The sequence below is a fragment of the Roseovarius sp. BRH_c41 genome (assembly GCF_000961715.1).
GTDB lineage: Bacteria > Pseudomonadota > Alphaproteobacteria > Rhodobacterales > Rhodobacteraceae > Roseovarius.
Genome location: NZ_LADY01000002.1, coordinates 56,432 through 113,396, shown reverse-complemented (window position 1 = coordinate 113,396; position 56,965 = coordinate 56,432). Strand labels below are relative to the sequence as shown.

Here is a 56,965-nt window from a genome sequence, read left to right as displayed (position 1 = left end):
GGCAGGATGCAGGAACCCAAAGACCCACGCATGTCCGGCAAAGTCGCGATGGCAGCACTGCTGGTGATCGCGGCGCTGACGGTGGTGATGGTCTGGGTGGCGGGATGAACAGTGCCAAAGCCGAAAGAAAGTAACAGTATGACCCAAACCCTTTTCACCAATGCCCGCCTGATTGACCCCGAGGCGGGGACGGATGCCCTCGGCTGGCTCCTGATCGACAAGGGCGTGATCGCCGCGCGCGGCACGGATGCCGCACCGCAGGCCGAGACCGTGATCGACTGCGGCGGCCATTGCCTTGCCCCCGGTATCGTCGATATCGGCGTCAAGGTTTGCGAGCCGGGCGAGCGGCACAAGGAAAGCTATCGCTCTGCGGGCCTCGCGGCGGCGGCGGGCGGGGTCACCACCATGGTCACACGCCCCGATACATCGCCCGCCATCGACAGCCCCGAGGTGCTGGAATTCGTCGCCCGCCGCGCCAATGAGGCGGCGCCGGTCAATGTGCTGGTGATGGCGGCCCTGACCAAGGGGCGGCAGGGCCGCGAGATGACCGAAATCGGCTTTCTCATGGATGCGGGGGCGGTGGCCTTTACCGATTGCGACCATGTGGTGACTGACACCAAGGTGCTGAGCCGCGCGCTGACCTATGCGCGCTCGCTTGGCGCGCTGGTGATTGGCCATCCCCAAGACCCCGGCCTGAGCGCCGGGGCGGCGGCAACCTCTGGCAAGTTCGCCTCGCTCCGGGGGCTACCCGCCGTGTCGCCCATGGCCGAGCGGATGGGGCTCGACCGTGACATAGCGCTTCTGGAAATGACCGGCGCGCGCTATCACGCCGATCAGATCACCACCGCCCGCGCGCTGCCCGCGCTGGCGCGGGCCAAGAAGAACGGGCTTGATATCACGGCGGGCACGTCGATCCATCACCTGACGCTCAATGAGCTGGATGTCTCGGACTACCGCACCTTCTTCAAGGTCAAGCCGCCGCTCAGATCCGAGGATGACCGTCAGGCCGTGATCGAAGCGCTGCGCGAGGGGCTGATCGACATCATCAGTTCGATGCACACGCCGCAGGATGAGGAATCCAAACGCCTGCCGTTTGAAGAGGCGGCAAGCGGGGCGGTAGCGCTCGAGACGCTGTTGCCCGTCGCGCTGCGGCTCTATCACGCCGAGGCGCTTGATCTGCCGACGCTGTTCCGGGCGATGTCGCTCAACCCTGCCAAACGGCTGGGATTGGCCTCGGGGCGGTTGGCCGTTGGCGCGCCTGCCGATCTGGTGCTGTTTGATCCGATGAAGCCCTTTGTGCTGGACCGCTTCGCGCTGAACTCAAAATCCAAGAACACCCCCTTTGACGGCGCACGCCTACAAGGTAAGGTCTGCGCGACCTATGTCGCAGGCACCCGCGTATTTGAGGCCGACACATGCCCCTGATCGAGACCACCACAACCCTGCTCCTGCTCTGGGCCGTGATCGGCTATCTTCTGGGCTCCATCCCCTTTGGCATGGTGCTGGCGCGGGTCATGGGCCTTGGCAACCTGCGCGAGATCGGATCGGGCAATATCGGGGCCACCAATGTGCTGCGCACCGGCAACAAGACGGCGGCGGCACTGACGCTTTTGCTCGATGGCGGCAAGGGGGCGGTGGCTGTTCTCTTGGCGCGGGCCATGGCCGGCGAGGACGCAGCACAGCTGGCGGCATTGGCGTCATTCGTGGGGCATTGCTACCCGGTCTGGCTTGGCTTTCGCGGTGGCAAGGGGGTGGCAACCTTTCTTGGCATCCTTCTGGCGCTGGCGTGGCCGGTGGGGCTGGCAAGCTGTGCCATATGGCTGGTAACGGCGCTGGTCACGCGGGTGTCATCCAAGGCCGCGATCATGGCGGCGGCGCTCTCGACCGGCTGGATGGTGGTGCTGGGCTATAGCGCGGGAATGATGCTGGCCTTCGTGCTGTCGTTGCTGATCTTTTGGCGGCACCGCAGCAATATCGCCCGGATCAAGGCGGGGACAGAGCCGAGGATTGGGCAAAAGGAGTAGGGGGGCGTAAATTTAGCCCCGCGCGGAATCAAGGCGCGGAACGCGCCGCCGCGCGATCGCTGGGCCGTCCCGCGGCCTAGCGATTTGGACAAGTCGCGCAACATTTAGAGGTTATGCGGGCTTTGCTGGGATAAAGTGCCAGTTGCCGCCGTAGCTTCGCTAGTCCCCGGCCCAGCGACCGCACGGCTTGCCTCATGTGGCAACCAACAGCCCCTATCTTTTACCCCTCGTGAACGATCTTGATATGCCGCGCGCCCCGCGCCTCGGCCAAGGCCATCTGCTTTTGCCGCTCGCGAAACCGGGCCTTGTCCTCTGCGCTCGTCTCGTCCACGCACTGATGACAGGCGACGCCCTCTTCATACTCGGGCCGCCCCATATCGCCGGGCAGGATCGGGCGGCGGCAGGCATGACATAACCGATGCGGCCCCTGTTTGAGCCCATGGCCGACCGACACCCGAGCATCAAAGACAAAGCATTCGCCCTGCCATGTGCTCTGATCCGCAGGCACCTCTTCGAGATATTTCAGAATACCACCCTTGAGGTGATAGACCTCCTCAACCCCTTGCCCCAACAGGTAGTTGGTGGATTTCTCACAGCGAATGCCCCCGGTGCAGAACATCGCAATCCGCTTGTTGTGAAAGCGATGCTTGTTTTCCTTCCACCACGCCGGGAAATCGCGGAATGTCGCAGTCTGCGGATCGACAGCGCCTTCAAAGGTGCCAATCGCTACCTCGTAATCATTGCGCGTGTCGATCACCGCCACATCGGGGCTGCGGATCAGGTCATTCCACGCGGCAGGCTCAACATAATGCCCGACCCGCGCACGCGGATCGACATCGGGCTGCCCCATGGTGACGATCTCTTTCTTGAGCCGCACCTTCATTCGGCGAAACGGTTGCGCGGCGCTTTCGCTCTCTTTCCACTCCAGACCGTCACAGCCGGGCAGGGCGCGGATATGCGCCAAAACGGCGGCAATCCCCGCCGCAGGCCCGGCAATCGTGCCATTGATCCCCTCGCGCGCCAGCAAGAGCGATCCGCTGATCTTTTCGGCGTCACACAGGGCTTGTAGCGGCCCCTGCACGGCGGCGGGGTCGTCGAACCGGGTGAAATGATAAAGCGCTGCAATCTTGTACATGGCGCGCGGCTTACGCCCCCTCGCGCCCCCTCGCAAGAGGACAATCCGCCGCCATTGACGCGAGGGCCCGCCCTGCCTACCCCTATAGGGCAAAGGAGACTTGCCATGACATCCGCGCTACTCGTGATCGACCTGCAAAATGACTTTTGCCCCGGTGGGGCGCTCGCCGTACCCGACGGCGATCAGATCGTGTCGGGCATCAACGCCTTGATGGAGACGTTTGGCGCGGTGATCCTGACGCAGGACTGGCATCCCTCTGGCCATTCCTCCTTTGCGTCGTCACATCCCGGTAAATCCCCCTATGAGGTGATCCAGATGCCCTATGGCCCCCAAGTGCTCTGGCCCGATCACTGCGTTCAGGGCAGCGAGGGGGCGGCCTTTCACGCGGGGCTGAACACAACGCGCGCGGACCTCATCCTTCGTAAAGGCTACAACCCCGCCATCGACAGCTATTCGGCGTTTTTCGAGAATGACCAAACGACCCCCACCGGGCTGCATGGCTATCTGCAAACGCGCGGCATCACGGACCTCACCATGGTGGGCCTCGCCACTGACTTCTGTGTCAACTACTCGGCCCTTGATGCCACCCGTCTGGGCTACCGCGTCACCGTCCGGCGCGATCTGGCGCGGGGGATCGACCTTGGCGGATCACTGGCGGCGGCAGAGGCGGCGATGGCGGCGGCGGGTGTCACCCTTCAATGAAGGGCGCGTGCAAAATGCGTACCGAATCCGAGTACAAAGTGTCTCGCATGTACACAAAGCCATGACGGATCTACCCTCGGAAATCCGCGCCTGCCGTCTGTGTGCCGACCGCTTCGCCGCCAGCGAGACGGCGCATTCCCCCCGCCCGGTGGTCTGGTTTCACCCCTCGGCGCGTCTCTTGATTGCCGGGCAGGCACCGGGACTGCGGGTGCATCAGTCGGGCAAGCCATTTGATGATCCCTCCGGCGATCGTTTGCGCAATTGGCTGGGGCTAAGCCCTTGTGAATTCTACGATAAATCCCGTGTTGCAATTGTGCCGATGGCCTTTTGCTTTCCCGGCTACGATGCCAAGGGATCGGACCTGCCACCGCCGCGTATCTGTGGCAAAACATGGCACGCTCGTGTGATGCAAGCCCTTGATAATGTGAAATTAACCGTGCTCGTGGGTGGCTATGCCCACAAATATCACCTCGGCGTCAAAACCGGCGTGACCCAGACCGTGGAGGCATGGCGCGACCATGCCCCACGCATTTTCACCTTGCCGCATCCCTCGTGGCGCAATACCGCTTGGCTCAGAAAACACCCGTGGTTCGAGGCCGAGGTTCTGCCGGAATTACGCGCACAAATTCAAAGGGTTATCCATGACTGACCTGACCCCGCTCGACGCTGCGCACGCTGCGATGGAGAGCACAGCCGACGAGGCCACAGCCCGCCTGCGGTTTTACGAGACCTTGGCGGCAAGCGAGCTATACCTCTTGCTGAAATCTGAGGCAGAGAGTGATCAGCTTGACCCGGAAGTGTTTGATTTATCTGATCATTCCTTTGTCCTCGTGTTCGACCGAGAGGACCGCTTGGCGCAATTCGCAGGCCGGATCGTGCCCTATGCGGCGCTCAGCGGGCGCAGCATCGCGACCATGCTGGCGGGGCAGGGGGTGGGCCTTGGCGTCAATCTTGACGTGGCACCTTCGTCGATCCTGCTCCCGCCCGAGGCGGTCGATTGGCTGGCCGAAACCTTGGGCGGTGCCCCGACTCAGATTGAGGCGCGACCAGAAAAATTCAGCGCGCCCAAAGGCTTGCCAGAGAACCTCTTGCTTGCGCTCGACGCGCGGTTGGCCAGCATGGCGGGGCTGGCAGACCTCGCCTATCTGGTCGGCGTGACCTATGACACGGGCGCGAGGGGGCATCTCTTAGGGTTTGTGGATGCCCAACCAGAGGCGCAAGCGGCCCTCGCCCGCGCTGTGTCAGAGGTTCTGATCTTTTCGGGACTTGAGGCGGCAGCGCTCGACGTGGCCTTCTTTGCCGCCTCCGATCCGGTCGCGGCACGTCTGGCACACTGCGGATTGCGCTTTGATCTGCCCGAACCGCCTCGGCCATCGGTGCGCGCGGCCCCCGGCTCTGACCCGGATAAACCGCCACTTCTCAGATAGTTATCCCGTTTCAATAGCCCTTGGTGCGATCCACCAGATGCAAAAACGGCTCTCCCGCCTCGCCGCGCCGGACATTCTCGATGATCACCCGCGCCGCCGTGATGGGCCGCGTTTCGGAGGCGATATGCGGGGTCACCGTCACGCGCGGATGCGCCCAATAGGGATGCGCGGGCGGCAACGGCTCCACCCGGAACACATCCAGCGTGGCATGTCCGATATGCCCTGCGTCCAACGCAGCCAAAAGCGCCTCATCGTCAATCAACGGCCCGCGTCCGGGGTTCACGATCATCGCCCCTTTGGGCAGCAAGGACAGCCGTTCGGCATTCAACAGGTTCTCGGTCTCGGCTGTCATCGGCAGCAAAAGCACAAGGATTTCAGAACTTTGCAGTGCGGCTTGCAGCCCATCATCGCCCGAGAGACAGCTGATCCCCGACACCTCGCGCGGGCTTCTGCTCCAGCCTGTGACCGGAAACCCAAGACCGCGCAGCGCCTTGGCGCAAGCCTGTCCCAGCACCCCCAGACCCAGCACCGTAACGGGGCGATCCTCGGCCAAAGGGGGGATCGTCTTGCGCCAGACCCCGTCCTGCCCAAGGATATGCGCATCCATCCCCAGATGATGCCGCAGCACATGGCCCGTGACCCATTCCACCATCCCTTGCGTCAGCCCATGATCGACCATCCGCGTCAAGGGCACCTTTAGCGTTTGATTTCCAACGATATTCTCGACCCCGGCCCAGAGGTTCAACACGGCCTTGAGGCGGGTATAGGGGGTGAAATCCTGCACCGCGCTGTTGGGGGCATAGACCATGTAATCGACGTCTTCTGGCGCGAGATCGAGTGCAAGGTTCGCGGCGACACCCGCCTCGGAGAGGGCTGATTTCAAAGGCTTCTCATAGATGTCCCACTGCTCGGGCCGAGCAGCAAAGAGGATATTGGGTGTCATTGGTCCTACCTTGGTTTGTGGATATGGGCGCTCTGGACAAGGCCAAAGCCTACCATGAGCACGAGCATCGCCGATCCGCCATAGCTGACCAGCGGCAGCGGCACGCCGACCACGGGCATCAGGCCCATGACCATCGCCATATTAACGGCGAAGAACAGGAAGAATGTCATCGCCACCCCTAGAATGAGCAAGGACGAATAGCGGTCCTTGTTGCCGAACGCCGCAGAGACGCAGAACAGGAGGATGAGCGTATAAAGTCCCAGAATGGAAACTCCACCGATAAAGCCGAATTCCTCGGCCAGCGTCACAAAGATAAAGTCTGTATGTTTCTCAGGCAGGAAGTTGAGCCGCGATTGCGTGCCCTGCATAAAGCCCCGGCCCGTCCAACCGCCAGAGCCGAGCGCGATCTTGGATTGGGTGATGTGATAGCCTGCACCAAGCGGATCATTATCGGGATTGAGAAAGGTGTCGATCCGGCGATACTGATAGTTTTCAAGCAGTTGCCAGTCGGTGCCGCGACTTTCGAACACAGCAAAGATCAAAGCCACCACCGCAAGGATCACGGTTGCGAAATAGGCCCAATGCACACCAGCGACAAACATCATGACCCCCCCCGCCGCCAAGAGCAGGATCGACGTGCCGAGATCGGGCTGGCGCAGCACAAGGGCCACCGGAGTCAGGATCAAGCTCACCGGAATGAGCACCCATACAGGCCGCGACACCCGCGACATCGGCAGCCAATCGTAATAGGCGGCCAATAGCATCACGAGCGTGATCTTGACCAGTTCCGAGGGTTGCAGCCGCATGAACCCAAGTTCGATCCACCGCTGCGCACCCTTGCCCTCGACCCCAACCAGAGCGACGGCGATCAGAAGGGCGACTGAAATCAGATAGGCCAGAAGTGACATATTGCGCCAGAACCAGATTGGCACCATGGCGACGACGAGCATCACAGCGAGGCCGAGCGCAAATCGCTTCATCTGAGGTTCGGCCCAGACTGACAAATTCCCCCCCGCAACCGAGTAAAGCATGAGAAAGCCGATCCCCGCAACCGCGCAAAGCAAGAGGATAAGCGGCCAGTTGAGATAGAGGATCTTGCGCGCGCCCGACGGGGCGGTCTTGATGGAGTGTTCGAGATAACTCATGCGCGGTCCCTGTCTTCGGCATCGGGGCTCGGGCGGGTATTGCGCAGCTTTTCCTGAAGGGCCTTGATATTGGGACGGTCGGCCTCGGGATAGGCGGTGAGCGGCGGGTCTTCGCCGTATAGGGCCTGAAGGATGACATCGCGGGCAATCGGCGCCGCGACGGTTGATCCCCCGCCGCCATGTTCAACCACCACCGCCACGGCATATTTTGGGGCGTCAAAGGGCGCAAAGCTGACAAAGAGCGCGTGATCGCGCTGTTCGCGGGGCAGGGCACTATTGCTGAGCACGCCGGTTGCGCGTTCGCCGGTCGAGATGTTGCGCACCTGACTGGTGCCGGTCTTACCTGCCATGCGAAAAGCATCTTCGACAATGCGACTGCGATAGGCGGTGCCGCGATTGCTGTTGGTGACGGCAAACATCGCGCGGCGCACCTCGCGCAGCAGGTTTTCATTAAGGCCCATCGGTTCACCGTGGCCAGAAGGCTGTTCGACCCCGTCGATGGATTTGACCAGACGGGGCGTCACGCTCCGGCTGGTGGCCAGACGTGCTGTCATCACCGCGAGTTGCAGTGGCGAGGCCAGCACGAAACCCTGCCCGATCGAGGCATTGGCGCTATCCCCCACGACCCAAGGCTCGCCACGATTGGCCACTTTCCATTCGCGCGTCGGGGCCAACCCCTTGGCTACACTGGTCATTGGCAGGTCAAACTGCACCCCAAGACCCAGACGTTCGGCCATGGCGCTGATGTTCTCGATCCCTGTCCGCAAGGCGAGTTCGTAATAATAGACGTCGCAACTTTCGCGGAGGGACAGGTGGAGATCCATGTTGCCATGCCCGCCGCGTTTCCAGCAGTGAAAGCGGCGGCCACTGATTTCCAGATGGCCCGGGCAATAGACCGTGTCCTGAAGCGACATATCCCCCGCCTCGAGCGCGGCAAGCGCCGTCACCATCTTGAAGGTGGACCCCGGAGGATAGATGCCCTGAACCGCCTTGTTGGGCAGCGGGCGGTAGGGATCATCGAGCAGGGCGCGATAGTCCGCCACAGAGATGCCGCGCACAAAGAGGTTGGGATCGTAGCTGGGGGAAGAGGCACAGGCCAAGATGTCACCGGTTTCGCAATCCAGCATCACCACCGCCGCACTCTCTCCATCAAGGCGCGCGTTGGCGTAGGATTGCAATGTGTTGTTCAGTGTCAGTTGGATGTCTGCCCCCGGCTGCCCCTCCTGACGGTCAAGTTCGCGCATCACGCGCCCTGCGGCGTTGACCTCGACACGTCGTGTCCCAGCAGAGCCGCGCAACAGGTTCTCGTGCTGCGCCTCGAGGCCGATCTTGCCAATCTGAAAGCGGGGCAGCCGCAAGAGTTGTTCCGGCGCGTCAATCCGTTCGAGATCACGGTCGCTGACCGGGCCGACATACCCGACGACATGCGCATGATCGCCCCGCAGCGGATAGCGGCGCGAAAGACCGACTTCGGGATGCACCCCCGGCAGAGCGGGCGCGTTGACCGCGACGCGGCTGATCTCCTCCCAAGTGACGCGGTCAGCGACCGTCACGGGGGTATCGCCGCGCAGTTCCGTCAATTCACGCCGGGCCTTTTCCAACTCGCCCGGGTCCAGTTCGACCAGTCGGGCAAGTCGGGCTATGATTTCGTCCACGTCGCGGGCCTGTTCTCGGATCATGGTGATCCGGTAGCTGGGCACGTTTTCGGCAATGACCCGTCCTTCGCGGTCAAAAATGCGACCGCGCGTTGGGGGAATGAGCTGAACGTTGATACGGTTTTCATCGGCCAAAAGGCGGAACTGATCGGCCTGTTCAAGCTGCATATAGCGCATGCGCAGCGCGAGCGCGCCCATCACGCCCAATTGCAGCCCACCCACGACCAGACCGCGCCGGGTGATCCGTCGCTGGCTCTCTGCGGTGTCGCGGGGCGGGCGTCTCATAGGCGCGGCCCCGCCGTATCAAGATCGCCGGGCGCGCGCTTGCGCACACCCAACAAGACATGTGACAGGATAGCCATGGCCGGGTATGCGACCAATGTTGACAGGAGTTGCATCAGGCTGAGGCCCAAAGGGGCCTGATCCACCATGAGAAGTGCCAAAATAACCCGGTTGGCAACGGTGATCAGAACCATGGTGCTGGCGACTGAAGCCCATTCCGCCGCAAAGGTTAGATCGCGCAACGAGGGTGCCCGATTGCGCAGGGTCTGTGTACCAATGACCATCAGCGCGGCCCAGAGTCCCGGCGGTCGCTGCAACATCAGATCCAACCCGAGTGTCACCACGGCCACCAGAAGCACGGGAACATAGTCCGGTCGACGCACCGCCCAGGCAAAGGTCAGCGCCATCACGAAATCCGGCCCGGCCCATTTCGGCGGCATATGCTCCAACGGCAGGAGGTGCAGAAAGAGCAGAGTGATACAAAGCACGAGATAGAGCGCCCGCATGACCCAAGACCGTGGCACGAGTGCATCAGCCATTGCCAGCCTCCGCAGCCTCTGCCGGATCGGTCGGGATGTTAGGGCCCTCCGTGCCGGGTAGGATCAAGGGGGCGATCACTTGTCCGGGGTCGGTCAGCCGCTCTTTCTCATAGCTGCGCAGAACGCGAAGGAACTCTAGTCGTTCGTAGTCGGCAGATATGCGGACGCGCATACGACCACCCGGATCTTCGGCCAGTTGACCGACCAAAAGACCAGCGGGAAACACTCCGCCATCGCCCGAGGTCAAAACGCGGTCGCCCGGGCGCACTTGATCCGGGGCTTCGACGAAATCGACCACCGGCGCGATGGAGTTATCGCCGATGATCAGCGCGCGCTGTCCCGACGGCTGGATCGTGACCGGGATACGGCTCGAGGTGTCGGTGAGCAGGATCACCCGCGCGGTGTTGCGGCCAACGCCGGAAATTCGCCCCACCAGCCCCAGACCGTCCATCGACGCCCAGCCATCCATGATGCCATCGCGAGCGCCTACGTTGATCAACACGGATTGCCGAAACGGCGAGCCGCTGTCCGCCATCACCACGCCGGTGACATAGGTCAGACGTGGATCGAGCTGCACATTGTTGAGATCGAGCAGGCGGGCGTTTTCCTGTTCGAGTTGCAGGGCCGCCTCTTTCCACGCCTTCATCTGTTGCAATTCGCGGCGAAGATCCTGATTTTGTTGATACATCCGCTGATAGCTCTGGAAATCGCGCAGGATGTTGACCGCCCCTGTGACCGGCGCCATCGCCCAGTCGAACGATGGCACGACCCGGTCCACCACCTGCGCGCGGAACCTCTCGACGCGCGGGCTGTCGATCCGCCAGATCAGAAAAATGCCAAGCAGACACAGCAGCAGTACCCCCAGAAGCAGGCGCTTCAGTGGGCCGCTGTAATCTTCGCCTTGTCCCCGGTCCCTAGCCACGGAATCCCCCTTCTACACAAAGGTGGGCGGTTCAGCTGTCGTAGTCAATCGCGTGGCGCAACTGCTTTTCAAACTCGAGCGCCTTGCCGGTGCCAAGGGCCACGCAATTGAGGCTGTCGTCGGCGATGGACACGGCCAGCCCGGTCTGTTCGCGCAGCGCCAGATCGAGATCACCCAAGAGAGCGCCACCTCCGGTCAGCATCACGCCCCGGTCGACGATATCGGCTGCCAGATCCGGCGGAGTGGCCTCAAGCGCCGTCATCACCGCCTCGCAGATCTGTTGCACCGGTTCAGCGAGCGCTTCTGCGATCTGTGCCTGACTGATCTCGATTTCCTTGGGCACGCCGTTGAGCAGGTCACGACCACGCACATGCATCGAAGTGCCACGCCCGTCGTCGGGCATGCGCGCCGTGCCGATGCTGGTCTTGATGCGCTCGGCGGTGGATTCGCCCACCAGCAGGTTTTGCTGGCGACGCAGATAGTTGATGATCGCTTCGTCCATGCGGTCGCCACCGACCCGCACCGAGCGGGCATAGACGATATCGCCAAGGCTGAGAACCGCGACTTCGGTCGTGCCGCCGCCGATGTCCACCACCATGTTGCCGGTGGGATCGGTGATGGGCATGCCGGCCCCAATGGCCGCAGCGATCGGCTCCGCAATCAGGCCTGCCCGGCGTGCGCCAGCAGAGAGCACCGACTGCCGGATAGCACGTTTTTCCACCGGCGTCGCCCCATGGGGCACGCAGACGATGATCTTGGGTTTGGAGAAGGTCGAGCGCTTGTGCACCTTGCGGATGAAATGCTTGATCATCGCCTCGGCGGTGTCGAAGTCGGCGATAACGCCCTCGCGCATGGGCCGGATTGCCTCGATGCTGCCGGGTGTGCGACCCAGCATGAGCTTGGCATCCTCGCCCACGGCCAGCACTTTGCGGACACCGTCCTTGATGTGATAGGCGACAACCGACGGTTCCGAAAGGACGATGCCACGTCCCTTGACATAGACCAGCGTATTCGCCGTTCCCAAATCAATTGCCATGTCTGATGAAAACAGACTGGGAATCCTATCAAATATAGACATATGCGTCCGTGCCCTGTCGCTCAAAACGATGATTAACCCCGCGACTCGGGGTCTGGGGCGTTTGCCCTTATAGTGTCCGGATGGCGCGGGTTAAAGGGTGCGTTTCGAGTTCGCAAGCGTCAAACCGCCGCTTTAAGTGTTCAGATGGTCAAGTCTCGCGCGCACGGAAAGGCCATGTGCTTCAAGGCTCTCGGAGATGGCCAGTGTCTCGGCCGCGGGGCCGATAGCGCGCAGCGCTTCGGGAGTCATCTTGGCCAGTGTCGTGCGCTTGAGGAAATCCATGACGGACAGGCCGGACGAGAACCGAGCCGAGCGCGCGGTGGGCAGGACGTGATTGGGCCCACCCACATAATCGCCAATCGCCTCCGGGGTCCAAGCCCCTAGAAAGATCGCGCCGGCATGGGTGATCTGTTCTGACAGGGCGTCAGGATCAGCGACGCAAAGCTCCAGATGTTCAGGCGCGATACGGTTCGAGAGCGTTGCTGCTGTGGCCATGTCGGGGACAAGAATAATCGCGCCATAGTCGCGCCAACTGGCCCCCGCAATGGCGCGGCGCTCCAGCGTTTCGAGGTGGCGGTCGATGGCGGCGCTGACCGCGTCGGCCAAATCGGCATCGTCGGTGATCAGAATGGCCTGCGCGCTTTCATCATGTTCTGCTTGGCTCAGCATGTCGAGCGCGATCCAGTCGGGGTTTTGCCCCCGGTCGGCAATCACGAGGATTTCCGAGGGGCCTGCGATCATGTCGATGCCGACTTTGCCGAACACCCGCCGCTTGGCGGCGGCGACAAAGGCATTGCCAGGGCCGGTGATCTTGTCCACCGGGGCAATCGTTTCGGTGCCATAGGCAAGGGCGGCAATCGCCTGCGCGCCACCGATGCGATAGATTTCATCCACGCCCGCGATTTGCGCGGCCAAGAGAACCAGCGGGTTCGCCTTACCATCGGGGGTCGGCACCACGATGGCCAACCGCTCGACCCCAGCCACCTTGGCGGGAATGGCATTCATCAGCACGGATGAGGGGTAAGAGGCCAAGCCGCCCGGCACATAGAGCCCCGCCGCAGAAACGGGAGTCCAGCGCCAACCCAGCCTTGCGCCGCTCTCTTCGGTCCAGCTTGCATCCTCGGGCATCTGCCGCGCGTGATAGGCGCGGATGCGGCTGGCGGCCAGGTCCAACGCGTCACGCTCTGCCTGCGGCACTTGACCGATCAGCGCCGCAATTTCCTGAGGCGAAAACCGCAGCGTCGCAGGCGTCAGCAGCAGACGGTCGAACCGCTCGGTCAAGGCGATCACCGCCGCGTCCCCACGGGCGCGCACATCGGCGATGATGCCCGCGACGATATCGTCCACATCGGGGCTGTCCTCGCGTTTGGCGCTCAGCAAGTCTGTAAAGCAGGTCTCGAAATCGGGCGCGGTGGCGTCAAGCGTGATCGGCATGGCGGTTCCTTTCGCCGGGGGACATAGCGGGGTGGGCCCCCTGTCTCAAGTCCCCGCATTTTTCTTGGGGCAAATACTCATATTCGGCGGCTGGCGGCGCGGATCAGCCCTCGTGATGGGGCACCTTGCCCGAAGGTGCGCGGTAGGGCCGTGTCACATCCTTGAGTGTGACCTCCAAGGCCTCGACCTCGAGCCGCAGCGCGCCATCGCCTGCCAGTGTCACGAGCACATGGCCCGCGCCCTCTGCTCCCGGCTCGAAGGTGATCGCGAGAAGTGACAGGATCATATCCTTGTCTCTCCGGTCGATGCCCTGGCTGGCCACACGCAAAACATTGTCCACCACCAAGAGCGATCGTACCCGTTCCGGCCCATGCCGTGCCTGACCCTGATCCTCCCACCGAAAGCGGTTGAGCAGCAGTCCAAAGCGACGCTGCCCCGCCTGCCATGTCATTTCGGTGATTGGAAAGACCGCATCCTGTGCGAGGCTCGAAATCACTCTGAGATCATCGGCGTCCATCGCTCCAAGATTGAGCGGCGCTTCGCGTCCATCCTCAAATTTGGCGTCTTGGGTCATTGACCACTGATCCTCTCGATTTTCGCGCCGACATTGCCCAGCTTTTCCTCGACCCGCTCATAGCCGCGATCAAGGTGATAGACCCGGTTCACGATGGTTTCGCCCGCTGCGGCCAGACCCGCGAGGATGAGCGACACAGAGGCCCGCAGATCGGTGGCCATGACCGGTGCACCCTTGAGGTGATCAACCCCGGTCACCGTGGCGGTGCCCCCATGGACATCAATCTTGGCCCCCATCCGCATCAGTTCTGGCGCATGCATGAAGCGGTTCTCGAAAATGCGTTCCTCCAGAACCGAGGTGCCTTCGGCAGTACACATCAACGCCATGATCTGCGCTTGCAGGTCGGTGGGAAATCCGGGGAAGGGCTCTGTCACCACATCGACAGAGCGCACCAGTCCGTTCTTGCGGCTCACCTTGAGACCCTTCTCGGTCTCGGTCACGCTGACGCCCGCCTCTTCGAGCTTGTCACAGAAAGCACCCACAAGGTCGCGCCGCCCGCCAAGGCATTCCACCTCGCCGCCGCAGATTGCCGGGGCAAGCATATAGGTGCCGAGCTCGATCCGGTCGACCACCACGGGATGTGTCGCACCACCCAGACGGTCCACGCCCTGAATGGTGATCGTGCTGGTGCCCTCGCCTTCGATCTGCGCGCCCATGCGGCGCAGACATTGGGCAAGATCGACAATTTCCGGCTCGCGCGCCGCATTTTTGAGCACCGTCGTGCCCTTGGCCAGTGTCGCCGCCATCAGCGCGTTCTCCGTGGCACCGACCGAGACGATGGGAAACTCAAAAATGCCACCCTTGAGGCCTCCGGGCGCGCGGGCATGCACATAGCCATCGCGCAGGTCCAACTCTGCGCCCATGGCTTCGAGTGCACGCAAGTGCAGGTCTACGGGCCGCGCCCCGATGGCGCAACCACCGGGCAAGGACACAACAGCATGTCCATCGCGCGCCAGCATTGGCCCAAGAACCAAAATCGAGGCACGCATTTTGCGGACGATGTCATAATCGGCCACATGATTATCCAGGGCGTGCGACGACAGTGCTAGAACTTGACCACCCTGCATCTGCGCCACTTCTGCCCCCAAGGATTGCAAGAGCGTGGTCATCGTCTTGATATCTGACAAGCGCGGCGCGTTCGTCAGGGTCAGGGGTTCTTCGCTGAGCAACGTGGCGGGCATCAGCGTGAGGCAGGCATTCTTGGCCCCCGCAATGGGGATTTGCCCACTCAATGGCCCGTTGCCGGTGACGATAATCGAATCCATCTGCTCTACCCTTCATCCTTGTCGCCGGTTGCCTTCGGGTCCGGCGTCTCGTCGGCCCGTGCGCGCATCTGCGCCTTACGCCGCGCGAGATTGGCCTTCAATGCCGATTTAAGCCTGTCGTCTCGGCTCTGACCTTGTTTCGCGCTCGTATCCGGCGTTAGTTTTTTATTCATGGCCTCTCTCTTACAGGAGGTGAGAAAAACCGTCCAGTTACCCCTTGCGCCATATGCAATAAGCGTCTAATCAGCGCGCCACACGTGCTGCTGTAGCTCAGTGGTAGAGCGCGTCATTGGTAATGACGAGGTCGGGAGTTCAATCCTCCCCAGCAGCACCATTTTTCCCCGTTTCTCGGCGGCTTTCCATCAGGAAACTCTGACAGTGATGGTCTATGCGCCCTTGAAATTGATGCTTCCTTCGCGTTCGAGAGCGTCGTCGAGTGCCATTTTTTCGGCGATTTCCGCGCGGCGTTCTGCCTTTTGACGGCGAAGCCGGCCATATTGGCCGATGCCGATCCCTGTAAGGATGATCGCACCGCCGGGGATCAGGCCGGGGCCGGGGTCTTCTCCAAGCAGCAGCATGGCGATAACGAGTGCTGCGACGGGAGAGAACGACGTGGCCAAGGATATATCACCCGAGCGCGCATATTTCAGGCCGAGGGTCCATGAAAACTGTCCCACGACGATGACGAGGATGGCATATACCCAGACCCATTTCCAAACGATGCCCGCAAAAATGTCTTGAAAATGCAAGGCTCCATAGAGGTAGATCGCGAGGAAATAATAGATGATCGTGCCAAGAATGGTTCGATAGATTGAGAAGATTCCCAGTGGAATGCCCTTGAGCCCAACCCGGCTGACGATGGTCGAGGCGATGAAGGACAGGGTTGCAAACACCGTCGCAATCTCACCCTTTCCAAATGTAAAGGCGGCACCATCGCTGTTCAGAACCAACATGAGAAGTGCGCCCAGAAGGGCAATCAGACCAGCGGCAAAGGCCCAATAATCAAGCTTTTCACCAAGAAGGAGGAACGTTGTGAGCAAAAACAGCGGCGGTTCGATCCGCCCGATCAGTACCACATTCGTAACGGTGGTGTAATCGAGCGCGATAAAGAACAATGCCGGTGTCACCGCTGATGACAAAAGTGCCGAAAGCGAAAGAATCCCCCAATCCTTGCGCGTGAGCCTGCGAAGGGTCTCGCGTGTCCAGTCTTTGTGAAACATGATGCCCATCGGAATGAGCGACAGCAGAGACCCCAGAAAGAGCAGATTGCAAAGCGTCACGGCGTTGCGCCCCATCACGGGATGTTCTCGACCAATATCGGCCAGCAAGGAGACCACGGAATTGGACGCAGCGTAGACCAGCACCGCAACCCAGACCAGCACAGCGCCCATCAAGGCCAAAGATTTGCCTGACGGCTCTCCATTAACGGCGATGTTCATTGTGGTTGTTCCCGTTCTCTCGTGACCGTTTGGGCCAGATCCTGCGCCATCTTCGCCAGACCTGTTCAAAATGCAACAAAACGATGATCACGCCTTGGTGGTGAGGAAGAGTGACACGTTGGTGGTTGCGATCGAAACACAGCCATTGCCCCTGCGGACGAGGTCTGTAACCTGCGCGAAGATGCACAAGTCGGGGGGGTGTGATGCTCGAGGTCAAACCGGAACGGTTTTTGGATGATCTGCACCATTTGCGCAGCTTTGGTGCCGCGGGGGTGGGCAAGGGCGTGGTGCGGCCTGCCTATAGCCCGCCCGATATTGCCGCTCGGCAATGGTTGGCGGAGCGTATGGAAGAAGCAGGGCTCAGACCGCAATTTGATCCTGTGGGCAACCTTTTTGGATTGGTTGATGCGCCATCGCTCTTGCTGGGCAGTCATAGTGACAGTCAGCCTGAGGGCGGTTGGCTGGACGGCGCGCTGGGACTGATTGCCGGGTTGGAAATCGCCCGAGCAGCCCGAGAGGCGGGTGGCCCGCCCGTGTCAGTCGTATCCTTTCAAGATGAAGAAGGGCGCTTTGGCGTGACCACGGGCAGCGCGATCTGGTCGGGAAATCTGGCTCTGGAGGTGGCGGACCGGCAGACGGATCGAATGGGCGTCAGCTTTGCCGAGGCGCGTGCGGCGATGGCGCATTTGGCGGGAAAGTTTGTCGATCCCTCGCAATTCTCCGGGTTCATGGAACTGCATATCGAACAGGGCCCATGGCTGTCCGAAGCCAAGGAGGCTGTGGGGATTGTTACTGATATCGTAGGGATTCGGGATATGCGGATCACCTTTGACGGCGAACAAAACCATGCGGGCACCACGCCCATGCATCGCCGCCGGGATGCCTTTCAAGGGCTTGCGCGGTTCAACGCTCTGATCAACGAGCGGTTTCGCAACGTGGTGTCTCCACAAACCGTCTGGACCATTGGGCATGTCGCGCTGCACCCGGATGCGCATTCTATCGTTCCGGGGCGCGCGACCTTCTCGATGCAATGGCGCGATGGAGATACCGAGCGATTGAGCCGCATGGAGACAGTCATTCGCGACGCCGCCGAGGAGGTTGCGAGCGCGGCGGGTCTTGGCCTCAGCTTTGGCGATATGCTGGGGCTGGAACCGGTGCCGATGGATGCGCGCCTGCGTGCAGCGCTTTGCGAGAGTGCGGACACGGTCGCTCCGGGACGTTGGCGACAGATGCAATCGGGCGCGCTGCATGATGCCACCAATGTGGCGCGACTGATGCCAGCGGCCATGCTTTTTGTGCCGTCGATCAATGGCATCAGCCATGCCTTCGCCGAAGACACTGACGAGGCTGATTTGGTGACCGGTCTCATGGTGCTCGCGGGTGCGGTGGGGCGCGGTTCAGTCTGACACCTATGCTGCACTGCTGCGTGACAAGTAACGATATTTTTACACAATGAACGGATCTGAATCATGGGCGAGTCGCATGTCTTTATTTTCCATTCGAGGTTGGCGGGGTGACTCAGATCTGCGGGCCGGAGGAGGGCGGAAACATATGCTGTATGAGTTTAGAGATCGTATGTTGCCGGATGTCGAAGGTCTTGATGCTCTGCCGCGCCCGCCGGGTGCGGTGCGTGAAATGCGTCTTGCCGACCTATGCACCGGGTGTGGTGATTGCGTCGCAGTCTGTCCGAACCAGATCATCGACTTGGATAAGGAACGTTTGCCGGTTGTTATCTCGATTCAGAGTTGTGGACTGTGTGGCCTATGCGCCGACGTCTGCACGCATGGTGCGATCGAGTTCACCCGCGAGACGCGATCCGGTCTGACGCGCGTATTACAGGCTGAGGCCAGTAACGGGCCGATTTTCTGATGACGCAACGGTGACGGGGCGCAGGTCCTGCACGATATGTCGCATTCTGAATTCATCTTTGGGCCCCATCTTAAGGGCATGCAGAGATGGAGCGTTGCACGAAATCCGAGATGAGCTTTCAACACGATGACACGACGGACCTAGACGTCCACCATACGCCGCGTGATATTCACGACCGGGTTGCTCTGCGGATCGTGAAATTCATGCGGATTTTTGCCGACGCCTTTTTTTCCAAGCGTTACGGTCACCGGGCTGTGGTCCTTGAGACCGTGGCCGCGGTTCCGGGCATGGTGGGTGGCCTGTTGCGGCATCTCAAATCCATTCGCCATATCCGTGATGATCAGGGATGGATCCGCGAACTGCTGGATGAGGCCGAGAATGAGCGCATGCATCTGATGACCTTTATTCACATTGCGCAGCCGTCACGGGCAGAGCGCATGTTGATCATGGTGGCGCAGATGATTTTTTATAATGTGTTCTTCTTTACCTACCTCTTTGCGCCGCGCACCGCCCATCGGATTGTCGGATATCTGGAAGAGGAAGCGGTGGTCAGCTACACACAATACTTGGCCGAAATCGATGCTGGCGGCCAAGAGAACGTGGCGGCACCGCAAATCGCCATCGACTATTGGAATTTGGGTGCGGATGCCCGTTTGCGGGACGTCGTGATCAGGGTCCGCTCGGACGAGGCTTATCACCGCGACACAAATCACCGCTTTGCCAATGACATCATGGAGGGGCGTGATCCATAAGTCCAAGGGGAGATTTTCAGACTTTTCCTATCCCCACGCCACATCTCCCAGAAAGATATAGCCCGCGCCATAGATCGTCTTGATCAGGCGCGGATTTTTGGGATCTTCGCGCAGCTTTGTGCGCAAGCGCGAAATGCGGACATCCATGGCGCGGTCAAAGCTCTCGCCCGCCGCTCCGCCAAGCGCCTCTTGCATGGCCTGCCGGGAGATCAGGCGTTTTGGGCGTTCGAGAAAGAGCCGCAGCACCTCGCCTTCGGCATGGGAAAAGGGTGTTTCAACGCCCGTTTCATCTTCCAGCATGTATCGATCGAAATGGGCGGTCCAGCCGTTGAAGCGTGCCACCTCACCCGTTTGTGGTGCAGGTGTTCCTCGCCGCAACCGGGCGCGGACCCGCGCCACCACCTCGGCTGGATCAAAGGGTTTGATGATGTAATCATCTGCGCCAAGTTCCAGACCCGTGACCCGGTCCTGCACCTGCGCACGGCCTGAGATAATGATCACAGTCGCCCCCTGCTCTAGCGCCAGCCGATGCACGAGGCTGAGCCCATCACGATCCGGCAGCGACAGATCTACGAGGCAGACATCTGGCGTCGTACTGCGCAGGGCTGCTTCGAACTCTGTGGCGCGGCCGAAGGTCATGGTGCGAAACCCGGCTTCGGTCAAGGCCTCGGCCAGCATGGAGCGGATCGCAGGTTCGTCGTCGAGAATAGTAACAAGCGGCGCGGTCATAGCATCTCTCCGGCAGTGAGGGCCGCATCTAGCTGGGTTGCGGTGAAGGGCTTGCGCAGTACAGGGACGAGTTTGGCGGCCTCGCGATGCAGCGGGTCGTCAGGTGGCAGCGACGTCATGAGCACCATTGGGCACCCTGTGCGGCGGGGCAGGGCGGCCAGATCGAGTCCGGTTCTGTCACCTTCCAGAACGATGTCCGACAGGACGGCGGAAATCTCGGGTAAATCAGCAATCAGGGCTGACGCTTCGTCCACGCTCGCTGCCTCGATCACGCTATGACCGGCACCCCGTAGCATATCGCGCAGGGTCGAGCGCAGATCCGGGCTGTCCTCGACCAAGAGCACGAGCCCGGGCGGGCGTGCCGCCCCGGCCGGGCGCAGGGGCAGGCGCAGAGCCACGCGCCCGCCTTGGTCGGTGTTGTCGAGAATGACGCGCCCGCCCGCCAGTTTGGTCATGTCGTAGACCATGGACAGGCCAAGCCCCGATCCCTCGCCCCCTTTGGTGGTGAAGAACGGATCGAGCGCATGTTTGAGCGCCTCGGGGCTGAACCCGGGTCCGGTATCGGTGACCGCAAATTCGAGCCATGTGTCCTGCAGGGGGTGGGTGGTGAGAGTGATCGTGCCACTTCCTGCACAGGCATCGCGGGCGTTGAGTACCAGATTGATCAGCGAGTCCTGCAACATGCCCGGATCAAGCAGGTAAAGGTCATTGATGCCTTCGCGCCCGAAGTGAAGTGTGATGCCAGAGGGCAGCGCAGAGCGGGCCAGTGTTTCAAGATCGTCCAGAAAAGCGGCAAGATCCGTGGGCACCGGTTCGTGCTCGCGCGGGCCGGTCATGTCGGCGATCCGGTTCAAAAGCCCGCCCCCGCGCCGCGCTGCGGCAAGCGTGGCGTTGATCAGCTCTTGCGCCGCAGGTTGAAGGCCCATCCGCCCAAGTCGTGATTGCATGCCCAGAATAATCGTCAGAAGGTTCGAGAAGTCATGCGCAAGGCCAGAGGTCAGCTGAGCGGCCATCTCGCGACGCCGTGTTTGTTGCAAGGCCGCACGAGTCTGACTTTCTTCAGTGATATCCATGGACAGGATATAGACGCCGCCGCTGGAATGATCCGGCGTCAGGGCCACACGGACGCGCCGCGAGCTTGGTTCATGGGTGAATTCAAAAACCGAGGCTTGCCCGGCATAGGCCTTGCCGAGTTCCGGCCCGATAATGGCCCATGTCTGCGGTCCCAGCACCTCTGCCGCGTGCACGCCGATCAGGTCAGCGCGTGAGCCGGGCATGACGGAGGTCAGTCGGCGGTTGGAATAGGTATAGCAGTGGTCCGGGCCGACATGTGCGATATGGGCGGGCATCATCTCGGCTGTGAGGCGCGTGCGCGCCTCGGCCTCGGAAATCTGACGCTTGGCCTCTTCGAGTGCTGTGATCGTTGCCTCAAGCTGGCGATTGGTCGCTGACAATTCCTCGGAATACTCGACCAACTGGTCGGATAGCTCTTCGGAGCGTGAGCGCAAAAGCGCTTCTTGGCGTTTGGTGCGTGTAATGTCGGTGTAGACCGTGACCCACCCCCCTTGCGGAAGCGGCGTGCCTTCGACGCTGATCGTGCGGCCATTGGCGCGGGCGCGTTCCATGTAATGCGGCTCGAACGCGCGGGCGATTTCAACGCGGGTGGCGACAAACGCGTCGACATCTCCCACATCACCGTAATCGCCACGTGTCGCCAGATAGTGGATTGTGTCGGCAAAATCGGCGCCAGGGGTCACGAGCGTATCGGGCAGGGCGAACATTTCCTGAAACCTCCGATTGCAGACGGCAAGCTGGAGATCACGGTCATAGATTGTCAGTGCCTGCTGAATAAGGTTCAGCCCGGCCATTGTCATGGCGTCATGATCGGCGCGGCTTGGGCACATGAAGGGGTCCTCCTCTTCTTTGGCTAGCATCGGAAAACCTCTCCGCAAAGGGCAATCGTCGCCCTGTTACAATTCGTAAGGTTTGCGAAATGTTCAGGAAAAAGTTGACGGCGACGGTGATTCTCGCGCCCTCTAGGGAGAGGAGAATCGCCTTAAGGCGGTCGGATGCTCGTGAACGCGGGCAAAGGGAGGATATAACTTGGCACAGCCGTCACAGGCGACGGACGGGATGGATTCCGTTCCGGCGCTCTTGCAACGTAACGCCACGCGGTTCGCGGATAAATCCGCCTACCGCGAAAAGGAATATGGTATCTGGCAATGCTGGACCTGGGCCGAGGCGGAGAAGGAAATTGAGGCACTTGCCTTGGGTCTCATCAACCTTGGCGTGAATGAGGGCGATTTCATCGCGATCATTGGCCAGAACCGCCCACATTTTTATTGGGCGATGGTTGCCGCGCAATCAGTCGGAGCGATCCCTGTGCCGCTCTATCAGGACGCCGCCGCCCCCGAGATGGCCTATGTCATGGACCACTGCGGCGCCCGGTTTGCGATTGTGCAGGATCAGGAGCAGGTCGACAAATTGATCGAGGTGCAGGAGGGGCTGCATCAGCTTGAACATATGATCTACGTCGATCCACGTGGATTGCGGAAATACGATCACCACAAACTGCACCGCTTCATCGACATCCAGGAGCAGGGGCGCGCCGCCTATCACGAATGGATCGAGGATCTCAAGGCGCGGCGCGGCCAGCTTACCTATAACAGCGTCTGTGTCATGCTCTACACCTCTGGCACCACCGGAAAGCCCAAGGGCGTGGTTCTGAGCAACCGCAACATTATCGAAGCGTCGAAATCCTCGTCTGAATTCGACAAACTGACCACTGATGAAGAAGTGCTCGCCTATCTACCGATGGCATGGGTGGGTGATTTCATCTTTTCCATCGGGCAGGCCTATTGGTGCGGTTTCTGCGTCAACTGCCCGGAAAGCCCGGAAACCATGCAGACCGATCTGCGCGAGATTGGACCGACCTATTACTTCGCCCCGCCGCGGGTGTTCGAGACTCAGTTGACCAATGTGATGATCCGGATGGAGGATGCAGGGCGCGTCAAGAAGTGGCTCTTTGATCACTTCATGGCACATGCCCGGCGGGTCGGTCCTTCGATCCTTGATGGTAAGCCGGTGAGTGGAATGGACCGGCTGAAGTATGCGCTTGGGAACCTGTTCATTTACGGTCCACTCAAGGATACGCTCGGGCTTGGCCGGGTTCGGGTTGGTTATACGGCGGGCGAAGCCATCGGTCCGGAGATCTTTGATTTCTACCGCTCGCTTGGGATCAACCTGAAACAGCTCTACGGTCAGACCGAGGCCAGCGTATTCATCACCCTACAGCCAGATGGCGAGGTCCGCAGCGATACTGTCGGGGTGCCTGCACCGGGTGTGGAAATCAAAATCAGTGATACGGGCGAGGTATTCTACCGCTCTGCGGGTACGTTTGAGTACTACTATAAAAATCCCGAGAGCACGGCATCTACCAAGGATGCTGACGGCTGGGTTGCCACAGGCGATGCAGGCTTTTTCGAGGAAGGCAGTGGGCATCTGCGGATCATTGATCGCGCCAAAGATGTGGGCAAGATGGCTGATGGGCGGTTGTTCGCCCCCAAATACGTTGAGAACAAGCTCAAGTTCTATCCCAACATTCTGGAGGCGGTGGTGTTTGGCAACGGGCGCAATGCCTGCTCCGCCTTCATCAACATTGACCTCACGGCAGTTGGAAATTGGGCCGAACGCAACAACATCGGTTATGCGTCCTATCAGGAATTGGCCGGGCATCCGAGTGTGCTCGAAACGATCAAGGCCCATGTGGAAGAGGTCAATCGCAGTCTCGCCGACGATCCGATGCTGTCACATTGCCAAGTGCATCGGTTCCTTGTGCTTCATAAAGAGTTGGATGCCGACGATGGCGAGATGACCCGCACCCGCAAGGTGCGCCGAAGTGTGATATCGGAGAAATTCGATGACCTTCTGACCGCGCTCTACGATGGGTCGAGTGAAATCTACACCACCACTGAAGTGACCTATGAGGACGGCCGCAAGGGTGCGATCAGCGCTACCCTCAAGATCGTCGATGCCAAGGTCGCGCCGGTGGCAGCGGCGCATAAGGTGGCGGCGGAATGAGCGGGCCGGAACATAGGGAGGCGGTCATGCTTGACGCGAGCGAAGGTTACACGACCGAAGACGGTCGCAAAATCGGCGGCGTGGTGATGGAGATGAAGAACATCACACTACGGTTCGGTGGTGTGGTGGCGATCAAGGACATCAGTTTTGACATCCGTCAGGGAGAAATTCGCGCCATTATCGGGCCGAACGGGGCAGGCAAATCCTCGATGTTGAATGTGATCAGCGGGTTCTATCACCCGCAAGAGGGTGAGGTCTGGTATCAGGGCGCACGGCGCCCACAGATGAGGCCCTACGAAGTGGCACGCCAAGGGATTGCGCGTACGTTTCAGAATATCGCCCTGTTTGAAGGTATGACCGTGCTCGACAACGTGATGACGGGCCGCATCCGGCAAATGAAGGCGGGCCTGCTGTCACAGGCAATCTGGAAGGGCAAGGCAGAGCGGGAAGAGACCTTGAACCGCGAAGTCGTTGAAAAGGTCATCGACTTTCTGGAGATCCAGCATATCCGCAAGACCCCGGTGGGGCGTCTGCCTTATGGTCTGAAAAAGCGGGTGGAATTGGCGCGCGCGCTCGCGGCGGAGCCGTCGATCCTGCTCTTGGATGAGCCGATGGCGGGTATGAACGTCGAAGAGAAAGAGGACATGAGCCGCTTTATCCTCGACGTGAACGACGAATTCGGCACCACGATTGCCCTCATCGAACATGATATGGGTGTGGTCATGGACCTCTCCGACCGCGTGGTCGTGATGGATTACGGCAAGAAGATCGGCGACGGCACCCCCGACGAGGTGCGCAGAAATCAAGACGTGATCGACGCCTATCTGGGGGTCGCACATGACTGAGCTATACAGACCAACCTCGGCCGGATCGCGCATGCTTGCGCGGCTGGCCTCTGGGGCTCAGGCACTGCGCCCCATGCACTCTGCGGATAGGGAGTCAGTCTAATGCCTGATCAATTGATTTTCGGGATGGAGGTCGTGCTCAATGGCCTCATGGCAGGGGTGCTCTATGCGCTGGTCGCCTTGGGCTTTGTGCTCATCTACAAGGCGTCAGGCATCTTCAACTATGCGCAAGGTGTGATGGCGCTGTTTGCGGCGATGACCTTGGTGGGGATGATGGAGGGGCGCGTACCCTTCAGCCATTTGATCAACGCGATTTTCGGCACAGAAATCCACCACTTTGGGTGGCACCTGCCTGGGCTGTTGGCAATCCTGTTGACCATGGTGATCATGGTGGCGCTCGCTTGGATTGTTAATCAGTTGATCTTCCGGCATCTGGTGAATCAGGAGCCGATCATCCTCTTCATGGCAACGATTGGTCTTGCCTATTTCCTCGAAGGATTCGGGGATATGATGTGGGGCAGCGACATCAAGAAGCTGGACGTGGGCCTGCCGCAAGGGATCAACGACTGGATAGACGCCACGACCTTCGAGATCATGGGTTACGGCTTTTTCATCGACAATCTTGATATTGTGGCGACAGGGGTGGCGGCGCTTTTGGTGATCGCTCTCGTGGCCTTTGCACAATATTCCAAGCAGGGTCGCGCGATGCGCGCGGTGGCAGACGACCATCAGGCGGCTCTGTCTGTTGGCATCTCGCTCAATTTCATCTGGGTCATGGTTTGGTCGCTGGCGGGGTTTGTCGCCCTGGTGGCGGGCATCATGTGGGGCACCAAGTCGGGCGTGCAATTCTCGCTCTCGCTGATCGCTCTCAAGGCATTGCCGGTGCTGATGCTGGGCGGCTTCACGTCGATCCCCGGTGCGATCGTGGGGGGGTTAATCATCGGGGTGGGTGAAAAGCTCTTTGAATTTGCGATTGGTCCCATGGTGGGCGGGGCAACCGAGAACTGGTTCGCCTATGTTCTGGCTCTTATTTTCCTCGTGTTCCGACCGCAGGGTCTGTTCGGCGAAAAGATCATCGAGAGGGTGTGAGACCATGCAAAAGCTCATCGCCATCGTCAACGTGATCGCCTGGGCCGGGTTCTGGTCGTTTGGCTATCTCGCGCTGTCGGCTCGGGTAGAAAACACCGGGCAGATGGTCACCGCCGCAGTTCTCGCCGCATTGGGTGGGGGTGTGGGTATGCTCGCATACCTCTGGCTGGTGCGCCACACCGAGGCCACAGGGTATGCCAAACCCGCAAATCGCGCGATCAAGCGCGAAGACGACGAAATCCATGGGGAGGTTCTCTAGATGTTTTACCGTGAGGCGGGGGATTTCAAGACCTCCTATACCGACGACAGCCAGACCTTTCCGATCAAGTTTGATCGTTACCGCTATTATGTGGTGCTGGTTTCGGCCTTTGCGGTAGTGCCGTTTGTGGTCAACGATTACTGGGTCAATGCGGTGTTTCTACCGTTTCTGATTTACGCGATTGCCGCCATCGGTCTCAATATCCTTGTGGGGTATTGCGGTCAGGTGTCGCTTGGAACGGGCGGGTTTATGGCCGTAGGGGCCTATTCGGTTTACAAGTTGATGACCAGCTTTCCCGACGTAAGCATTCTGATTCATATCATTCTTGCTGGCGTCATAACGGCAGCTGTCGGGGTTCTATTCGGCCTGCCGTCGTTGCGGATCAAAGGGTTCTACCTTGCTGTCGCGACCTTGGCGGCGCAGTTCTTTCTGGTCTGGCTCTTCAATCGGGTGCCGTGGTTCTACAATTACTCGGCCTCTGGCCAGATCAGCGCGCCCGAACGTTCCTTTTTGGGCGTGCCGGTCACGGGGGCGGAAACTGCCCCTTGGGCGGCCTATCTCTTTTGCCTCGTGTTCGTGGTGGCCTCGGCAATCATAGCGCGCAACTTGACGCGCGGTATGGCCGGACGCAAATGGATGGCGATCCGTGATATGGATATCGCCGCCGAGATCATCGGGGTGAACCCGCTCAAGGCCAAGCTCACTGCTTTTGCCGTCAGTTCGTTTTTTGTGGGCATCTCGGGCGCGCTGTTTTTCGCTGTCTATCTGGGCGCGGTCGAGGTGGGCGAGGCCTTTGGCATCAACAAGTCGTTCCTCGTTCTCTTCATGGTGATCATTGGTGGACTTGGGTCGATTTTCGGGAGCTTTGCCGGCGCCGCGTTTCTTGTGCTGTTGCCGGTGCTTCTCAAGAACACGCTTGTGGGGGGGCTTGGCTGGCCCACCGATCTTGCCGCGCATCTTGAGTTCATCATTGTCGGCGCGCTGATCATCATCTTCCTGATTGCAGAGCCGCATGGGTTGGCACAGTTGTGGCGCGTGGCCAAGGAAAAACTGAGACTTTGGCCCTTTCCGCATTGAGGATGGGGCAAAGGTGGGTTGACGCCCACCCTACGAGATTGGGCGTAAAAAATCGCGTCCAAGACGAGACGTCGGAAAAACCAAGGGAGGAATAAACCGATGAAACAGAGACTGCTGACGGCGCTGACCGCCGCCATGTTGGTCGCAAGCCCGGCGCTGGCCGAGCTGACGGTCGTCGACACAAGCTATCGCACTGGGCCTTACGGCGCGAATGGCATCCCGTTCTCGGACGGCTACCAGGATTACTTTACCCTGCTCAACGAGCGCGATGGCGGCATTGGCGGGGAGAAAATCAATCTGGTGGAATGCGAGACGGGCTATAACACTGAAAAAGGGGTGGAGTGCTATGAAGCCACCAAATCCGCGGGCAATGGCGCGCTGATCTATCAGCCGCTCAGCACCGGCATCACGTATCAGCTGATCCCCAAGGTTTCCTCTGATGGCATCCCGATGCACACGATGGGCTATGGCCGCACCTCGGCCAAGAATGGCGAAGTTTTCAAGTGGGTCTTCAACTACCCTGCCAACTACTGGGATGGCGCAAGCCACGCCATAACCCATATTCTGAACGAGAACGGCGGTGATATCAAAGGGCGAAAGATAGCGCTCGTTTATCACAACTCTGCTTATGGCAAAGAGCCGATCCGCACATTGGAAGAGCTGGCCAAGAAGCATGGCTTTGAACTGACGCTGTTGCCGGTCGAACATCCCGGGCAGGAACAAAAATCGCAGTGGCTCCAGATCCGCCGCGAAAAGCCGGACAATGTGCTGATGTGGGGCTGGGGCGTGATGAACCAAGTGGCCGTGCAAGAGGCGGTCAACATCCGCTATCCCATGGACCAGTTCATCGGTATTTGGTGGTCCGGCTCCGAGAATGACGTAAAGGCCGCCGGTGAGGGCGCCAATGGCTACAAGGCACTGACATTCCACAATCTTGGGGATGAGTATCCGGTCTATGACGACCTTCGCAAATTTGTGGTGGATGGCGGAAAGGCCGCTGGTGCAGGCGATCAGGTGGGCTCAGTGCTCTATAACCGGGGCATGTATGCCGCGATGCTGGCCGCCGAGGCGATCAAGACCGCGCAGGAAATGCACGGCGTGTCCGCGATCAACGCAGCGCAGATGCGGGACGGCATGGAGAATCTTGAAATGACTGAGGCCAAGATGGCGGCGCTCGGCCTGCCCAACTTTGGCCCCGAGTTCAAGGTCAGCTGTCAAAACCACGGTGGCAACGGCTTTGGCGCCGTGTCGCAATGGGATGCGGCTGCGGGCGAGTTCAAGCTGATCACCGACTACTTCCAGTCGGATCAAGAGATCATCTCGGCGCTCGTGGCCGAGGACAGCGCGGCCTTTGCCGCCGAAAGCGGCATCACGCCGGGCTGCTGATCTGAGTGAGCCATTCCGGTCGCGGAGTGATCCGCGGCCGGAGACCATGAGTGTTTTGACAAGATGACGACGGGGCTGTCCTGTCTGTCTGAGACGGAGATCTGTGATGCTGGATACTTCCCCACGCGACGAGACCCTGCTTGAGGTCAACAACATCGAGGTGATCTACAATCACGTCATTCTCGTGCTCAAGGGTGTCAGCCTCAACGTGCCCAAAGGCGGAATAACGGCCCTCTTGGGCGGCAATGGCGCGGGCAAGACCACAACGCTCAAGGCGATTTCCAACCTGTTGAAATCCGAGCGTGGCGAGGTGACCAAGGGTACGATCACCTACCGCGGTGAGCGGGTACAGGATCTCATGCCCTCTGATCTGGTCAAAAAGGGCGTGGTGCAAGTAATGGAAGGGCGGCATTGCTTTGAGCATCTGACGGTCGAAGAGAATCTCTTGACCGGGGCTTATACGCGTGGTGTTTCGCGTGGCGAGATTGATGCAGATCTGAACATGGTTTACGACTATTTCCCTCGCCTCAAGGAGCGGCGGAAATCACAGGCTGGCTATACCTCAGGCGGAGAGCAGCAGATGGTCGCGATTGGTCGGGCGCTGATGTCGCGCCCTGAGACAATCCTCTTGGATGAGCCAAGCATGGGCCTTGCGCCGCAACTTGTGGAACAGATCTTTGGCATCGTGAAATCGTTGAACGAAGAGCAGGGCTACACGTTCCTGCTGGCTGAGCAGAATACCAATGTGGCGCTGAGGTTCGCGCATTACGGCTATATCCTCGAATCCGGGCGCGTGGTGATGGATGGCGATGCCAAAAGCCTGCGTGAGAACCCGGACGTCAAGGAATTCTACCTTGGAATGTCGGATGAGGGGCGCAAATCGTTCAGGGACGTGCGCAGCTATCGCCGCCGCAAGCGTTGGTTGGCGTGACGCGCGGTTTCCCGTTTGCATGACCCTGCGCCAGAGGATGATGGCATGACCCAGTATTTTGATTCCCTTGAGACCCGAAGTGATGAGGCGCGCGCCGAAGCTCTGACACATCTGCTACCTCAGCAGATCGCGCGGGCGCAGGTCTTGCCGGGCTATGCTGGGGCTTTGGATGGATTTGACGCGGCACAGATGACTGACGTGGCCAATCTGGCGCGCCTGCCAGTGCTACGCAAATCTGACATGGGGCGCGCGCAAGGACAGGCCGCGCCGTTTGGCGGGCTCACGAGTCGTGCCGCGCATGATTTTGCGCATGTGTTTCAATCGCCGGGGCCGATATATGAGCCGGGAGGCGTGGCCCATGACTGGTGGCGGATGGGTCGATTTCTGCATGCCTGCGGTGTTGGTAGGGGCGATATCGTGCAGAACTGCTTTTCCTATCATTTGGTGCCTGCCGGAATGATCTTTGAGAATGGCGTGCGCGCGGTCGGCGCTGCGGTTTTGCCGGCCGGGACGGGCCAGACCGAATTGCAGGTGCGTGCTGCATGTGATGTGGGGGTCACCGCCTATGCCGGTACGCCCGATTACCTCAAAGTTATCCTCGACAAGGCCGAAGAGATGGGAGTGTCACTCAAGATCACCAAGGCGGCCGTCGGGGGCGGGGCGCTGTTTCCGTCGCTGAGGGCGGAGTACGCCGAGCGGGGCATTCAGTGTCTGCAATGCTATGCCACGGCTGATCTGGGCAATATCGCCTATGAAAGCGCGGCACAGGAGGGGATGATCGTCGACGAGGGTGTGATCGTCGAGATCGTGACCCCCGGCACGGGCACCCCTGTCGCCCCCGGCGAGGTGGGCGAAGTGGTCGTGACGACGCTTAATCCTGACTATCCGTTGATCCGTTTCGCCACGGGCGATCTCAGTGCGGTGATGGAAGGGACAAGCTCCTGTGGCCGCACAAACCTGAGGATCAAGGGCTGGATGGGCCGCGCCGACCAGACCACCAAGATCAAAGGCATGTTCGTCCGTCCTGAGCAGGTGGCCGCTTTGGTGGCGCGGCATGACAGCATTTCACGCGCGCGTGTGATTGCCAGCCGTGAGGGCGAGGCAGATGTGATGACCGTTCGGATCGAGGCCGCTGGCGGTGAGGCCGAGCATTTTGCCGGGTCAGTTGCCGAGACACTCAAGCTCAAGGGCCGGATCGAAATCGTGCCACCCGGCAGCCTGCCCAATGATGGCAAGGTGATCGAAGACCTGCGCAGCTACGAGTGACGCCGCCTAAATCTTGAGAAGATTTCGGACCGCGATCTATTCAAGATCGCGGGGCCGTCATGAGAACCGATTGGCGTCATAAGGCGCAAGGTCGATATTCGGGCGCTTGCCGCTCAAAAGGTCGGCCACGATCCGCCCCGTCTTGGGGCCAGCTGTCAGCCCAATATGCTGGTGTCCAAAGGCCGCGTGTACACCCGTGCGCCCAATCTCGCCAATCAGCGGCAGGCTGTCGGGCGTCGACGGGCGAAAGCCCATCCATTCCTCGACACCCTTATAGGTCAAATCGGGAAAGACGCGTGCCGTGCCACGCCGGATTAAATCGAGCGGCGCGCGGGATGGACCCTTGGTGATACCGCCAAGTTCGACTGTTCCTGCACAACGAAGTCCATGCGCCATCGGGTTAACAGCGAATTTGCTGCTGGCGATGATCATCGGGTTGCGTGGCATCTGCGAGGGTTTGTTGAAGTGCAGGTGATAGCCGCGCTCGGCCTCGAGCGGCACCTTCAGGCCGAGTTTTTGCATCAGGGGTTTGGACCAGATCCCGGCCGCCAGCACAGCACTATCGCAGGGCATTTGGCCGCGATCCGTTTCGACACCAGAGATGTGTCCATCCGAGAGCGTAATGTCGCGGACTTCGGCCTGGACAAAATGCCCGCCTTCGTCCTCTAGGACAGCGGCCAGATCGGCCATGTAGGCGCCGGGATTCAGAATGTGACCATGACCCTTGAGCGTTGCGAGGCATTGGATCGCGGGTCCGAGCATCGGCTCTGCCTCTTGCACGGCACCACCTTCCAACAACTCGGGCACATAGCCCGCCTCACGTTTGAGCGCCCAGCCATAGGCGTCAGCCTCAAATTCGGCTCGGCTTTCATAAGCATAGCTGAAATCACTGGAGGCCACCCATTTTTCGGCCCGCGTTCCGCGTGTGAGGGCAAGGTGTTGATCCAGACTGTCGCTGACAATGGCGGTGATCCCTGCCACCATGCGCCGCGTGTCTCGGTCATTGGCGTTGGCCGCGAATTTTATCAACCACGGGATCAGACGCGGGAAATAGGACCATTGCACAAAGAGTGGCTTATAGGGGTTCAGGGCATACTTCAGCCCGGTCGACAGCACGCCGGGCGTGTTGCCTGGCACAATTGCCCATTGCGCCAAGAGCCCGGCATTGCCAAAGGACGCGCCTGCGCCGGGGCCATCCTTGTCGAGCAGTGTCACATCGTGACCCGCCCGGCGCAGCCATATCGCAGCACTCAGCCCGCATATACCCGCGCCGATGACGATGATCTTGCTCGACATGATGTGCTGTCCCCTTTCTGTTTGCCTGCACGTTGGGCAACAGGGTGGGGGAATGCAAGAGAATGGTTCAGACCTTCTTGGGCTTTTCCGCCACTGTGCCGCCTGCTGCCTGCCAGCCTTTGAATCCGTCGCTGATGTGGCTCACGTTTTTCAGCCCCATTTCCTGAGCAGTTTGCGCTGAGAGAGCCGAGCGCCAGCCGGAGGCGCAGTAGAACACAAACCGATTGCCGCTTTGGAACTGCGGTTTTGCATAGGGGCTTTCGGGGTCGATCCAGAATTCCAGCATGCCGCGCGGACAATGGAACGCGCCAGTAATCATCCCGTCACGCTCCAACTCGCGAGGGTCTCGCAGATCGACAAAGGTCACGCCGTCGCAGCCGTGAAGGTTGAGCATCTCTGCGGCGGGACCGTGCTCGACCACCGCATTGGCCTCGGCCACCATATCCTTGATCTTTTTCACTTGTGTCTCCTCAGCTATGCCTTTTGTTTGCACGCTATCGTGTGCGGTGCCGGATGGAAACCCGGCCTACGCTTGACTTTGGGCATGGCTTGGCTCAGGGCTGCGCGCGATGGAGGGGCAGGCATGACCGACACTGAAAAGAAACCCAACCGCCAGCAGGTTTTTACACTGCTGGTGGAAATTGGCCGCAAGGCTGGGGACGGGCTGCCCGACAAGGCGACAGGGGCCGCGCTGATGGTCTATGCGTCTGGCGTCGATGAGGCTGAGGCGGTGCGTGAGACCGTAGCGATCCTTAAACAAGCCGATTGCGCGCCACTTGACGTGTCAGGGTACGGAACATTGGCCGAACGAGAGGCTGAAGGTCACGATATCTCCGATGAAGAGCGCGCCTTGATGCAGCGCGCTTTGGATGAAAATTCTGTGATCGTGGCGCAGATGACGCCATTCTTTGACTGATATTTCTATTTTCCGGATATTCTTCGGTGTCGGCCTCTCCTCTGGGGTGTATAATCGGCTGATCCGTGGAAATCGCGCAATCTGCGACCAATTATCGCGACGAAGTATAATTACGCCACGTTAACTCTCGCTTGGGTCGTAAGAATCTGCCGACTTTTCAATACACTGCAATCTATGCGATTATTTTTCGCCGGTCTTATTCGTCTGGGTCCGCAGAGCCGGCGAGCAGAATAAAATTCTGCTTCCCATTATTAAATCAACACGTATTTATGTATCGGGGCAATTATTGGAAGACGGTTTTCCAGATGATCCAACCTATACAATAGGTTGGACTACACTTTTTCTGATGATTGGCCATTTTAAGGATTGGGATCTCAGTGACATCAACTGATGACCGATTTGGCAGAGTGTTACAAAGGTAGAAGCTCTGATGCAGAGACACTTGATGGACCAAAATGTGACTGAGGCGGGCGCGCGTCGCCGACAGATTTCATTTGCCTTCGTCTGGTTTGGGCTTGTCTTCACCTTTGGCTGGATGGTTCTCACAGCGCTGAGCGGTGAGATTGAGGTATTCTTGATCGGCGCGCAGGCCTTTAGCGGGTTTGCCCTCGTGCGGCTGTTCAAGACCCGCTTGCCTTTGGTCTGGGCCAACACCTGTTGGCTGACCTCTACCAACGTCGCTATTTTTCTGGGTGCTTGTGTGGTGCACCCAACCGGACAGGTGGACATCATGTTGATTCCGATGGTGGGATTCCCCTTTGCCGTGTTCTCGATCTACCGTGACCGGTTTCATATCGCGGTGCTGGTGGCTCTGCCTGTGGTGTTATGGGCTGTTTGGTTTGTCACGCAGGGGAATTGGCCTTTGATCATCGGCGAGGCAACCGCCGAGCGGATCTACGCACCGATGGCGGCCCTGACGGCGTTCAGTACGATCGTTTACCCTGTTCTTTATTTTGCGATTGTCTCGGCGCAGCATTCGCTCGAGATCAAGCGCGCGCGGCGGGATGCCGAGCAGTCTAGCCGAGCCAAGACCGTGTTGCTGTCAGGTATCAGCCATGAAATGCGCACGCCCTTGAATGCGGTGATCGGTCTCGCTGATTTGTTGCGGGACGATGCGCAACGCAGTGGCGATGTACGGCAGGCCGAATATGCCAACCGGATCATGGAAGCAGGAGAGACCTTGCTCGCGACGGTGGATAAGACCATGCATTTCGCCGATATCGCAGCCCGCCGCACCTCGGTGACACTTGCGCCGGTGCGCGTCGCGTTGGTGATTGATCGAGTTGTCGCACGCTATCAGGAAGAGGCATTGCGGCGAGGCGTTCTGCTGCAAGTGGAGGACACCAAAGCCACTGTGCTCGCAAATACTGCGTTGTTTGAGGATGCCTTGGGGCAATTGGTAGAGAACGGTGTGCGCTATTGCGGGTCCGCGGGCACTGTCTGGGTTCAGGTCAAGAGCGAAAGAGCCGGGTATCACCGCATCACCATTGCTGACAATGGCCCCGGGTTCGGCGCAGTCGATCCGGCATTGGCCTTCGCACCGTTCGAGCGACTGGCGCACGCCACAGGGACGACGTTTGGCGCAGGAATGGGGCTTGCCCTCGCGCGGATCAAAGCTGAAGCGATGTCGGGCACTGTCGGGATAGATTTCGATGTCCCAAGCGGTGCGCGGGTCTGGATCGAATTGCCCGCCTCGATTGAAGCGGCGGCGTCCTGACTCTGGCTCAGGCTGCGCGGTTCATCGCCAAAGTTATTGCCTCATAGGGCTTGAGCACCGGCCAGATCGGCCTTGGGTGTTCGGGCAGGCGGGCGCGGTCAAACTCGGCCAGCACGCTGGCACGCAGCAGGTCTGGATTGCGCCGGAGACGCCCGATGTAAAGACTCTCCGTGCGGGTTCCGGCTGCAATGATCTCTTCATGTCCAGGCAAGAGGAGATGGTGATAGCTGACGATGTCAGAGGTCTCGGCGAAAAGCGCAGAGAAGCCGTTGACCAGATGACGTGCCGGGACCAGAACTGCCTCGCAACCGAAGAGGTACTCCACTTCAGAGCCACGGATCACCAACCGTTGTTGCGGAGAGACGACAATATCGTGCCGCAAGCCGAAATAGGGCGCGCGTAGCCGGACCGGACGAAAACTTCCCATGGCAGGCACGCGCCGCGCAACGGTTTGCAAGACCGGGACAATTTGCCCTTCGTCCGTATCCACCAGATCGCCTCGCTTGAGGTGACCCGCTGGCACATAACCTCGCGGAGTGCAAACCGGCACGCTTGCGCTCAGTCCGGGCATCGGGCCAATCGGTTCGATCTGGGTTGAAAGTGCGACAAAGATGACATCGGGGTCCATTTGGCGTTGACGCGGATCCGTCAGCACGGTGCGCAGGTCAGCAAGCGGCATTGGGTGTGGCGGCGGGAGCAGAATGCTGTGCACGCGGTCCATCTCGGGCCGCTCGAGGGACAGGCGTCCCCAACGTGCCGGAGCGTCCCAAGCATAGGTCAGACGCAAGGTGTCTGTGCGGTCATCGGCGCGGTAGGGCAGGGTTGCATGGCGCACATCGCCTGCCTGCGTCTCGATCAGCACAATTCCCCCGCCCGGCAAGGCCTGAAGCGAAAACCCTCCGCTCCAAGGATGGCTGCGGCTGAACGCGAGAAGAGTTTGCGGTCGCCCCTCTGACGACAGGCGGGTTTCGATCATCAGCGTGCCACGTGCCATCAGGGCGCAATCATGCGGTGGGGTCACCGTCTTTGACTGTGGCACGTCAAGCCCGCTCAGGGCGAGCCGCCCGCCGCTCTGATCTGAGAGACCGATCCATCCCACCGCTCAGGCCGCCAGTCCCTGCGCCACCAAGAGCCTTGCCTCATAACTCTTGAGGGTGCGGCGGGCGGCAGCGCTATATCCCACCCCGGTATCGGGGTCGATTTCCGGGAAAAGCGCGCAAATTTCAGCGATGATCTCGGCTTCGAAACTTTGCGTTGTTTGTGGTCCGGGCAAGAAACTTTCCGTGGCGAGCCCTTCTGAGAACACCACCTGATGTCGATCAAAGAGGATATGCACGTAATCGACCATGCCACCTTCTACCCTGCGTACTGAGCGGTCGTTGACCAGATCTCGGGCGGCAATCAGAACCTCGCGTTCGCCAAAGAGCAACTCGGCCAGACTGTCACGGATCAGCACCCGGTGCAGAGGGGAGAGGAGCAACTCCCGGTGCCGCCCAAATGTATTGGCAGCGATGCGGATCGGGGCGAATGCACCCTCTGCCGCAACGCGCCGCCGCCCGATCCAGCGCAATGGTTGTGGCCCCTCGTCTTGGGTGATCACCAAATCTCCGGGCCGTAGGGTTTCTACGCTGACCTCGCCGTCCGGTGTGCGGATCGAAGTACCGACAACAAAACATGGCACTGAATTGACGGTGACAAAACCCACATCGGTCTGGCCAGTGCTGCTCTGGACCTCATAGGTGAAGTTGAAGACCTCGGTGTCACCATCGCCTATCACCTCAATGGTGCCATCGGCATTCAACTGGATTTGCTGACCGGAATTCAGCGTGACGGTATCGCCAGCCACCACGGCCATGCCGTTGATATGGGTGATGACCAAAGTGCCTGCTGTGGTGTTGACGTCATTGCCAAGCAAGTCAATTATGCGCGTCCCATCCGGGAAAAGCGTTGTCAGATCATCCATAGCGACCAGCGTGGTCTGAACGCTATTGGCCGCAATCAGGACGGTCGAGTCGTAGTTGGCGTCGGTCACGTCCGCGATGCCGATGCGGATTGAATTCACTTCGCCGGAATTCACTGGGATGGTTAGGGTCATGGTGACGGTAAACCCGTCCATCTCGGTATTGAACTGATCTTGTGTGTTGTTGATGAATAGGTTGCTGTTGGACCCGCCATTGAGATTGTTGGGGTCAATGTCGCCGTCTCCGACGCTCAGGGGCACAAGGCTGCCATTGATCCAGACGCCAAAGAAATCCTGAAACGCACCTACGGCGAACTCCGGATACTCCTCAGAGGAAAAGACGAACTGCATCGTCATCACATCGCCGGTTGGGATAAAATCCACATCCAAAAAGGAGGCGTCATATGTCTGAGCGCCCGCGGCGGCATTGAAATCTGCCACGCCGTTCGGGCCGCTCGATGTGGTGGTGGTGTTGGCGCTCTGGTTCGATTGAAAGAAGTTGTTGTTGGTGAAACCGCGCAAATCGCCCGTTGAGAACATGACGCCGGTATCGCTTGGGACGACTCCGGGTGATATGGCGTCACCGTTGCTATATATGCCCGATGAATCCCGGTCCCCGGTATAGGAGGCGCTGATCACTTCAACGCCGTCCCCAAAAATTGTCTGTGCCATCTGAATCGCAGATGCGTTCAGGTTGATTGGAATTTCTACGCCCGCAACCATCGTCCTACCTGCCCCCGTTTTGGAGGCAGCGCACTCATTGACACGCGCAGTCCCTTAGACTGCCCGATCCGGGATGCAAACGCGCGTGTCGATTGCCTGGACTGCGCCTTGCTGCTCGAATGTCGCGGGCCAATCTGTCCTTTTCGGATCTAGCGGCCCTGACGTGGTATGTTTGCCCTGCCTCGGGTGTTTTTATATCCTTCCGGATAGCAAATTAATTCACGGTTGTTAAGGTTTAATCGCTGAAGGGCACACCAACCGGTCTATGTGTTGCGCGCGCGCTCTCTCCGCACTGCGGTTTGCGCTCGATTACGATCCGCGCTAGGCCTGCGGCTAAACCCGATTGACAGGATATGATCCATGCCTTTTCCTCCGCTTGATGCTGCCCGACTGACTGCCGACCTCATTCGCTGCACCTCTGTCACGCCCGAGGAGGGAGGAGCTTTGCAATTGCTGGAGCAAGTTCTGAGCGACGCAGGTTTCACCTGTGTTCGGGTGGATCGTGGCGGTATTGCCAATCTCTTTGCACGTTGGGGAAAGAAGGGCGCCGCGCGCGCATTCGGCTTTAATGGTCACACGGATGTCGTGCCAGTGGGGGATGTCGACGCGTGGAGTGTCCCGCCGTTTGGTGGAGTTGAGAAGGCTGGCATGCTTTGGGGACGAGGGGCCACGGATATGAAGTCTGCTGTGGCAGCCTTTGTCGCGGCGGCAGTTGATATGGTGCGCGACGCACCGCCCAAAGGGGCAATAATCATAACCATCACAGGCGATGAAGAGGGCGATGCAGTAGACGGAACGGTGGCACTGCTGGACTGGATGGCGGCAAACGATGAGCGCATGACGGCCTGTCTGGTCGGAGAGCCCACTTGCCCCGAGCGCATGGGCGAGATGATCAAGATCGGACGGCGCGGGTCGTTGTCCGCATGGTTCACGCTGACTGGCGTACAGGGGCATTCTGCCTATCCGCACCGGGCCAAGAATCCGCTACCCGCCATGGCGCGGCTTATGGATCGGTTGGCCTCGCACACTCTTGATAGTGGCACCGCGCATTTTGATCCCTCGACGCTGGCGGTGGTTACAATCGACACCGGCAATCCCGCAACCAATGTGATCCCGGCAAGTTGCCGCGCCACAGTTAACATTCGGTTCAACGATGCCCATACAAGCCAGAGTCTGATCGCGTGGATGCAGGCTGAGTTGGACGGCGTGAGCGATGAGTTTGGTGTCGCTTGCGAGATGCGTGTCAAGGTCTCTGGAGAGAGCTTTCTGACGCCGCCTGGACCTCTCTCTGACCTGGTCACACGCGCGGTTGAGGCGGAGACCGGCGTAAAGCCTATGCTATCGACAACTGGCGGCACGTCGGATGCGCGGTTCGTCAAAGATCATTGCCCGGTGGTAGAGTTCGGCCTCGTTGGGCAGACGATGCATCAAGTGGATGAGCGGGTTGAGGTGGCACAGATCCACCAACTCAAGGCGATTTATGCGCGCATTCTGAGCGATTATTTTGCCTAAACTGGTAACGTTACGCAAATACCTTATCGTCATGGTCAAGGAACCGCGCCCCGGTCGGGTCAAGAGCCGGCTGGGAAGAGATATCGGAATGGTCGCCGCAGCGTGGTGGTTCCGGCATCAAGTAAAGAGGCTTTTGCGCGCAGTCGAAGATCCTCGCTGGCAGGTGGTCCTTGCGGTTTCGCCCGACAATGCTGGTTTTCAGAGCCGTGTCTGGCCCTCGCATCTGGCTCGCGTGCCGCAGGGGCAGGGTGATCTAGGGGACCGAATGGGACGCCTCTTGCGCGGAATGCCGCCCGGACCGGTGTGTATCATAGGCGCGGATATCCCGGGCGTCAGCCGACGCCATATCGCCAAGGCCTTTGCGTCGCTTGGGCCAAATGACGCTGTGCTCGGCCCCGCACACGACGGTGGGTACTGGCTGGTCGGGCTGAAGCGGTCGCGCGGTATTTCCACCGCGCTCTTTCAAGATGTGCGCTGGTCGACTGAGCATGCGCTAGAGGACACAGTCGCCACTTTGCGCGGAGCGCGCATTGGGCTCCTTGATACCTTGCGAGACGTTGATACGGTGAGTGACCTCAGGTCGGCGGCACCCCACAGCGCTTGTGCTCGCCGAAGAGGCCGTTGAGACGCTGTCGGGTGTTCAGACAGAGTTAGCGTTTGCGATCGCGACGGCTGCTCATGGGCTGGAACGCGACACCAACATGTGCCTCACAATATGGTTTGCCGGATTGCACCGGAAGGCCACAAAACCAGAAATCAGGCGTTGCGGGATCGCCCACGGGCCATTTGCAGGTGCGTTCTGTCAGCTCCATCAGGGTCAGTTTCTTGGCTTTCTTCTCAATCGCGCTCACTTTTGCCAAGGCTTCTGGGTCGATCTCATTGGCCGAGGGTTGCGGCGGAAGGGGTTGGCCTGCGGGGATAATCGCTTTGACCCGGCTGATAGGTGCAACGGGGGCTGGATCGTTGACGGGCTCCGGTCTGGCATCCGCCTTGACTGAGGGTTTTGGCGTGGGCTTCGGTTGTGGTGCCTCGGCGGCTTTTGCTGCCGTGGGTTTGGTTTTTTGGTCCGGAGTACTGGGCGTCGCAGCCCCGGTTGAGCCTGTGCCATTGCGGTTTGACAGTCCAAGGCGATGCACCTTACCAATGACTGCGTTGCGGGTCACGCCGCCCAACTCCTTGGCGATTTGGCTTGCGGATTGACCCTCGCCCCACATCTTCTTCAGCAATTCAACGCGTTCGTCATTCCAGGACATCGGGGTTTCCTTCGGTCAAAAGGCGGACCGGGCCCCGGGCCCGCCGCCTTGTAAATCTGATCAAGGCTCTATTCTAGTCACTGGCGTGTGAGTTACAAGGCATCGAATCGCGGGCAGACGGCTGGATGCCGGAGAAACTTCCGAAAATCAGCGCGAAACGACGGACATAAGGAGCGGCACATGTCAGATCACGCAGAACGTGGCGGTATGACTTCACCTGCAACTATGGGAGCGCGGCGATTTGGCCGTGTCAACTGGCTGGGCTTGGCGACCCTTGCAGAGCGAGAAATGCGTCGTTTCATGGCAGTCTGGACCCAGACCATCATGGCCCCGCTGGTGACGGCCGGTTTATTTCTGTTGATTTTCAGCATTGCCATCGGACCTGCACGCGGTGATGTGATGGGCGTGCCGTTCACCACCTTCATTGCGCCGGGTATCCTTATGATGACGGTCATTCAGAACGCTTTCGCGAACACCTCTTCGTCAATTGTTATCTCCAAGGTTCAGGGCAATATTGTTGACACGCTCATGCCGCCCCTTTCGGCAGGAGAATTGGTGCTCGGCTATCTGGCGGGCGGGGTCGGTCGGGGCCTGCTTGTTGCAGTTGCAATATGGCTTGGGCTATGGGTTTTTCTCGGGATCGGGTTAGCGCATCCGCTTTGGGCACTTTGGTTTGTCCTGCTTGGCGCTGCCTTTCTGAGCGGGATTGGTATTGTCGCTGGGATATTTGCCAACAAATTCGACCAGATGGCAGCAATAACCAATTTTATCGTGACGCCCTTGGCGTTTCTGTCGGGCACGTTTTACTCGGTGGAAGCGTTGCCACCGGTGCTCTATACGATCACCCATTTCAACCCGATTTTCTATCTGATCGACGGGGCTCGCTATGGTGTGATTGGCGTGTCGGACAGCGATCCTATTCTTGGGCTCGCCGTGGGCACCGGCGCTACTCTGGTGATCTGCCTGATTGCCTGGCGTATGTTGGCGACGGGATATCGGCTCAAGGCTTGACCATAACAGATCGGGATGGGTTCGAAAGGTCAGCCGGCAAAATGGTGGACTGGCAGTATGCTAAGCAATGACGCCATGACGCCTGATTGAGCACGTTTGTTCTTGATTCCCATTTTAGCTTAGACGTCTTGGCGATCTGCTATCTCAGCGACAGACCTGTTCAGCGCGCTGAGCATAGGAACTATAGGCCTCCCAAAACCGTTCGTCGCCAGATCGTTTGGATTGGCGAACATCCTGCGCCGCCTGAGGATCGCGGTAGAAACGGACAGCACGTCGTTGTTGTGACCCACTCAGTGTCTCATTTGCAACCGCCTGAATGCAGCCGCAGAGTGCAGGGGACCGTGCCTTGCGGTCGGATTGCATGCAGGCTGTATTGAGCGGGCCGGTCGCCATTGGCATGCGGCGCGTATCGCCGCGAAAGCCATCAGACCCCCCGCAGCCCGCCAGTGCCAGAAGTGCGCTTAACATCACCCATCGCATCATTGCTCGTGCCTCATGCTCTTTTTGCTCTGCCCTGTCTCGGGCCTTTGTCGTGCAGGGATATTTGCCCCATCGGCGCTGAATTTTCAATTCACAAGATCGCCTCAGCCTGCAACAGTCGCCTCAGGTCACTTGTGCCATTTCTAAACCACAGGAGCCACCGATTATGGAGATCTCCGTCTCCAACTTAATTCTTCTGGGATTTCTTGTCCTGATGTTGCAGCCTTTGTTGACAGGCCGAGTGTTTGCGTTTCGTCGGGAACAGGCAATTCGAATGATCGAGCGACGGCGCAAAAGCCGCGTGATCACGATGATACATCGGCAGGAAAGGCGAAGCCTGTTTGGGTTCAACATGACAAACACGATTGGAATGGAGGATGCGCAATCCATCATTTCCGCGATCAAGGCGACGCCCCGTGACACACCGATTGATCTCGTTCTCCACACGCCTGGGGGGCTGGTCCTTGCCGCGATGCAGATTGCACGCGCGGTCGAGGCGCATCCCGCAAAGGTGACCATATTTGTGCCGATCTATGCAATGTCGGGCGGCACACTCATTGCACTTGCCGCCGATGAAATTGTGATGGGTGAGTTTTCAATGTTGGGGCCGATTGACCCGCAGATCATGGGGATCTCCGCCGCCTCGATTGTCGCCACTCGAGATTCCAAACCGGTTGAACATGTCTCGGATATCGCTCTCGTTCTCGCGGATGTCAGCGACAAGGCCATTCGTCAGGTCAAGCGCGGTGCCGTCGAGCTGATGACTCCGCGCCTAGAGCAGGCCAAGGCCGAGCAATTGGCTGAGACGCTGGCGTCCGGGACGTGGACGCATGACTATGCTCTCACAGCCACTGAAGCAGCCGGGTTGGGGTTGTCAATTACCGTAGGTCTGCCACCCGAGATTCTAGACTTGATGAAACTTTACCCCGCGCCCGTCAAACAATCGGCGGTCGAATTCTTACCGTTTGATCCACCAGGCCGACGTGGCTGACGCTATTTTTTCTTCTTTGATTTTTTGGGTTTTTTCTCGGGGTCTGGTTTCTTCGCCTTCTTCACTTTGTCTTTTTTGGATTTTTGGCCCTCTGCAGCCTTGGCGTTCTTCTTTTTCGCCTTGGAGGCTTTCTTCGACTTTGTCTTGTCCTTCGATGGTTCGGATTTCTCGGCGGCGTTCAGCTTGGTCTTCTTTGAGGCTTTGACGGGGCTTTCTTTGGTGCGCTCTGGTGAGGCTGAGAGTTTCTTGGCTACTGCAATGAATTCTGCCGCACGCGCTTCCGAGATGCCGCGCACTTGGCTCAGGGTTGGCACATCTGAGCCGCTCAACTGTTTGGTGGTGGTGATTCCGATTTTGGCGAGACCTGTCGCAATGGCGGGACCAACGCCAGGAATATCGTTCAAGTTTGACATGTTCTTTGTCCTGTCGAGTGGAGGTTGTCTGTTGAGGAAGGTTTGAGGTGTGTTTGAGTGTAATGGGCGCGCTTGGCCTGCACCGTCGGTCATTTCTGTCTTTTCAGGCGCTTGGATTTTTGTTTCTTTGGTGTCAGATCATGTATCTCTTCAGTGCTTATGTTTGAAGTTTCAGCCGCAAAACTGATTTCTCCATGTGATCTCACAAAGTCCTTTATGAAAGCACGGATTTCCCGTGCAGCACTGGTATCGAGCGTCTCGCAAAGACCGACAAAGTTATCACGATCACTCCCTTTGATCCGGATGATCAACTGACTGTCCTTGCGGTCTTTCTTGGCCCTTGATCCGTCTGCCATCCGAATGTCTCCCAATTCCTCAATTCCTACCAAAGAGCCTATACAATGTATATACACTATTGTGGTCGCCGTTATGCGACGACATGAAATGAAAAACGGCCCACCACTGGTGAGCCGTTTCATCGGTCTCCCGAAACGAAGAGTTCAGGCTTTGCTGCCCTGCAACGGCAAAACCGTCAGTTCGCCCTCTTCTCTCGCCTTGATCGCCAGTGCAGCGGCGTTGGAACCTGCCATGGTGGTGTAATAAGGTATCTTGTCATAGAGCGCGACCGAGCGGATTTCGCGACTGTCCTCAACCGCTTGCGTGCCTTCGGTGGTGTTCATGACCAGCGCGATTTGCCCGTCCTTAAGCATGTCAACGATATTGGGGCGGCCTTCATAGACCTTGTTCACTACCTCGCATGTGATGCCTGCCTCTGACAGGAACGATGCAGTGCCGCGCGTCGCTACGACATCGAACCCGAGGTCGACCAAGACCTGCGCCGCTTCGATCATCTGCGGTTGTTTGTCCATATCCTTGATGGATATGAACACCCGCCCGGTATCGGGCAGGTCCACACCTGCGCCCATCTGCGCCTTGAGGAAGGCGCGCGGGAATGACACATCCCAGCCCATCACCTCGCCGGTCGAGCGCATTTCGGGCCCAAGGATGGTATCGACGCCGGGGAAGCGGGCAAAAGGTAGCACCGCTTCTTTGACCGAAAACCACGGCATGTTGGGATCAGCCAGTGTCATCTGATCGGCCATCGGCAGGGTGCCAGGCTTGGTATCCTTGGGGTAGGGGCCGCGGTACGGGAAGGCGTCCATCGTTTCGCCCGCCATCAGGCGCGCGGCTATCGAAGCAATGGCGCTGTCTGTCGCTTTGGCCACGAATGGCACGGTGCGGCTGGCGCGGGGGTTAACCTCGATCAGGTAAATATCCTCGCCCTTGACCGCGAATTGTACATTCATCAGACCCACGACATTGAGCGCAAGTGCCAAGGCCTCGGTCTGTTTCTTGATCTCGGCGATTGTAACGTCGCTCAGCGAATAGGGCGGAAGCGAGCAAGCGGAGTCACCCGAGTGAACGCCGGCCTCCTCAATATGTTGCATAATGCCCGCCACATGCACGCGCTTGCCATCACAAAGCGCGTCCACGTCGCATTCAATCGCCCCCGAGAGATAGCTGTCGAGCAAAACGGGGCTGTCTCCAGACACGACGACGGCTTCTGAGATGTAGCGCTCCAGATGGCCCATATCACGCACGATTTCCATAGCGCGGCCGCCAAGGACGTAGGATGGTCGGATGACCAGCGGAAATCCAATTTCCTCTGCAATCGCAAGCGCCTGTGCGTCGGTGCTGGCGATGCCGTTGTGCGGCTGTTTCAGCCCCAGTTTGGTCACGAGCGCCTGAAACCGCTCGCGATCCTCGGCCAGATCAATTGCGTCGGGAGTGGTGCCAAGGATCGGAATCCCCTCGGCTTCGAGCGCGCGGGCGAGTTTGAGCGGCGTTTGCCCGCCGAACTGCACGATGACCCCGTGCAATGTGCCGTTCTCCTGCTCTTTGCTCAGGATCTCCATCACATGCTCAAAGGTCAGTGGCTCAAAATAGAGGCGGTCCGAGGTGTCGTAATCTGTCGACACAGTCTCGGGGTTGCAGTTGATCATGATCGTCTCATACCCGGCCTTGGACAGTGAGAAACAGGCATGGCAACAGCAGTAGTCGAATTCGATCCCCTGACCGATCCGGTTCGGACCGCCACCCAGAATGACGACTTTCTTGGCATTAGAGGGGCGTGCCTCGCATTCAACCTCGCCCATCATCGGTGCTTCGTAGGTAGAGTACATGTAGGGCGTTTGCGCTTCGAACTCTGCGGCGCAAGTGTCGATCCGCTTGAACACGGCCCGCACCCCCAGATTGACGCGCGCGCGCCGCACCTGACCTTCATCGCGTCCTGTCAGCTTGGCCAGGCGGGCATCGGTGAAACCCAGCATCTTGAGCCGCCGCAGAGCATTCTCCGTCATGGGCAGACCTTCGCGGCGAATGCCCTCTTCGGCATCTACGATCTCGCGTATACGGGCAATGAACCACGGATCGAATGCGGTGGCTGCGTTGATCTCGTCGTCGCTCAGACCGTGACGCATGGCCTGCGCAATCGTGCGCATCCGGTCCGGCGTGGCCACGGACAAGGCACGGATCACAGCAGCTTTGTCCGGAGCACCTTCGATGATGACCTCGTCAAACCCTGTGAGGCCGGTCTCCATCGACGCCAATGCCTTTTGCAGACTCTCGTGGATGGTTCGGCCGATTGCCATTGCTTCGCCCACGGATTTCATCGCGGTCGTCAGGTGCGGTTTCGCACCCGGAAACTTCTCGAATGCAAAGCGTGGGATTTTGGTCACCACATAATCTATCGTCGGCTCAAAACTGGCGGGCGTCACCCTGGTGATGTCGTTGTCCAACTCATCGAGCGTGTAGCCCACCGCAAGCTTGGCTGCGATTTTGGCAATCGGGAATCCCGTAGCCTTGGAGGCCAACGCCGAAGAGCGCGATACGCGCGGGTTCATCTCGATCACCACCATACGCCCGTCCGCAGGATTGATGGCCCATTGTACGTTCGAGCCACCGGTCTCGACGCCGATCTCGCGCAGAACGGCAATCGAGCCATTGCGCATGATCTGATACTCTTTGTCGGTCAAGGTCAGCGCCGGGGCCACAGTGATCGAATCGCCAGTGTGAACCCCCATCGGATCGACGTTCTCGATTGCGCAGACGATGATCGCATTGTCCGCTTTGTCACGGACAACCTCCATCTCGAATTCCTTCCAGCCCAATAGGCTCTCGTCGATCAGGATCTGGCTTACGGGCGAGGCATCAAGGCCGGTTTTGCAGTAGTGGATGTAATCATCGCGATTATAGGCCACGCCTCCGCCGGTGCCGCCAAGTGTAAAGGCCGGGCGGATGATCGCGGGCAGGCCCACATAATCGATCGCCGCCATGCATTCATCCATGTTGTTGGCGATTGTAGCCTTGGGGTTCTCGATTCCCAAACGATCCATCGCCTCACGAAAGAGTTTGCGGTCTTCAGCCATTTCAATCGCTTGGCGATTGGCACCGATCAGTTCCACGCCGAATTTCTTGAGCACGCCCATGTCGTCGACCGCGAGGGCGGTATTTAGTCCGGTCTGACCACCCATCGTTGGCAAAAGGGCGTCCGGGCGTTCCTTTTCGATGATGCGGGCCACCACCTCAGGTGTGATCGGCTCGATATAGGTCGCGTCGGCGAGTTCCGGGTCGGTCATGATCGTGGCCGGGTTGGAATTGACCAGAATGACGCGGTATCCTTCTTCGCGCAGCGCCTTGCAGGCCTGAGCGCCAGAATAGTCGAATTCGCAGGCCTGTCCGATGATGATTGGACCCGCTCCGATGATCATGATGGATGAAATATCGGTTCTTTTCGGCATATCGGTCCCCGGGCAGCTGGAAGGGCAGGCGGGGCTGGCCCACCTGCGCAAATTGGTGGGGTTATAGCCATCACAGGCTGGTGTGCAAGGGGCAAACCCGTGCCGGGTTCAAGAGGTTTCCGGCAACTCAGCCGCATCTTCCAGAACGACCCGGTCGAGCGCACCCATGCCACTGCCATCGCGCTGCGGATAGAGGATCAGGCGGTCGATCACTTGGCCTGTCAGCGCGTTTGCCATATGGGTTGTGAACACATCATGCGACCCGCGCGCGACAAACCGATCCCGCGCCACCAGCTGCTCGCCCAGATACCCCTCGACCACGACTTGTGGCGCGCCGGTTTCCGTCTGCCAATCCAGCGAGACAAAGGTAAAGGGGGCCACCCGCAGAATCGCAACCGCGCCGCGCGTGTTCATCGCGCTCTCGATCTCGTTGGGCCCATCGGTGCCGTTCCCGGACTTGGCAGGAGAGGAGATCATCATGTCGCGGGTAACAACGCGGTATCCGTCCTCGGGCATTTCAGTCGGGGCTTGCCCCTCGCCCGGCCCCTCGAACCCGATCGACACTTGCCCCGCCTGCGCCGGTGAGGCCATGAGCCAGAGAGTGAACAAGCCGCCAATCCACCGTTGCATGCCCGCCGCCCCCTCACGAATGCCGTGATCCAGCGTTTCCCGACCTTGGTGCGCTGTCAAGGGTGCATCCGACCGCAAAACTGGTCCAAACCGACGCATTTAAGAGTGTGCTTTATGGATGGCAGGCCTAAATACGGAACACTTGCCAAGAGGATGCGCTGTGCAGATTCGTTTCGATCATGGTCCTGATGAGGCGGCCAGCCTGTTCGCGCAGGCCGAGCGCCTGATCGTGGCCCATACGCCCGAAGAGGTGCCCGGCGCACTTGCGGCACTCGATGCGGCGCGGGCCGAGGGCTATTGGCTGGCTGGGTTCGCCAGTTATGAGCTGGGACATGCGCTCGAGCCACGGTTGGCGCCTTACATGCCCGCGCGTCGCCGCTTGCCGCTTTTGCAGTTCGGGACCTATGCCGCGCCCGGTCCCGCCGCTCCGCTCCGGGCAGGTCCGGCTGCGTTCGGTGAAATGGCGCCGGACTGGGATCAGGCGCGCTATTCGCGGGCCTTTGAGGCTGTGCATAACTATATCTGCGCGGGCGATATCTATCAGGCCAATCTGACCTTTCCGCTGCGAATGACCGCCCAAGGCACGCCGCAGGCGCTCTATGCCGCACTCTGCGCCATCCAGCCAGTGCGCTATGGCGCGTTGATCGAGGCGGCGGGCCTGCCTGCGATCTTGTCCCGCTCGCCCGAGTTGTTCTTTCGTACCCATGCCGATGGGCGGATCGAAACCCGGCCGATGAAGGGCACACAACCCCGCAGCGCGGATGCGGCCGAGGATGCGCGGCGGCGCTTTTTCCTGCAATCCGATGCCAAGAACCGCGCCGAGAACCTGATGATCGTTGATCTTTTGCGCAATGACATCAGCCGCGTGAGCGTTCCAGGCTCTGTTCGCGTGCCCGAGCTTTTCTCGGTCGAGACCTATGAGACCCTGTACCAGATGACGTCGCTCATCACCGCAGATCTTATTCCCGGCACGGGCCTGTCGGATATCCTTCGCGCGCTCTTTCCCTGTGGGTCTATCACCGGCGCGCCGAAATTGCGGGCCATGCAGATATTGGCAGAGTTGGAGCAGCACGCCCGTGATATTTATTGCGGCTCTATCGGCTGGGCTGCCCCTGATGGGCGCGCCGAGTTCAATGTAGGCATTCGCACCCTGATGGTCGAAGACGAGCGCGCCACTTTGAATGTGGGCGGCGGTGTGGTCTATGACAGCACGGCAGCGGGCGAATACGAAGAAGCACTCTGGAAGGCACGATTTGCGCGGGCTCTGGCCAAGGTTCCGGCCTGACCGGCCGCCTATTCGGCGGCGTGGCGCAGGCGCGCGCTCTTGTCGCAATAAAGATAGTCCCGCGTGAGAGGCACCGCATCCTGTTTGGGCGTCAACTGAAACTGAAATACGACCTGATTGTTGAGGCGGAAAGTCAGTTCGCTGGCAACGAGATAATACCGCCACATTCTGCAAAACCGCTCATCATAGAGCGTGCGCACCCTGTCGATATTGGCCTCGAAACGGTCCCGCCAATGGCGTAACGTTTCGGCATAATGCAGACGCCAAACCTCTACGTCGGTCGTGACAAGATTGTGCCGCTCGACGGCAGCCACGGCCTCTGACATGGCCGGGCAATAGCCGCCCGGAAAGATGTATTTGGTGATCCACGGGCTCGTTGCCCCCGGCGGTCCCGCGCGCCCGATGGTATGGATAAGTGCGATCCCATCCGATGCCAACAAGCGCTCGACCGTCGCGAAATAGGCGTCGTAATGTGGCACGCCAACGTGCTCGAACATCCCGACCGATACGATGCGGTCAAACTGTCCTTTCACCTCGCGGTAGTCCGTCAGGTGAAACCGCACCCGGTCCGAAAGTCCCGCCTTTTCGGCTCTTTGATTGGCAATGCCATGTTGTTCTTTCGACAGGGTCACGCCCGTCACCTGTGCGCCGAAATCCCGCGCCAGCGTCAGGCCCATGCCGCCCCAGCCACAACCGATATCAAGCACGCGCATGCCGGGCTCGATCAAGAGTTTCGCCGCGATATGCGCTTTTTTGGCAGCCTGCGCCTCTTCCAGTGTCATATCGGGATGGGCGAAATAGGCGCAGGAATATTGCCGGTCGGCGTCAAGAAAGAGATCATAAAGCTCGCCTGAAAGATCATAGTGATGCGCCACGTTGGCGCGGGACCGTCCCGCCGGGTTGAACTGATCCAGACGCCGCTTGAACCAGCGCAGAGCCTCTAGCGGGCGGCGAAACCATGGCTGTCCCTGTGACGTAATATTCGTCATCGCAAGGCTGAGAAAGCCGAAGAGATCATCACCCGCAATGGTCAGCGTGCCGTTCATGTAACCCTCGCCTGCGGCCATATCGGGCGACATAACAATACGCCGGGGCAGGGTTGGATCATGCAGTGTGACCGTCACTTCTTGGCCGCCCGCGCCAGAGCCGTACGGCCGCGTGATCCCATCGGGGTAAGTCACGTTCAGACGTCCCTGTTTGAAAAGATGGGTCAATAACCCGTCAAGAGCTTTGGTCCACATGTCACACCCCATTTCCTCGCGCCAACACTGGCGCATTTCAACGGCGTACCAAACCGGTCCCTTCGCCCCTGTTTCCTGGGCTTGCCTGCTCATGTGGCAGTTATTTTTACCTAAAACGCCTTGCCTGTAAACGGTTTTGCGACCGCAGCCCGCCCCACGCCCTTGACTTTGCCGCCCCGCCAAGGTGTATCGGCCCGAACCCAAGACAATATCCCAGACCCGGGACCGGAGAGCCAAAATGCACGCATATCGCAGCCATTCCTGCGCAGATCTGACAAAATCGGATGTTGGCGGAGACGTCCGTCTTGCCGGTTGGGTGCACCGCATCCGCGATCACGGAGGGGTTTTGTTTATCGACCTGCGCGATCACTATGGCGTGACACAATTGATCTGCGACCCGGACAGCCCTGCTTTCGCGCGGGTCGAGAAGTTGCGCAGCGAATTCTGCATCCGAATCGACGGGGTGGTAAAGGCGCGCGCCGAGGGATTGATCAACGCCAAGATTCCCACGGGTGAGATCGAGGTCTTTGTGCGCGAGCTCGAGGTGCTAGGCGCGTCAAACGAACTGCCGCTTCAGGTGTTCGGCGATCAGGAATACCCCGAGGAAACCCGCCTGCGTTTTCGCTATCTCGACCTGCGCCGCGAGGCGATGCAGCGCAATATGGTGCTGCGCTCGGATGTCGTGGCCGAGATGCGGCGGCGGATGTGGGATCGGGGATTCCGTGAATTTCAGACTCCGATCATCACGGCAAGCAGCCCTGAGGGCGCGCGCGACTTTCTGGTGCCTAGTCGCCTGCATCCGGGTAAGTTTTATGCTCTGCCGCAAGCGCCGCAGCAGTTCAAGCAGCTCATCATGGTGTCGGGTTTCGACAAGTATTTCCAGATCGCGCCCTGTTTCCGGGATGAAGACCCACGCGCCGACCGCTCGCCAACAGATTTCTACCAGCTTGACCTCGAAATGAGCTTTGTTGAGCAGCAGGATGTGTTCGACACGATTCAGCCGGTCATTCAGGGCATCTTCGAAGAGTTTGGCGCCGGTGCTGTCGTTGATACCGACTGGCCGCAGATTTCCTATGCCGACTCTGCCCTCTGGTATGGCACCGACAAGCCCGACCTGCGCAACCCGATCAAGATGCAGGATGTGTCCGAGCATTTCCGCGGCTCCGGCTTTGCGATTTTCGCCAAGCTGCTGGAGCAGGATGGCACAGAAATCCGCGCAATTCCCGCCCCGACGGGCGGCAGCCGCAAGTTCTGCGACCGCATGAACGCCTTTGCCCAGAAAGAGGGCCTGCCGGGGATGGGGTATATCTTCTGGCGCGAGACAGATGGGGTTATGGAGGCCGCAGGCCCGCTCGCCAAAAACATCGGCCCGGAGCGCACCGAGGCCATTCGCCAGCAGCTTGGCCTTGGCGTGGGCGATGCCGCCTTCTTTCTTGGGGGCAAGCCGCAAGCGTTCGAGCGGGTGGCCGGCAAGGCGCGGACGGTGATTGGTGACGAGTTGGGGCTGACAGACCAGAACCGCTTTGCTTTTGCCTGGATCGTCGATTTCCCGATGTACGAGGCGGATGAAAACACCGGCAAGGTCGATTTCTCGCACAATCCCTTCTCGATGCCGCAAGGTGGGATCGAGGCGCTGAATGGCGATCCACTCAAGGTTCTGGGCTATCAATATGACCTCGCCTGCAACGGCTATGAACTGGTGTCGGGCGCGATCCGTAACCACAAACTTGATATTATGATCAAGGCCTTCGAGCTGGCTGGTTATGGCGAAGACGAGGTTCGCAAGCGCTTTGGCGGCATGGTCAACGCCTTCCAATACGGCGCGCCGCCGCATGGGGGGTGTGCTGCGGGGATCGACCGGATCGTGATGCTGCTGGCGGGCACGTCGAATATCCGTGAGGTCATCATGTTCCCGATGAACCAGCGGGCCGAGGATCTGATGATGAATGCGCCATCGGACCCGACGAGCGATCAGTTGATGGAGCTCGGCCTTCGGGTCATTCCGCAGGAGTAAGCATGGCTTTCCCTTGGCGCGATATTCATGCAATGTCGCGCCAAGGAAATATGCAGGGCCCGTAAAAATGACGCAAAATCGGCCAGTTGGGCCAAAGTTGGTGAATTGGACCCCGCCGCCCGCGCCGGATGGTGGGTCGCTGGTCGGGCGCTATGTTCGGCTCGATCGGCTGGATGCGGACCGACATGCAGCGGATTTGCACCGTGCGTTTTCGGTCGATGATGCGATTTGGGATTACCTGCCGTATGGGCCGTTCTCGTCTTCGGCGCAGTTGCATCGTTGGGCTCGAGATGTGGCGGCGGGGCGCGATCCACTGTTCTATGCCATTACCGACCTCGACACTGGGCAATTGGGTGGCGTGGCCAGCTATCTGCGGATCACGCCGCAAGCGGGGAGTATTGAAGCCGGGCACATCAATTTCGCCCCGAGTTTGCAGCGCACCCGCGCTGCAACAGAGGCGATTTTCCTTTTGATTCAATGGGCTTTTGAAGTGGGGTATCGCCGTTTCGAATGGAAATGCGACGCGCTCAACATGCCCTCACGACGGGCGGCGCAGCGGTTGGGGTTGAGTTACGAGGGGATTTTCCGGCAGGCGACGGTCGTCAAGGGGCGCAATCGCGACACCGCTTGGTTTGCCGCGATTGACGCCGAATGGCCCGCGCTGAAAGAGGCGTTCTCATTCTGGCTGGACCCTGCGAATTTTGACGATGAGGGCCGCCAACGCGAGAGCCTTGGCAGCCTCACGCGGTTGGTTCGGGTGGCCTCTGATCCAGCGCAGCGCTGATTTAGCGTTATATTACAATAGGTCCGGCGGTGTCGCCTCGCGCGCCAGTTCCGCCGCGACCTGATCCAGAGGCACGATGCGGCTGTCTTTTTCGCCCAAGCGGCGCAGCGACACGGTGCCGTCTTCGACCTCGCGCGGGCCACAGGCGAGGATCACCGGAACCTTGCCTACCGAATGCTCGCGGACCTTGTAATTGATCTTCTCGTTACGGGTATCGGCCTCGGCGCGGATGTTAAGGTCTGTAAGGTTTCGGGCGACTTTTGTAACGTAGTCATCCGCATCTGACACGATGGAGGCGACCACCACCTGACGCGGGGCGAGCCAGAAGGGCAGACGCCCGGAGTGCTCTTCGATTAGGATGCCGATGAAGCGCTCAAAGCTGCCCAAGACGGCGCGGTGCAGCATCACGGGGCGGTGTTTGGCCCCATCGGTGCCGATGTAATTTGCATCCAGACGTTCAGGCAGAACGAAATCCACCTGATGCGTGCCGCATTGCCATTTGCGCCCGATGGCGTCGGTCAGGGTGAATTCCAGTTTCGGGCCGTAGAACGCGCCCTCGCCGGGGTTCACCTTGGGTTCGATGCCTGCGGCGCGGGTTGCGGACAGAAGGGCCGCTTCGGCCTTGTCCCAAACCTCGTCGGACCCGGCGCGCACATCGGGGCGGGTGGAGAACAACACTTCGAAATTCGGGAAACCCAGATCGGCGTAGATACCCGACAGAAAGGCGATGAACCGCGCTGTTTCCGACTCGATCTGATCTTCGGTGCAGAAGATATGGGCGTCGTCCTGCGTAAAGCCGCGCACACGCATGATGCCATGCAGCGCGCCCGAGGGTTCGTAGCGGTTGCACGATCCGAATTCGGCCATGCGCAGCGGCAGGTCGCGGTAGGATTTCAGACCCTGATTGAAAATCTGCACATGGCAGGGGCAGTTCATCGGCTTGAGCGCGTTGACGGCCTTTTCGCGGGCGTGTTCCTCATCGACTTCGACGATGAACATGTTTTCCTGGTATTTTTCCCAGTGGCCCGAGGCTTCCCATAGCTTGCGGTCGACCACTTGCGGCGTGTTTACCTCGACATAGCCGCCGCGACGTTGCTGGCGGCGCATGTAATCCTGAAGCGTGGTGTAGACGGTCCAGCCGTTGGGATGCCAAAAGACCTGACCGGGGGCCTCTTCCTGCATGTGGAAGAGGTCCATCTCGCGGCCCAGCTTGCGGTGGTCGCGGCGCTCTGCTTCTTCGAGAAAGGTCAGATAATCCTTGAGCGCGTCGCGGTTCTGAAACGCTACGCCATAGATCCGTTGCAGCATTGGGCGTGTGCTGTCGCCACGCCAATAGGCCCCGGCCACGCTCATCAGTTTGAAGGCGTCGGCGGGCACCTGTCCGGTGTTTTGCAGATGCGGACCCCGGCAGAGATCCTGCCAATCGCCATGCCAGTACATGCGCAGCGGTTCATCACCGGGAATCGCCTCGATCAGCTCGATCTTGTAGGGCTCGCCGGTGTCGCGGTAATGTTGGATCGCGCGGTCGCGGTCCCAGATTTCTGTGCGCACGGGATCACGCAGATTTATGATATCCTTCATCTTTTTCTCGATGAGGCCAAGATCTTCGGGTGTGAAGGGGGCTGCGCGGTCGAAATCGTAATACCAGCCGTTCGAGATGACCGGGCCGATGGTGACCTTCACGTCGGGCCAGATTTCCTGAACCGCGCGGGCCATGATATGGGCCAGGTCATGCCGGATGAGTTCGAGCGCCGGGGCCTCGTCCTTCATCGTGTTGAGGGTGAGCGCGGCATCGCGGTCAATGGGCCATTGCAGATCCCAATGCGCGTCATCGACATAGGCCGAAATCGTGCGTTTGGCGAGCGATGGCGATATGCTGGCGGCGACTTCGGCGGGGGTGACGCCTTTGTCGTAGCTGCGCGTATTGCCGTCAGGAAAGGTCAGGGAAATCTGGGCCATATGCTTGGCTCCTCGTCGGTTTGGCGCCCACGGAACGCCCGGTTGCGGGTATATCGCCCCCCAAATGCCTCTTCGTGCGGACAAGGTCAAGAGTGCTGCGGTTGAGAGTGAAAGCAGCATGCGAACGCATACGACGACATGTTGACCTCTCAACGATGAAAATTGGTGGACAGGTCGTATTTGAATCCCATAATGCCGCATATGGGGCGTGCGATATTCGTTCGTCAGAAAAAGCGAGGGCTGTACATGTCGAGCTATAATTCAAAATTTGAGTTGTCGGTCGAGGATATGGACCTGATTGAAACCGCCCTCCGTCAGACCAAGGCGGATTTGTCGGGACGATCATACGCGCTGGTTGACGGGTTTGAACATCCCGAGGAAGCGCTGCGCAAGGTTGATGAACTGCTCGGACGCCTGCACAATCAAAAGGTGTTTTATCGCCCGCGCCGCGGGGCGTATATTGGCGGTTGATCCGGCGGCTTGCCTACTTTTGTTAAATTCCTGATTGCAGAGGATCACTCTGGCGGCTGGTCCAAAGAGGACCAGAGAGCGGCGCGTTTGCATGTTGGAGCGCTTAGTCTGAGCAAGCTGGCGGATGGGTTGCTTGACCCCAAGCTGGTGTTGAGTTGGCTCTTGGGCGCCTTGGGTGCGCCTGCGGCCTACGCGGGCATGTTGGTCCCGATCCGAGAGGCGGGCGCGCTTTTACCGCAGCTTTTGCTCGGGGGGTGGCTCGGTCGGATGCAGCACCGGCGCTGGATGTGGGTTGTGGGCAGTGCTGTACAGGGCGCGGCAGCGGCGTTGATTGCGATTGTGGCGTTGGTTCTAGAGGGCTGGCAGGCCGGGCTGGGGATCTGCGGGTTGTTGGCCGTGCTCGCAGTGGCGCGGGCGGCCTGCTCTGTCTCTTACAAGGATATTCTGGGCAAGACTGTCGCGCAGACGCGGCGCGGTGGGGTGACAGGCCTGGCAGGGTCGCTCTCGGCGGCGGGTGTGTTGGTCTTTGCGGTGCTGATGCTGACGGGGGTCTTGCGCAGTCAGGCGGCGGTGATCGGTGCCGTCGCGTTGGCGGGGCTGTGCTGGGGGCTGGCAGCACTGGTGCTTGCCGGGCTCTCTGAGGAGAGGAGCACACCGGAGACCGTTGAAGGGATTGGGCAGCGCTACCTCAAGATCTTGCGTGAGGATGCCAATCTGCGACGTTTTGTGCTGGTGCGCGGCCTATTGGTCAGCGCGGCGCTGGCCCCACCCTATATGGTGATGTTGACGGCGCAGGACGGTGGCGCGTTGGGGACGCTGGGTGCGCTTGTGCTGGCCTCGTCCGGGGCGTCGCTCTTGAGTTCCTATGTCTGGGGGCGAATGTCGGATCACAACAGTCCAAAGGTTCTTGCGCTGGCAGGCGCGCTCTCGGCGCTGGCTATGGTTGCGGCGATTGCGGCGGTGGGATTGGGCGTTGCACAGACACCGGGGGTGATGCCGACGATCCTGTTTGGCCTCATGCTCGCCTACCACGGTATCCGGCAGGCGCGGTCGGTCTATCTGGTGGATATCTCTGAGGAGGACCGCCGCGGGCCGAATGCGGCGCTGGCAAATACGGCGATCGGTGTCTTGCTGCTGGTGGCAGGGGGTGTTGGAGGGGCTTTGTCGATCGCCGGGCCAGTGCTGGCGTTGGCGGGATTTGCGGGCATGGCTGGGATGGGTGGGCTCTTGGCGCTCACGCTGCGAGAGGTTGCCGATTAGGTCAAAACCGATTTGCCGGGCCGCTCGGCGCGGTGCATGATCGCAACCTGGTATGGATGGAGAGCAGCATGGCCGATCCCGATTTTCTAACCACCGAGAGTGGCCGCCGGTTAGCCTATCATCAGAGCAGCGGGCAGGGCTCTGGCGTGGTGTTTCTAGGCGGGTTCAAGTCGGATATGGAGGGAACCAAGGCGCTCTGGCTTGAGGCGTGGGCGCGAGCGAGCGGCCGGGCGTTTTTGCGGTTTGACTACTCTGGGCATGGGCAATCCTCTGGCGCGTTCGAGGCGGGGGCGATTGGCGATTGGGCAGCGGATGCGCGGGCTGTCCTTGACGGGCTGACGCACGGGCCACAGATCCTTGTGGGGTCATCAATGGGCGGCTGGATATCTCTGTTGCTCGCGC

Annotated in this window: 54 protein-coding genes and 1 tRNA gene (1 of these 55 only partly in view); 29 read left to right on the top strand and 26 right to left on the bottom strand. The window is 59.7% G+C overall.

Annotated features, from left to right (window positions below; translation table 11 throughout):
• The first annotated feature begins 138 nt into the window (after window positions 1-138).
• Window positions 139-1,425, top strand: a complete 1,287-nt coding sequence (pyrC, locus tag VR71_RS00585) for a dihydroorotase (RefSeq protein WP_045680207.1) — start codon at window positions 139-141, stop codon at window positions 1,423-1,425.
• Window positions 1,416-2,024 (top strand): glycerol-3-phosphate 1-O-acyltransferase PlsY, encoded by a 609-nt coding sequence (gene plsY, locus VR71_RS00580; RefSeq protein WP_009815845.1) that lies wholly within the window; start codon window positions 1,416-1,418, stop codon window positions 2,022-2,024. The genes pyrC and plsY overlap by 10 nt, the downstream gene beginning before the upstream one ends.
• Window positions 2,025-2,244: 220 nt before the next feature.
• On the opposite strand, the gene VR71_RS00575 is transcribed toward plsY, so the two are convergent.
• Window positions 2,245-3,159: a rhodanese-related sulfurtransferase gene (locus VR71_RS00575; protein WP_045680204.1), complete on the bottom strand. Its 915-nt coding sequence runs from the start codon at window positions 3,157-3,159 to the stop codon at window positions 2,245-2,247.
• Window positions 3,160-3,264: 105 nt separating this feature from the next.
• Here VR71_RS00575 and pncA point away from each other — a divergent pair, with 105 nt between their 5' ends.
• The 3 genes from pncA to VR71_RS00560 all read left to right on the top strand — a co-directional run bounded on the left by pncA (window position 3,265) and on the right by VR71_RS00560 (window position 5,288).
• Window positions 3,265-3,861 carry a bifunctional nicotinamidase/pyrazinamidase gene (pncA, locus tag VR71_RS00570; protein ID WP_045680202.1) on the top strand — a complete coding sequence of 199 codons (597 nt, stop codon included), beginning with the start codon at window positions 3,265-3,267 and terminating at the stop codon, window positions 3,859-3,861.
• Window positions 3,862-3,922: 61 nt separating this feature from the next.
• Entirely contained in the window at window positions 3,923-4,510 is a 588-nt protein-coding gene (locus tag VR71_RS00565; protein WP_045680200.1) for a uracil-DNA glycosylase family protein, read from the top strand.
• A complete protein-coding gene (locus tag VR71_RS00560) occupies window positions 4,503-5,288 on the top strand; it encodes an SseB family protein (RefSeq protein ID WP_045680198.1) in 786 nt (261 codons plus the stop codon). The genes VR71_RS00565 and VR71_RS00560 overlap by 8 nt, the downstream gene beginning before the upstream one ends.
• 10 nt (window positions 5,289-5,298) lie before the next feature.
• Here the strand turns inward: VR71_RS00560 and VR71_RS00555 are convergent, their stop codons facing one another.
• The 10 genes from VR71_RS00555 to VR71_RS24455 form a co-directional block, all read right to left on the bottom strand.
• Window positions 5,299-6,231 (bottom strand): glyoxylate/hydroxypyruvate reductase A, encoded by a 933-nt coding sequence (locus VR71_RS00555; RefSeq protein ID WP_045680196.1) that lies wholly within the window; start codon window positions 6,229-6,231, stop codon window positions 5,299-5,301.
• Between the two features lie 5 nt (window positions 6,232-6,236).
• Window positions 6,237-7,376: a rod shape-determining protein RodA gene (rodA, locus tag VR71_RS00550; RefSeq protein ID WP_045680194.1), complete on the bottom strand. Its 1,140-nt coding sequence runs from the start codon at window positions 7,374-7,376 to the stop codon at window positions 6,237-6,239.
• Window positions 7,373-9,316: a penicillin-binding protein 2 gene (gene mrdA / locus VR71_RS00545; protein WP_009815838.1), complete on the bottom strand. Its 1,944-nt coding sequence runs from the start codon at window positions 9,314-9,316 to the stop codon at window positions 7,373-7,375. Before mrdA ends, rodA begins: the two co-directional genes overlap by 4 nt.
• Window positions 9,313-9,852 (bottom strand): hypothetical protein, encoded by a 540-nt coding sequence (locus VR71_RS00540; protein WP_009815837.1) that lies wholly within the window; start codon window positions 9,850-9,852, stop codon window positions 9,313-9,315. Before VR71_RS00540 ends, mrdA begins: the two co-directional genes overlap by 4 nt.
• Window positions 9,845-10,774, bottom strand: a complete 930-nt coding sequence (gene mreC / locus VR71_RS00535) for a rod shape-determining protein MreC (protein ID WP_045680187.1) — start codon at window positions 10,772-10,774, stop codon at window positions 9,845-9,847. The genes VR71_RS00540 and mreC overlap by 8 nt, the downstream gene beginning before the upstream one ends.
• A 31-nt stretch (window positions 10,775-10,805) precedes the next feature.
• A complete protein-coding gene (locus VR71_RS00530) occupies window positions 10,806-11,852 on the bottom strand; it encodes a rod shape-determining protein (RefSeq protein WP_037275078.1) in 1,047 nt (348 codons plus the stop codon).
• 132 nt (window positions 11,853-11,984) lie between these two features.
• Complete coding sequence (gene hisD, locus VR71_RS00525) at window positions 11,985-13,286, bottom strand: histidinol dehydrogenase (RefSeq protein WP_045680179.1); 1,302 nt, start codon at window positions 13,284-13,286, stop codon at window positions 11,985-11,987.
• A gap of 103 nt (window positions 13,287-13,389) precedes the next feature.
• The gene (locus tag VR71_RS00520) at window positions 13,390-13,860 is read right to left on the bottom strand and encodes a DUF2948 family protein (protein ID WP_045680177.1); all 471 of its coding nucleotides are present in this window, start codon (window positions 13,858-13,860) and stop codon (window positions 13,390-13,392) included.
• Window positions 13,857-15,125 (bottom strand): UDP-N-acetylglucosamine 1-carboxyvinyltransferase, encoded by a 1,269-nt coding sequence (gene murA / locus VR71_RS00515; protein WP_045680175.1) that lies wholly within the window; start codon window positions 15,123-15,125, stop codon window positions 13,857-13,859. The genes VR71_RS00520 and murA overlap by 4 nt, the downstream gene beginning before the upstream one ends.
• Before the next feature lie 5 nt (window positions 15,126-15,130).
• Window positions 15,131-15,298, bottom strand: coding sequence for a hypothetical protein (locus tag VR71_RS24455; protein WP_296429655.1), 168 nt, complete (start codon window positions 15,296-15,298; stop codon window positions 15,131-15,133).
• Window positions 15,299-15,384: 86 nt separating this feature from the next.
• Here VR71_RS24455 and VR71_RS00510 point away from each other — a divergent pair.
• Window positions 15,385-15,459: transfer RNA gene (locus tag VR71_RS00510), tRNA-Thr, on the top strand.
• Between the two features lie 52 nt (window positions 15,460-15,511).
• On the opposite strand, the gene VR71_RS00505 is transcribed toward VR71_RS00510, so the two are convergent.
• On the bottom strand, window positions 15,512-16,564 hold the full coding sequence (locus VR71_RS00505) for a DMT family transporter (RefSeq protein ID WP_296429653.1): 1,053 nt from the start codon (window positions 16,562-16,564) through the stop codon (window positions 15,512-15,514).
• Between the two features lie 203 nt (window positions 16,565-16,767).
• On the opposite strand from VR71_RS00505, the gene VR71_RS00500 reads away from it, so the two are divergent.
• From VR71_RS00500 to VR71_RS00490, 3 genes are all read left to right on the top strand, one after another.
• On the top strand, window positions 16,768-17,970 hold the full coding sequence (locus VR71_RS00500; protein ID WP_045680173.1) for a hydantoinase/carbamoylase family amidase: 1,203 nt from the start codon (window positions 16,768-16,770) through the stop codon (window positions 17,968-17,970).
• A 145-nt stretch (window positions 17,971-18,115) separates the two neighbouring features.
• The gene (locus VR71_RS00495) at window positions 18,116-18,433 is read left to right on the top strand and encodes a 4Fe-4S dicluster domain-containing protein (protein WP_045680171.1); all 318 of its coding nucleotides are present in this window, start codon (window positions 18,116-18,118) and stop codon (window positions 18,431-18,433) included.
• A gap of 110 nt (window positions 18,434-18,543) precedes the next feature.
• The gene (locus tag VR71_RS00490; RefSeq protein ID WP_045680262.1) at window positions 18,544-19,185 is read left to right on the top strand and encodes an alternative oxidase; all 642 of its coding nucleotides are present in this window, start codon (window positions 18,544-18,546) and stop codon (window positions 19,183-19,185) included.
• Window positions 19,186-19,212: 27 nt separating this feature from the next.
• On the opposite strand, the gene VR71_RS00485 is transcribed toward VR71_RS00490, so the two are convergent.
• Both VR71_RS00485 and VR71_RS00480 read right to left on the bottom strand, forming a co-directional pair.
• A complete protein-coding gene (locus VR71_RS00485) occupies window positions 19,213-19,914 on the bottom strand; it encodes a response regulator transcription factor (RefSeq protein WP_009815826.1) in 702 nt (233 codons plus the stop codon).
• Window positions 19,911-21,818: a PAS-domain containing protein gene (locus tag VR71_RS00480; protein ID WP_045680261.1), complete on the bottom strand. Its 1,908-nt coding sequence runs from the start codon at window positions 21,816-21,818 to the stop codon at window positions 19,911-19,913. The genes VR71_RS00485 and VR71_RS00480 overlap by 4 nt, the downstream gene beginning before the upstream one ends.
• A gap of 229 nt (window positions 21,819-22,047) precedes the next feature.
• On the opposite strand from VR71_RS00480, the gene VR71_RS00475 reads away from it, so the two are divergent.
• The 8 genes from VR71_RS00475 (at window position 22,048) to VR71_RS00440 (ending at window position 30,847) form a co-directional block, all read left to right on the top strand.
• Window positions 22,048-23,994: an AMP-binding protein gene (locus tag VR71_RS00475; RefSeq protein WP_045680170.1), complete on the top strand. Its 1,947-nt coding sequence runs from the start codon at window positions 22,048-22,050 to the stop codon at window positions 23,992-23,994.
• A 26-nt stretch (window positions 23,995-24,020) separates the two neighbouring features.
• Window positions 24,021-24,839: an ABC transporter ATP-binding protein gene (locus tag VR71_RS00470; protein ID WP_045680259.1), complete on the top strand. Its 819-nt coding sequence runs from the start codon at window positions 24,021-24,023 to the stop codon at window positions 24,837-24,839.
• Between the two features lie 102 nt (window positions 24,840-24,941).
• On the top strand, window positions 24,942-25,928 hold the full coding sequence (locus VR71_RS00465) for a branched-chain amino acid ABC transporter permease (RefSeq protein WP_045680168.1): 987 nt from the start codon (window positions 24,942-24,944) through the stop codon (window positions 25,926-25,928).
• Window positions 25,929-25,932: 4 nt separating this feature from the next.
• Window positions 25,933-26,187, top strand: coding sequence for a hypothetical protein (locus VR71_RS00460; RefSeq protein WP_009815821.1), 255 nt, complete (start codon window positions 25,933-25,935; stop codon window positions 26,185-26,187).
• Complete coding sequence (locus VR71_RS00455) at window positions 26,188-27,264, top strand: branched-chain amino acid ABC transporter permease (protein WP_009815820.1); 1,077 nt, start codon at window positions 26,188-26,190, stop codon at window positions 27,262-27,264.
• 99 nt (window positions 27,265-27,363) lie between these two features.
• Window positions 27,364-28,650 (top strand): ABC transporter substrate-binding protein, encoded by a 1,287-nt coding sequence (locus VR71_RS00450; protein ID WP_009815819.1) that lies wholly within the window; start codon window positions 27,364-27,366, stop codon window positions 28,648-28,650.
• Between the two features lie 106 nt (window positions 28,651-28,756).
• The gene (locus VR71_RS00445; RefSeq protein WP_040650282.1) at window positions 28,757-29,581 is read left to right on the top strand and encodes an ABC transporter ATP-binding protein; all 825 of its coding nucleotides are present in this window, start codon (window positions 28,757-28,759) and stop codon (window positions 29,579-29,581) included.
• A gap of 45 nt (window positions 29,582-29,626) precedes the next feature.
• On the top strand, window positions 29,627-30,847 hold the full coding sequence (locus VR71_RS00440; RefSeq protein ID WP_045680164.1) for a phenylacetate--CoA ligase family protein: 1,221 nt from the start codon (window positions 29,627-29,629) through the stop codon (window positions 30,845-30,847).
• Between the two features lie 57 nt (window positions 30,848-30,904).
• On the opposite strand, the gene VR71_RS00435 is transcribed toward VR71_RS00440, so the two are convergent.
• Both VR71_RS00435 and VR71_RS00430 read right to left on the bottom strand, forming a co-directional pair.
• Window positions 30,905-32,143: an FAD-binding oxidoreductase gene (locus VR71_RS00435; protein WP_045680162.1), complete on the bottom strand. Its 1,239-nt coding sequence runs from the start codon at window positions 32,141-32,143 to the stop codon at window positions 30,905-30,907.
• A gap of 67 nt (window positions 32,144-32,210) precedes the next feature.
• A complete protein-coding gene (locus VR71_RS00430) occupies window positions 32,211-32,603 on the bottom strand; it encodes a rhodanese-like domain-containing protein (RefSeq protein WP_296429651.1) in 393 nt (130 codons plus the stop codon).
• Between the two features lie 123 nt (window positions 32,604-32,726).
• Here VR71_RS00430 and VR71_RS00425 point away from each other — a divergent pair, with 123 nt between their 5' ends.
• Complete coding sequence (locus tag VR71_RS00425) at window positions 32,727-33,059, top strand: hypothetical protein (RefSeq protein ID WP_085978783.1); 333 nt, start codon at window positions 32,727-32,729, stop codon at window positions 33,057-33,059.
• Window positions 33,060-33,504: 445 nt separating this feature from the next.
• Window positions 33,505-34,776 (top strand): HAMP domain-containing sensor histidine kinase, encoded by a 1,272-nt coding sequence (locus VR71_RS00420; protein ID WP_009815808.1) that lies wholly within the window; start codon window positions 33,505-33,507, stop codon window positions 34,774-34,776.
• 7 nt (window positions 34,777-34,783) lie between these two features.
• Here VR71_RS00420 and VR71_RS00415 read toward each other — a convergent pair whose 3' ends face one another.
• The gene (locus VR71_RS00415) at window positions 34,784-35,875 is read right to left on the bottom strand and encodes a Hint domain-containing protein (RefSeq protein WP_045680158.1); all 1,092 of its coding nucleotides are present in this window, start codon (window positions 35,873-35,875) and stop codon (window positions 34,784-34,786) included.
• Between the two features lie 3 nt (window positions 35,876-35,878).
• Complete coding sequence (locus tag VR71_RS00410) at window positions 35,879-37,459, bottom strand: Hint domain-containing protein (protein WP_009815806.1); 1,581 nt, start codon at window positions 37,457-37,459, stop codon at window positions 35,879-35,881.
• A 360-nt stretch (window positions 37,460-37,819) separates the two neighbouring features.
• Between VR71_RS00410 and dapE the strand changes: the two genes are divergently transcribed.
• Window positions 37,820-38,971 carry a succinyl-diaminopimelate desuccinylase gene (dapE, locus tag VR71_RS00405; RefSeq protein WP_045680156.1) on the top strand — a complete coding sequence of 384 codons (1,152 nt, stop codon included), beginning with the start codon at window positions 37,820-37,822 and terminating at the stop codon, window positions 38,969-38,971.
• 31 nt (window positions 38,972-39,002) lie between these two features.
• Window positions 39,003-39,596 (top strand): TIGR04282 family arsenosugar biosynthesis glycosyltransferase, encoded by a 594-nt coding sequence (locus VR71_RS00400; RefSeq protein WP_045680153.1) that lies wholly within the window; start codon window positions 39,003-39,005, stop codon window positions 39,594-39,596.
• A gap of 25 nt (window positions 39,597-39,621) precedes the next feature.
• Here the strand turns inward: VR71_RS00400 and VR71_RS00395 are convergent, their stop codons facing one another.
• On the bottom strand, window positions 39,622-40,224 hold the full coding sequence (locus VR71_RS00395) for a GcrA family cell cycle regulator (protein ID WP_045680152.1): 603 nt from the start codon (window positions 40,222-40,224) through the stop codon (window positions 39,622-39,624).
• 225 nt (window positions 40,225-40,449) lie between these two features.
• Here VR71_RS00395 and VR71_RS00390 point away from each other — a divergent pair, with 225 nt between their 5' ends.
• Entirely contained in the window at window positions 40,450-41,235 is a 786-nt protein-coding gene (locus tag VR71_RS00390; RefSeq protein WP_296429659.1) for an ABC transporter permease, read from the top strand.
• Window positions 41,236-41,379: 144 nt separating this feature from the next.
• Here the strand turns inward: VR71_RS00390 and VR71_RS00385 are convergent, their stop codons facing one another.
• The gene (locus VR71_RS00385) at window positions 41,380-41,703 is read right to left on the bottom strand and encodes a hypothetical protein (RefSeq protein ID WP_254656359.1); all 324 of its coding nucleotides are present in this window, start codon (window positions 41,701-41,703) and stop codon (window positions 41,380-41,382) included.
• A gap of 178 nt (window positions 41,704-41,881) precedes the next feature.
• Here VR71_RS00385 and VR71_RS00380 point away from each other — a divergent pair, with 178 nt between their 5' ends.
• Window positions 41,882-42,706, top strand: a complete 825-nt coding sequence (locus tag VR71_RS00380) for an ATP-dependent Clp protease proteolytic subunit (protein WP_045680147.1) — start codon at window positions 41,882-41,884, stop codon at window positions 42,704-42,706.
• 2 nt (window positions 42,707-42,708) lie between these two features.
• Here VR71_RS00380 and VR71_RS00375 read toward each other — a convergent pair whose 3' ends face one another.
• The 4 genes from VR71_RS00375 to VR71_RS00360 all read right to left on the bottom strand — a co-directional run bounded on the left by VR71_RS00375 (window position 42,709) and on the right by VR71_RS00360 (window position 47,609).
• The gene (locus VR71_RS00375; protein WP_045680145.1) at window positions 42,709-43,119 is read right to left on the bottom strand and encodes a helix-hairpin-helix domain-containing protein; all 411 of its coding nucleotides are present in this window, start codon (window positions 43,117-43,119) and stop codon (window positions 42,709-42,711) included.
• Between the two features lie 89 nt (window positions 43,120-43,208).
• Window positions 43,209-43,475 carry a hypothetical protein gene (locus VR71_RS00370; protein ID WP_045680143.1) on the bottom strand — a complete coding sequence of 89 codons (267 nt, stop codon included), beginning with the start codon at window positions 43,473-43,475 and terminating at the stop codon, window positions 43,209-43,211.
• Window positions 43,476-43,619: 144 nt separating this feature from the next.
• A complete protein-coding gene (carB, locus tag VR71_RS00365) occupies window positions 43,620-46,919 on the bottom strand; it encodes a carbamoyl-phosphate synthase large subunit (RefSeq protein ID WP_045680141.1) in 3,300 nt (1,099 codons plus the stop codon).
• Between the two features lie 108 nt (window positions 46,920-47,027).
• Window positions 47,028-47,609, bottom strand: coding sequence for a hypothetical protein (locus VR71_RS00360; RefSeq protein ID WP_040650278.1), 582 nt, complete (start codon window positions 47,607-47,609; stop codon window positions 47,028-47,030).
• A gap of 100 nt (window positions 47,610-47,709) precedes the next feature.
• Between VR71_RS00360 and VR71_RS00355 the strand changes: the two genes are divergently transcribed.
• The gene (locus VR71_RS00355; protein ID WP_045680137.1) at window positions 47,710-48,834 is read left to right on the top strand and encodes an aminodeoxychorismate synthase component I; all 1,125 of its coding nucleotides are present in this window, start codon (window positions 47,710-47,712) and stop codon (window positions 48,832-48,834) included.
• An 8-nt stretch (window positions 48,835-48,842) separates the two neighbouring features.
• Here VR71_RS00355 and VR71_RS00350 read toward each other — a convergent pair whose 3' ends face one another.
• Entirely contained in the window at window positions 48,843-50,075 is a 1,233-nt protein-coding gene (locus VR71_RS00350) for a cyclopropane-fatty-acyl-phospholipid synthase family protein (RefSeq protein WP_045680134.1), read from the bottom strand.
• 238 nt (window positions 50,076-50,313) lie between these two features.
• Between VR71_RS00350 and aspS the strand changes: the two genes are divergently transcribed.
• Window positions 50,314-52,089, top strand: coding sequence for an aspartate--tRNA ligase (gene aspS, locus VR71_RS00345; RefSeq protein ID WP_045680132.1), 1,776 nt, complete (start codon window positions 50,314-50,316; stop codon window positions 52,087-52,089).
• Between the two features lie 67 nt (window positions 52,090-52,156).
• Window positions 52,157-52,873 (top strand): GNAT family protein, encoded by a 717-nt coding sequence (locus VR71_RS00340; protein ID WP_009815791.1) that lies wholly within the window; start codon window positions 52,157-52,159, stop codon window positions 52,871-52,873.
• 12 nt (window positions 52,874-52,885) lie between these two features.
• Here the strand turns inward: VR71_RS00340 and thrS are convergent, their stop codons facing one another.
• Complete coding sequence (gene thrS, locus VR71_RS00335; protein WP_045680130.1) at window positions 52,886-54,832, bottom strand: threonine--tRNA ligase; 1,947 nt, start codon at window positions 54,830-54,832, stop codon at window positions 52,886-52,888.
• Window positions 54,833-55,078: 246 nt separating this feature from the next.
• Between thrS and VR71_RS00330 the strand changes: the two genes are divergently transcribed.
• The 3 genes from VR71_RS00330 to VR71_RS00320 form a co-directional block, all read left to right on the top strand.
• Window positions 55,079-55,303, top strand: coding sequence for a hypothetical protein (locus VR71_RS00330; protein WP_040650857.1), 225 nt, complete (start codon window positions 55,079-55,081; stop codon window positions 55,301-55,303).
• A 9-nt stretch (window positions 55,304-55,312) separates the two neighbouring features.
• Window positions 55,313-56,563, top strand: a complete 1,251-nt coding sequence (locus VR71_RS00325) for an MFS transporter (RefSeq protein ID WP_296429649.1) — start codon at window positions 55,313-55,315, stop codon at window positions 56,561-56,563.
• Window positions 56,564-56,631: 68 nt separating this feature from the next.
• Window positions 56,632-56,965 carry the 5' end (the start) of an alpha/beta hydrolase gene (locus tag VR71_RS00320; protein WP_045680253.1) on the top strand. It continues 434 nt past the right edge of the window, so 334 of the gene's 768 nt are visible here — the first part of the coding sequence; its start codon is at window positions 56,632-56,634; the stop codon falls past the right edge of the window.

Coding starts and splice junctions, on each gene's coding strand:
- VR71_RS00460 (WP_009815821.1), top strand. CDS start 25,933: ATGCAAAAGCTCATCGCCATCGTCAACGTGATCGCCTGGGCCGGGTTC.
- hisD (WP_045680179.1), bottom strand. CDS start 13,286: ATGCCGATCACGCTTGACGCCACCGCGCCCGATTTCGAGACCTGCTTT.
- VR71_RS00560 (WP_045680198.1), top strand. CDS start 4,503: ATGACTGACCTGACCCCGCTCGACGCTGCGCACGCTGCGATGGAGAGC.
- VR71_RS00490 (WP_045680262.1), top strand. CDS start 18,544: ATGAGCTTTCAACACGATGACACGACGGACCTAGACGTCCACCATACG.
- VR71_RS00435 (WP_045680162.1), bottom strand. CDS start 32,143: ATGTCGAGCAAGATCATCGTCATCGGCGCGGGTATATGCGGGCTGAGT.
- VR71_RS00445 (WP_040650282.1), top strand. CDS start 28,757: ATGCTGGATACTTCCCCACGCGACGAGACCCTGCTTGAGGTCAACAAC.
- VR71_RS00500 (WP_045680173.1), top strand. CDS start 16,768: ATGCTCGAGGTCAAACCGGAACGGTTTTTGGATGATCTGCACCATTTG.
- VR71_RS00425 (WP_085978783.1), top strand. CDS start 32,727: ATGACCGACACTGAAAAGAAACCCAACCGCCAGCAGGTTTTTACACTG.
- VR71_RS00420 (WP_009815808.1), top strand. CDS start 33,505: ATGGACCAAAATGTGACTGAGGCGGGCGCGCGTCGCCGACAGATTTCA.
- VR71_RS00455 (WP_009815820.1), top strand. CDS start 26,188: ATGTTTTACCGTGAGGCGGGGGATTTCAAGACCTCCTATACCGACGAC.
- VR71_RS00440 (WP_045680164.1), top strand. CDS start 29,627: ATGACCCAGTATTTTGATTCCCTTGAGACCCGAAGTGATGAGGCGCGC.
- pyrC (WP_045680207.1), top strand. CDS start 139: ATGACCCAAACCCTTTTCACCAATGCCCGCCTGATTGACCCCGAGGCG.
- thrS (WP_045680130.1), bottom strand. CDS start 54,832: ATGGCCCAGATTTCCCTGACCTTTCCTGACGGCAATACGCGCAGCTAC.
- VR71_RS00530 (WP_037275078.1), bottom strand. CDS start 11,852: ATGTCTATATTTGATAGGATTCCCAGTCTGTTTTCATCAGACATGGCA.
- murA (WP_045680175.1), bottom strand. CDS start 15,125: ATGGATTCGATTATCGTCACCGGCAACGGGCCATTGAGTGGGCAAATC.
- VR71_RS00400 (WP_045680153.1), top strand. CDS start 39,003: ATGGTCAAGGAACCGCGCCCCGGTCGGGTCAAGAGCCGGCTGGGAAGA.
- plsY (WP_009815845.1), top strand. CDS start 1,416: ATGCCCCTGATCGAGACCACCACAACCCTGCTCCTGCTCTGGGCCGTG.
- VR71_RS00505 (WP_296429653.1), bottom strand. CDS start 16,564: ATGAACATCGCCGTTAATGGAGAGCCGTCAGGCAAATCTTTGGCCTTG.
- VR71_RS00480 (WP_045680261.1), bottom strand. CDS start 21,818: ATGTGCCCAAGCCGCGCCGATCATGACGCCATGACAATGGCCGGGCTG.
- VR71_RS00350 (WP_045680134.1), bottom strand. CDS start 50,075: ATGTGGACCAAAGCTCTTGACGGGTTATTGACCCATCTTTTCAAACAG.
- VR71_RS00575 (WP_045680204.1), bottom strand. CDS start 3,159: ATGTACAAGATTGCAGCGCTTTATCATTTCACCCGGTTCGACGACCCC.
- VR71_RS00495 (WP_045680171.1), top strand. CDS start 18,116: ATGCTGTATGAGTTTAGAGATCGTATGTTGCCGGATGTCGAAGGTCTT.
- rodA (WP_045680194.1), bottom strand. CDS start 7,376: ATGAGTTATCTCGAACACTCCATCAAGACCGCCCCGTCGGGCGCGCGC.
- VR71_RS00385 (WP_254656359.1), bottom strand. CDS start 41,703: ATGTTAAGCGCACTTCTGGCACTGGCGGGCTGCGGGGGGTCTGATGGC.
- carB (WP_045680141.1), bottom strand. CDS start 46,919: ATGCCGAAAAGAACCGATATTTCATCCATCATGATCATCGGAGCGGGT.
- dapE (WP_045680156.1), top strand. CDS start 37,820: ATGCCTTTTCCTCCGCTTGATGCTGCCCGACTGACTGCCGACCTCATT.
- VR71_RS00450 (WP_009815819.1), top strand. CDS start 27,364: ATGAAACAGAGACTGCTGACGGCGCTGACCGCCGCCATGTTGGTCGCA.
- VR71_RS00520 (WP_045680177.1), bottom strand. CDS start 13,860: ATGACCCAAGACGCCAAATTTGAGGATGGACGCGAAGCGCCGCTCAAT.
- VR71_RS00555 (WP_045680196.1), bottom strand. CDS start 6,231: ATGACACCCAATATCCTCTTTGCTGCTCGGCCCGAGCAGTGGGACATC.
- VR71_RS00485 (WP_009815826.1), bottom strand. CDS start 19,914: ATGACCGCGCCGCTTGTTACTATTCTCGACGACGAACCTGCGATCCGC.
- VR71_RS00470 (WP_045680259.1), top strand. CDS start 24,021: ATGCTTGACGCGAGCGAAGGTTACACGACCGAAGACGGTCGCAAAATC.
- VR71_RS00465 (WP_045680168.1), top strand. CDS start 24,942: ATGCCTGATCAATTGATTTTCGGGATGGAGGTCGTGCTCAATGGCCTC.
- VR71_RS00475 (WP_045680170.1), top strand. CDS start 22,048: ATGGATTCCGTTCCGGCGCTCTTGCAACGTAACGCCACGCGGTTCGCG.
- VR71_RS00390 (WP_296429659.1), top strand. CDS start 40,450: ATGGGAGCGCGGCGATTTGGCCGTGTCAACTGGCTGGGCTTGGCGACC.
- VR71_RS00410 (WP_009815806.1), bottom strand. CDS start 37,459: ATGGTTGCGGGCGTAGAAATTCCAATCAACCTGAACGCATCTGCGATT.
- mrdA (WP_009815838.1), bottom strand. CDS start 9,316: ATGAGACGCCCGCCCCGCGACACCGCAGAGAGCCAGCGACGGATCACC.
- VR71_RS00330 (WP_040650857.1), top strand. CDS start 55,079: ATGTCGAGCTATAATTCAAAATTTGAGTTGTCGGTCGAGGATATGGAC.
- VR71_RS00540 (WP_009815837.1), bottom strand. CDS start 9,852: ATGGCTGATGCACTCGTGCCACGGTCTTGGGTCATGCGGGCGCTCTAT.
- VR71_RS00370 (WP_045680143.1), bottom strand. CDS start 43,475: ATGGCAGACGGATCAAGGGCCAAGAAAGACCGCAAGGACAGTCAGTTG.
- VR71_RS00375 (WP_045680145.1), bottom strand. CDS start 43,119: ATGTCAAACTTGAACGATATTCCTGGCGTTGGTCCCGCCATTGCGACA.
- VR71_RS00380 (WP_045680147.1), top strand. CDS start 41,882: ATGGAGATCTCCGTCTCCAACTTAATTCTTCTGGGATTTCTTGTCCTG.
- VR71_RS00395 (WP_045680152.1), bottom strand. CDS start 40,224: ATGTCCTGGAATGACGAACGCGTTGAATTGCTGAAGAAGATGTGGGGC.
- aspS (WP_045680132.1), top strand. CDS start 50,314: ATGCACGCATATCGCAGCCATTCCTGCGCAGATCTGACAAAATCGGAT.
- pncA (WP_045680202.1), top strand. CDS start 3,265: ATGACATCCGCGCTACTCGTGATCGACCTGCAAAATGACTTTTGCCCC.
- VR71_RS24455 (WP_296429655.1), bottom strand. CDS start 15,298: ATGAATAAAAAACTAACGCCGGATACGAGCGCGAAACAAGGTCAGAGC.
- VR71_RS00565 (WP_045680200.1), top strand. CDS start 3,923: ATGACGGATCTACCCTCGGAAATCCGCGCCTGCCGTCTGTGTGCCGAC.
- VR71_RS00340 (WP_009815791.1), top strand. CDS start 52,157: ATGACGCAAAATCGGCCAGTTGGGCCAAAGTTGGTGAATTGGACCCCG.